Annotated in this window: 54 protein-coding genes and 4 tRNA genes (1 of these 58 running past the window's edge); 29 read left to right on the top strand and 29 right to left on the bottom strand. The window is 66.7% G+C overall.

Annotated features, from left to right (window positions below):
* Positions 1–1,317: the 3' portion of a D-alanyl-D-alanine carboxypeptidase family protein gene (locus tag AC57BR_RS03315; RefSeq protein ID WP_496358336.1), read on the top strand. Its footprint begins 111 nt before the window's first position; only the last 1,317 of its 1,428 coding nucleotides appear in the window; the start codon falls outside the window, past its left edge; it ends in the stop codon at positions 1,315–1,317.
* A 44-nt stretch (positions 1,318–1,361) separates the two neighbouring features.
* Here the strand turns inward: AC57BR_RS03315 and AC57BR_RS03310 are convergent, their stop codons facing one another.
* From AC57BR_RS03310 to AC57BR_RS03290, 5 genes are all read right to left on the bottom strand, one after another.
* Positions 1,362–1,973 carry a hypothetical protein gene (locus AC57BR_RS03310; protein ID WP_496358335.1) on the bottom strand — a complete coding sequence of 204 codons (612 nt, stop codon included), beginning with the start codon at positions 1,971–1,973 and terminating at the stop codon, positions 1,362–1,364.
* Positions 1,974–1,990: 17 nt separating this feature from the next.
* On the bottom strand, positions 1,991–2,641 hold the full coding sequence (locus AC57BR_RS03305) for a TetR/AcrR family transcriptional regulator (RefSeq protein ID WP_214855081.1): 651 nt from the start codon (positions 2,639–2,641) through the stop codon (positions 1,991–1,993).
* The gene (locus tag AC57BR_RS03300) at positions 2,638–4,674 is read right to left on the bottom strand and encodes a YhgE/Pip family protein (RefSeq protein ID WP_496358334.1); all 2,037 of its coding nucleotides are present in this window, start codon (positions 4,672–4,674) and stop codon (positions 2,638–2,640) included. Before AC57BR_RS03300 ends, AC57BR_RS03305 begins: the two co-directional genes overlap by 4 nt.
* The gene (locus tag AC57BR_RS03295) at positions 4,671–5,399 is read right to left on the bottom strand and encodes an ABC transporter ATP-binding protein (RefSeq protein WP_496358333.1); all 729 of its coding nucleotides are present in this window, start codon (positions 5,397–5,399) and stop codon (positions 4,671–4,673) included. Before AC57BR_RS03295 ends, AC57BR_RS03300 begins: the two co-directional genes overlap by 4 nt.
* Before the next feature lie 66 nt (positions 5,400–5,465).
* On the bottom strand, positions 5,466–6,920 hold the full coding sequence (locus AC57BR_RS03290; RefSeq protein ID WP_496358332.1) for a dihydrolipoyl dehydrogenase family protein: 1,455 nt from the start codon (positions 6,918–6,920) through the stop codon (positions 5,466–5,468).
* 129 nt (positions 6,921–7,049) lie between these two features.
* On the opposite strand from AC57BR_RS03290, the gene AC57BR_RS03285 reads away from it, so the two are divergent.
* On the top strand, positions 7,050–7,778 hold the full coding sequence (locus AC57BR_RS03285) for a FadR/GntR family transcriptional regulator (RefSeq protein WP_496358331.1): 729 nt from the start codon (positions 7,050–7,052) through the stop codon (positions 7,776–7,778).
* A 123-nt stretch (positions 7,779–7,901) separates the two neighbouring features.
* On the opposite strand, the gene AC57BR_RS03280 is transcribed toward AC57BR_RS03285, so the two are convergent.
* A tRNA-Arg gene (locus AC57BR_RS03280) sits at positions 7,902–7,975 on the bottom strand.
* A gap of 279 nt (positions 7,976–8,254) precedes the next feature.
* Here AC57BR_RS03280 and AC57BR_RS03275 point away from each other — a divergent pair.
* Positions 8,255–10,081 carry a phosphoenolpyruvate carboxykinase (GTP) gene (locus AC57BR_RS03275; RefSeq protein ID WP_496358330.1) on the top strand — a complete coding sequence of 609 codons (1,827 nt, stop codon included), beginning with the start codon at positions 8,255–8,257 and terminating at the stop codon, positions 10,079–10,081.
* 274 nt (positions 10,082–10,355) lie between these two features.
* Here AC57BR_RS03275 and AC57BR_RS03270 read toward each other — a convergent pair whose 3' ends face one another.
* From AC57BR_RS03270 to AC57BR_RS03255, 4 genes are all read right to left on the bottom strand, one after another.
* Positions 10,356–11,516 (bottom strand): globin domain-containing protein, encoded by a 1,161-nt coding sequence (locus tag AC57BR_RS03270; RefSeq protein WP_496358329.1) that lies wholly within the window; start codon positions 11,514–11,516, stop codon positions 10,356–10,358.
* A 173-nt stretch (positions 11,517–11,689) separates the two neighbouring features.
* Entirely contained in the window at positions 11,690–12,139 is a 450-nt protein-coding gene (locus AC57BR_RS03265; protein ID WP_496358328.1) for an RrF2 family transcriptional regulator, read from the bottom strand.
* Between the two features lie 113 nt (positions 12,140–12,252).
* Positions 12,253–12,735, bottom strand: a complete 483-nt coding sequence (locus tag AC57BR_RS03260) for a hypothetical protein (protein ID WP_496358327.1) — start codon at positions 12,733–12,735, stop codon at positions 12,253–12,255.
* Between the two features lie 8 nt (positions 12,736–12,743).
* Positions 12,744–14,162, bottom strand: a complete 1,419-nt coding sequence (locus AC57BR_RS03255) for a phosphomannomutase/phosphoglucomutase (protein ID WP_496358326.1) — start codon at positions 14,160–14,162, stop codon at positions 12,744–12,746.
* Positions 14,163–14,289: 127 nt separating this feature from the next.
* On the opposite strand from AC57BR_RS03255, the gene AC57BR_RS03250 reads away from it, so the two are divergent.
* Positions 14,290–16,503 (top strand): RecQ family ATP-dependent DNA helicase, encoded by a 2,214-nt coding sequence (locus AC57BR_RS03250; protein WP_496358325.1) that lies wholly within the window; start codon positions 14,290–14,292, stop codon positions 16,501–16,503.
* Here the strand turns inward: AC57BR_RS03250 and AC57BR_RS03245 are convergent.
* From AC57BR_RS03245 to AC57BR_RS03235, 3 genes are all read right to left on the bottom strand, one after another.
* Entirely contained in the window at positions 16,448–17,923 is a 1,476-nt protein-coding gene (locus tag AC57BR_RS03245) for an MFS transporter (protein ID WP_496358324.1), read from the bottom strand. The genes AC57BR_RS03250 and AC57BR_RS03245 overlap by 56 nt on opposite strands.
* Positions 17,924–18,080: 157 nt before the next feature.
* Positions 18,081–18,168: transfer RNA gene (locus AC57BR_RS03240), tRNA-Ser, on the bottom strand.
* Positions 18,169–18,344: 176 nt separating this feature from the next.
* Entirely contained in the window at positions 18,345–20,573 is a 2,229-nt protein-coding gene (locus AC57BR_RS03235) for a prolyl oligopeptidase family serine peptidase (RefSeq protein ID WP_496358323.1), read from the bottom strand.
* Between the two features lie 61 nt (positions 20,574–20,634).
* Between AC57BR_RS03235 and AC57BR_RS03230 the strand changes: the two genes are divergently transcribed.
* Positions 20,635–22,626: an FAD/NAD(P)-binding protein gene (locus AC57BR_RS03230; protein WP_496358322.1), complete on the top strand. Its 1,992-nt coding sequence runs from the start codon at positions 20,635–20,637 to the stop codon at positions 22,624–22,626.
* 237 nt (positions 22,627–22,863) lie between these two features.
* Here the strand turns inward: AC57BR_RS03230 and AC57BR_RS03225 are convergent, their stop codons facing one another.
* The 3 genes from AC57BR_RS03225 to AC57BR_RS03215 form a co-directional block, all read right to left on the bottom strand.
* Positions 22,864–23,676, bottom strand: coding sequence for a VOC family protein (locus AC57BR_RS03225; protein ID WP_496358321.1), 813 nt, complete (start codon positions 23,674–23,676; stop codon positions 22,864–22,866).
* A gap of 108 nt (positions 23,677–23,784) precedes the next feature.
* Positions 23,785–23,916 (bottom strand): hypothetical protein, encoded by a 132-nt coding sequence (locus AC57BR_RS03220; protein WP_306920926.1) that lies wholly within the window; start codon positions 23,914–23,916, stop codon positions 23,785–23,787.
* A 306-nt stretch (positions 23,917–24,222) separates the two neighbouring features.
* Positions 24,223–24,310 (bottom strand) — tRNA-Ser (locus AC57BR_RS03215).
* Positions 24,311–24,423: 113 nt separating this feature from the next.
* On the opposite strand from AC57BR_RS03215, the gene AC57BR_RS03210 reads away from it, so the two are divergent.
* The 10 genes from AC57BR_RS03210 to AC57BR_RS03165 all read left to right on the top strand — a co-directional run bounded on the left by AC57BR_RS03210 (position 24,424) and on the right by AC57BR_RS03165 (position 35,105).
* Entirely contained in the window at positions 24,424–25,407 is a 984-nt protein-coding gene (locus tag AC57BR_RS03210) for an NAD(P)H-quinone oxidoreductase (RefSeq protein ID WP_496358320.1), read from the top strand.
* 127 nt (positions 25,408–25,534) lie between these two features.
* On the top strand, positions 25,535–26,149 hold the full coding sequence (locus AC57BR_RS03205; RefSeq protein ID WP_496358319.1) for a PadR family transcriptional regulator: 615 nt from the start codon (positions 25,535–25,537) through the stop codon (positions 26,147–26,149).
* A complete protein-coding gene (locus AC57BR_RS03200; protein ID WP_496358318.1) occupies positions 26,146–26,880 on the top strand; it encodes an ABC transporter ATP-binding protein in 735 nt (244 codons plus the stop codon). Before AC57BR_RS03205 ends, AC57BR_RS03200 begins: the two co-directional genes overlap by 4 nt.
* A 1-nt stretch (position 26,881) precedes the next feature.
* Positions 26,882–29,734: an FtsX-like permease family protein gene (locus AC57BR_RS03195; RefSeq protein ID WP_496358317.1), complete on the top strand. Its 2,853-nt coding sequence runs from the start codon at positions 26,882–26,884 to the stop codon at positions 29,732–29,734.
* 219 nt (positions 29,735–29,953) lie between these two features.
* Positions 29,954–32,248 (top strand): carbon starvation CstA family protein, encoded by a 2,295-nt coding sequence (locus AC57BR_RS03190; RefSeq protein WP_496358548.1) that lies wholly within the window; start codon positions 29,954–29,956, stop codon positions 32,246–32,248.
* Positions 32,248–32,469, top strand: a complete 222-nt coding sequence (locus AC57BR_RS03185; protein ID WP_496358316.1) for a YbdD/YjiX family protein — start codon at positions 32,248–32,250, stop codon at positions 32,467–32,469. Before AC57BR_RS03190 ends, AC57BR_RS03185 begins: the two co-directional genes overlap by 1 nt.
* A gap of 2 nt (positions 32,470–32,471) precedes the next feature.
* Entirely contained in the window at positions 32,472–32,936 is a 465-nt protein-coding gene (locus tag AC57BR_RS03180; protein WP_496358315.1) for a GNAT family N-acetyltransferase, read from the top strand.
* A gap of 38 nt (positions 32,937–32,974) precedes the next feature.
* Positions 32,975–33,697: a bacterial proteasome activator family protein gene (locus AC57BR_RS03175; RefSeq protein WP_496358314.1), complete on the top strand. Its 723-nt coding sequence runs from the start codon at positions 32,975–32,977 to the stop codon at positions 33,695–33,697.
* 6 nt (positions 33,698–33,703) lie between these two features.
* Positions 33,704–34,147, top strand: a complete 444-nt coding sequence (locus tag AC57BR_RS03170) for a hypothetical protein (RefSeq protein ID WP_496358313.1) — start codon at positions 33,704–33,706, stop codon at positions 34,145–34,147.
* A 112-nt stretch (positions 34,148–34,259) separates the two neighbouring features.
* Positions 34,260–35,105, top strand: coding sequence for an aldo/keto reductase (locus tag AC57BR_RS03165; protein ID WP_496358312.1), 846 nt, complete (start codon positions 34,260–34,262; stop codon positions 35,103–35,105).
* A 128-nt stretch (positions 35,106–35,233) separates the two neighbouring features.
* On the opposite strand, the gene AC57BR_RS03160 is transcribed toward AC57BR_RS03165, so the two are convergent.
* From AC57BR_RS03160 to AC57BR_RS03150, 3 genes are all read right to left on the bottom strand, one after another.
* On the bottom strand, positions 35,234–35,413 hold the full coding sequence (locus tag AC57BR_RS03160; RefSeq protein WP_496358311.1) for a hypothetical protein: 180 nt from the start codon (positions 35,411–35,413) through the stop codon (positions 35,234–35,236).
* Between the two features lie 39 nt (positions 35,414–35,452).
* Positions 35,453–36,511: a hypothetical protein gene (locus AC57BR_RS03155; protein WP_496358310.1), complete on the bottom strand. Its 1,059-nt coding sequence runs from the start codon at positions 36,509–36,511 to the stop codon at positions 35,453–35,455.
* Between the two features lie 93 nt (positions 36,512–36,604).
* Positions 36,605–36,850, bottom strand: coding sequence for a hypothetical protein (locus AC57BR_RS03150; protein ID WP_496358309.1), 246 nt, complete (start codon positions 36,848–36,850; stop codon positions 36,605–36,607).
* A 435-nt stretch (positions 36,851–37,285) separates the two neighbouring features.
* On the opposite strand from AC57BR_RS03150, the gene AC57BR_RS03145 reads away from it, so the two are divergent.
* Complete coding sequence (locus AC57BR_RS03145; RefSeq protein WP_003801204.1) at positions 37,286–37,549, top strand: GlsB/YeaQ/YmgE family stress response membrane protein; 264 nt, start codon at positions 37,286–37,288, stop codon at positions 37,547–37,549.
* Positions 37,550–37,728: 179 nt separating this feature from the next.
* Positions 37,729–37,923, top strand: a complete 195-nt coding sequence (locus AC57BR_RS03140) for a hypothetical protein (RefSeq protein WP_496358308.1) — start codon at positions 37,729–37,731, stop codon at positions 37,921–37,923.
* A gap of 125 nt (positions 37,924–38,048) precedes the next feature.
* Here the strand turns inward: AC57BR_RS03140 and AC57BR_RS03135 are convergent, their stop codons facing one another.
* Positions 38,049–38,441 carry a nuclear transport factor 2 family protein gene (locus tag AC57BR_RS03135; RefSeq protein WP_496358307.1) on the bottom strand — a complete coding sequence of 131 codons (393 nt, stop codon included), beginning with the start codon at positions 38,439–38,441 and terminating at the stop codon, positions 38,049–38,051.
* 254 nt (positions 38,442–38,695) lie between these two features.
* Here AC57BR_RS03135 and AC57BR_RS03130 point away from each other — a divergent pair, with 254 nt between their 5' ends.
* From AC57BR_RS03130 to AC57BR_RS03110, 5 genes are all read left to right on the top strand, one after another.
* The gene (locus AC57BR_RS03130; RefSeq protein WP_496358306.1) at positions 38,696–39,184 is read left to right on the top strand and encodes a DUF805 domain-containing protein; all 489 of its coding nucleotides are present in this window, start codon (positions 38,696–38,698) and stop codon (positions 39,182–39,184) included.
* 64 nt (positions 39,185–39,248) lie between these two features.
* Positions 39,249–39,374, top strand: coding sequence for a hypothetical protein (locus AC57BR_RS03125; protein WP_496358305.1), 126 nt, complete (start codon positions 39,249–39,251; stop codon positions 39,372–39,374).
* Positions 39,374–39,613 carry a helix-turn-helix domain-containing protein gene (locus AC57BR_RS03120; protein WP_496358304.1) on the top strand — a complete coding sequence of 80 codons (240 nt, stop codon included), beginning with the start codon at positions 39,374–39,376 and terminating at the stop codon, positions 39,611–39,613. Before AC57BR_RS03125 ends, AC57BR_RS03120 begins: the two co-directional genes overlap by 1 nt.
* A gap of 130 nt (positions 39,614–39,743) precedes the next feature.
* Positions 39,744–40,217 (top strand): SRPBCC family protein, encoded by a 474-nt coding sequence (locus tag AC57BR_RS03115; RefSeq protein ID WP_496358303.1) that lies wholly within the window; start codon positions 39,744–39,746, stop codon positions 40,215–40,217.
* Between the two features lie 229 nt (positions 40,218–40,446).
* Complete coding sequence (locus AC57BR_RS03110; RefSeq protein ID WP_496358302.1) at positions 40,447–41,244, top strand: hypothetical protein; 798 nt, start codon at positions 40,447–40,449, stop codon at positions 41,242–41,244.
* Between the two features lie 5 nt (positions 41,245–41,249).
* On the opposite strand, the gene AC57BR_RS03105 is transcribed toward AC57BR_RS03110, so the two are convergent.
* The 3 genes from AC57BR_RS03105 to AC57BR_RS03095 all read right to left on the bottom strand — a co-directional run bounded on the left by AC57BR_RS03105 (position 41,250) and on the right by AC57BR_RS03095 (position 42,836).
* Positions 41,250–41,564: a hypothetical protein gene (locus AC57BR_RS03105; RefSeq protein WP_496358301.1), complete on the bottom strand. Its 315-nt coding sequence runs from the start codon at positions 41,562–41,564 to the stop codon at positions 41,250–41,252.
* 40 nt (positions 41,565–41,604) lie between these two features.
* Positions 41,605–42,240: a signal peptidase I gene (locus AC57BR_RS03100; RefSeq protein ID WP_496358300.1), complete on the bottom strand. Its 636-nt coding sequence runs from the start codon at positions 42,238–42,240 to the stop codon at positions 41,605–41,607.
* 523 nt (positions 42,241–42,763) lie between these two features.
* Positions 42,764–42,836 (bottom strand) — tRNA-Thr (locus AC57BR_RS03095).
* A 225-nt stretch (positions 42,837–43,061) separates the two neighbouring features.
* On the opposite strand from AC57BR_RS03095, the gene AC57BR_RS03090 reads away from it, so the two are divergent.
* Positions 43,062–43,844, top strand: a complete 783-nt coding sequence (locus tag AC57BR_RS03090) for an HAD family hydrolase (RefSeq protein WP_496358299.1) — start codon at positions 43,062–43,064, stop codon at positions 43,842–43,844.
* Positions 43,845–43,913: 69 nt separating this feature from the next.
* Here AC57BR_RS03090 and AC57BR_RS03085 read toward each other — a convergent pair whose 3' ends face one another.
* From AC57BR_RS03085 to tmk, 3 genes are read right to left on the bottom strand one after another with little or no spacing between them, the layout of a single operon-like run.
* The gene (locus tag AC57BR_RS03085; RefSeq protein WP_496358547.1) at positions 43,914–45,485 is read right to left on the bottom strand and encodes an alpha/beta hydrolase; all 1,572 of its coding nucleotides are present in this window, start codon (positions 45,483–45,485) and stop codon (positions 43,914–43,916) included.
* Between the two features lie 58 nt (positions 45,486–45,543).
* Positions 45,544–46,689, bottom strand: a complete 1,146-nt coding sequence (locus tag AC57BR_RS03080; RefSeq protein ID WP_496358298.1) for a DNA polymerase III subunit delta' — start codon at positions 46,687–46,689, stop codon at positions 45,544–45,546.
* A complete protein-coding gene (gene tmk, locus AC57BR_RS03075; RefSeq protein WP_496358297.1) occupies positions 46,686–47,339 on the bottom strand; it encodes a dTMP kinase in 654 nt (217 codons plus the stop codon). The genes AC57BR_RS03080 and tmk overlap by 4 nt, the downstream gene beginning before the upstream one ends.
* Before the next feature lie 109 nt (positions 47,340–47,448).
* On the opposite strand from tmk, the gene AC57BR_RS03070 reads away from it, so the two are divergent.
* On the top strand, positions 47,449–48,633 hold the full coding sequence (locus tag AC57BR_RS03070; RefSeq protein ID WP_496358296.1) for a trans-sulfuration enzyme family protein: 1,185 nt from the start codon (positions 47,449–47,451) through the stop codon (positions 48,631–48,633).
* Between the two features lie 9 nt (positions 48,634–48,642).
* On the top strand, positions 48,643–48,999 hold the full coding sequence (locus tag AC57BR_RS03065; protein WP_496358295.1) for a DUF2516 family protein: 357 nt from the start codon (positions 48,643–48,645) through the stop codon (positions 48,997–48,999).
* Positions 49,000–49,128: 129 nt separating this feature from the next.
* On the opposite strand, the gene AC57BR_RS03060 is transcribed toward AC57BR_RS03065, so the two are convergent.
* Positions 49,129–49,950: a class I SAM-dependent methyltransferase gene (locus AC57BR_RS03060; RefSeq protein ID WP_496358294.1), complete on the bottom strand. Its 822-nt coding sequence runs from the start codon at positions 49,948–49,950 to the stop codon at positions 49,129–49,131.
* A gap of 123 nt (positions 49,951–50,073) precedes the next feature.
* Between AC57BR_RS03060 and AC57BR_RS03055 the strand changes: the two genes are divergently transcribed.
* Positions 50,074–50,820, top strand: coding sequence for a phosphoglyceromutase (locus tag AC57BR_RS03055; RefSeq protein ID WP_496358293.1), 747 nt, complete (start codon positions 50,074–50,076; stop codon positions 50,818–50,820).
* A gap of 193 nt (positions 50,821–51,013) precedes the next feature.
* On the opposite strand, the gene phoU is transcribed toward AC57BR_RS03055, so the two are convergent.
* Positions 51,014–51,676, bottom strand: coding sequence for a phosphate signaling complex protein PhoU (gene phoU, locus AC57BR_RS03050; RefSeq protein ID WP_496358292.1), 663 nt, complete (start codon positions 51,674–51,676; stop codon positions 51,014–51,016).
* A gap of 203 nt (positions 51,677–51,879) precedes the next feature.
* Between phoU and AC57BR_RS03045 the strand changes: the two genes are divergently transcribed.
* Together AC57BR_RS03045 and AC57BR_RS03040 are read left to right on the top strand one after the other, a co-directional pair.
* Complete coding sequence (locus tag AC57BR_RS03045; protein WP_496358546.1) at positions 51,880–53,166, top strand: sensor histidine kinase; 1,287 nt, start codon at positions 51,880–51,882, stop codon at positions 53,164–53,166.
* Positions 53,163–53,843: a winged helix-turn-helix domain-containing protein gene (locus tag AC57BR_RS03040; RefSeq protein WP_214855331.1), complete on the top strand. Its 681-nt coding sequence runs from the start codon at positions 53,163–53,165 to the stop codon at positions 53,841–53,843. Before AC57BR_RS03045 ends, AC57BR_RS03040 begins: the two co-directional genes overlap by 4 nt.
* Before the next feature lie 146 nt (positions 53,844–53,989).
* On the opposite strand, the gene AC57BR_RS03035 is transcribed toward AC57BR_RS03040, so the two are convergent.
* Positions 53,990–54,580, bottom strand: a complete 591-nt coding sequence (locus tag AC57BR_RS03035) for a hypothetical protein (protein WP_496358291.1) — start codon at positions 54,578–54,580, stop codon at positions 53,990–53,992.
* Between the two features lie 326 nt (positions 54,581–54,906).
* On the opposite strand from AC57BR_RS03035, the gene AC57BR_RS03030 reads away from it, so the two are divergent.
* Entirely contained in the window at positions 54,907–55,389 is a 483-nt protein-coding gene (locus AC57BR_RS03030; protein WP_003801164.1) for a CarD family transcriptional regulator, read from the top strand.
* Positions 55,390–55,646: the final 257 nt, after the last annotated feature.

Below are 55,646 nucleotides of genomic sequence, written 5' to 3'. Positions count from 1 at the left end.
GCCGGTGAGCCGCTGTCCACGCAGGCGGTATCGAACCCCGGCCATGCGTGGGTCCTCGTGAACAAGTCGCGCCCACTGAATCCACGCCAGTTCGCGCCGTCGGACCTCGTCGGCTGGAACGGCACCGGCCACCTGCTGCGACGACAGGTTGCAGGTGCCCTCGGCCAGCTGTTTGCCGGGGCGGGCGCCGCCGGTTATTCCCTCGAGGTCATCAGCGGCTACCGTTCCTACGCGTCCCAGAGTGCCCTGTACAGCTCGTACGTGCAGATGTACGGGCAGGCCTACGCCGACCAGATTTCGGCGCGGCCCGGCTACAGCGAGCACCAGACCGGCCTGGCTGCGGACATCGGAAACGCGGGCGGCGGCTGTGGCCTCACGGCGTGCTTTGGGACCACTGCGGGCGGGCGCTGGGTGGCGGCGAACGCCCACCGCTACGGCTTCATCGTCCGCTACCCGCAGGGATACTCCGGCATCACCGGCTACACGTACGAGCCCTGGCACCTGAGGTTCGTCGGCGTTCCGCTGGCCACCGACATGAAGAGCCGGTCCATCCCCACCATGGAACAGTACTTTTCCGCCCGGCCCACCATCAGGAGCGGGGCGGACGTGCTCGCCGCCGACTCCAGCGGCGTGCTGTGGTCCTATCCGGCCAACGGCCGCGGCGGTTTTGGCACGCGCGTGCGGATCGGTCCGGGCTGGTCAGGCCTGAGGGCCGGCTTCGTCGCTGACTGGAATGCCGACGGCGTCAACGACATCGTGGCCCAGTGGAAGACCGGGACGCTCTCGGTGTACCGCGGCAAGCTCTCCGGCGGATTCCTCAGCCCGCTTCGCGTGGGCAGCGCCGGGTGGCAGTCCATGAACATCACCGTGGGCAAGTGGCACAGCGGCCACCGCTACCCGGGCGTGGTGGGCACGGCAGCGGACGGCGCCATGTACTTCTACCCGAACGCCACGGGCGGTGCGCTCAGCGCGCGGCTGCGGCTCGGGCAGGGATTCCAGGGCATGAAACTGACCATGGCCGACTTCGACAATGACCGCCGCCAGGATCTGCTGGTCACCAGGGCGTCCGGCGAGCTCCTGCTGTACAGGTCCGACGGCGCGGGAAAGTTCGCAGCGGAACCCCGCCGGCGGGTGGGGACCGGTTGGAACGCGCTGGTCCAGTCCCACGCATCGTTCGGGTTCCAGGGGCCGGGAACGCGCGGTCTCACCGCGAAGACCAGCGACGGGCGCCTTGTGTATTACAGCCTCGGAAACAGCCAGTTCACGGGCCTCCGGTCCGTCGGGCCGGGCTGGAGCCCGTTCAACATCTTCCGCTAGCCGGCGGCTTCAACTAGTCGGCGGCGGACTGCGGGTTGCCGGCCTCAGCGTTGCCGGGCTGCGCGTTTTTGCTGCGGCGGCTTTGGCTGGGCTGGCCGCTGGGCCTGCTGTTGCCGAACAGTGGCCTGCGCTGATTGCCGGGCGCCCGCAGGAAGTCTCGCAGCAGGACGCGCCGGCGCTCCGGCCGCCCGGGCAGGGCTTGCGCTCCGGGGCCTGGCTGTGGGTCGCGGCCTGGCTGTGCCGGTGGGTCGCGCGGGTTCCTCCCGCCGCAGCCGCCGGCGGGACGGCCAGACTGCCGCGCAGAACAACACCAGCAGCGTCAGGCATCCGGAGGCTGCGGCCATGTAGAAGTAGATGTCCGAATCCCGGGTGGTCACGGCCTGTCCCAGGGCTGCCGGACTTTGGTTGAAGGCCAGCCCCCACATGCGCAGGAAGGCGATGCTGCAGCCGATAAACAGGCTGGTTCCGGCACCGCCTGCCAACAGGGCAAGGTAGCGGTGCCGGGCAAAGGCTTCCACCACGGACGCCACATACCCCACGGCCAGGGCGCCCAGGAAGGCGACCAGCGCGGCCTCTTCCAGCGTGACGGCCGTCAGCACCAGCAGGCCTGCCGCTGCGGCAAACGCACCGATCGCTGTCTTTCCGCTGTTACCCATGTGGCGCATGGGACTAATCATCCCTGAGGATCGGGTCCCTTCAGCACGTAGCCGCGCATGATTGTCATGATGGCTGCAACGCTTTGGTCACGGCTCCGTTCCGGGTTGTACGTCTGGCGGTCCAGGCCCACCACAAAGCAGGCGCCAAACACGGCTGCTTCCAGGCTTCCCCGGGATATGGTGGCGTCCACGGGGTACTGCGCCGCAACACTTTCGATTGCCGTGCCGATCACCTGCAGCAGCCGGGTCCGGAGCTCGGCGAAGGTGTCCTGCCACTCGCTCGGGGTGCGCCACTGTTCGCCCACCCACAGCCTGGCGAAGGACGGATACTCGGCCATGAAGTCCATGGCCTGGCCGATCATCGCCTCCATGCCTGCCAGCGGGTCCGCCGTCCCGCCCTTCACGCTGAGCAGCCTGGCCTCGAGGATGTCCACGCCGTGGCGCAACAGCTGCGCAATCAGGTCAGATTTGCTGCCGAAGTTGTAGTAGACGGTCCCCTTGGACACGCCCGCCGCGGCGGCGATCTCGTCCACCGTCACACCTGACGCGCCGCGTTCACCGATCAGGTCCATGGATGCCTCGAACAGTTTCTGCTTCGTGGCGTTGGTCCGGCCGGGACGGAGCTTCCTCGGTGCAACGGGTTCCTGGTCCGCCTCCAGCGTGCTCATACGGCGATCTCCGGTTTCAGGGTCTTGAGGGTCCAGAACTTGTTCTTGCGGACGGCCAGCGTTGAAAGGGCTATCCCCAGCAAAGTGTAGCCAAACAGCCCCGCCACGGTGGCCGGGAGCAGGGACAGGTCCGCGCCGTAGACCAGGTGCCGCATGCCATCCACCACGTAACCCATGGGCAGGACCCGGTGGACGGCGTGCAGCGGCTCCGGCGTGGTCTGCCACGGGAAGGTGCCGCCGGAGGAGACCAGTTGCAGCACGAGCAGGATGAGCACCACGAGCTTCCCCGGCGAACCGAGCAGCGCCACCACGCCCTGGATGATGGCGCTGAACGCCATGGCGGCTGCCAGCAGGAACAGCCACATCAGCCACGGATGGACAGGATGCAGTCCCAGGCCCACGTTGACGACGACCGTGAGCAGGCTTGCCTGCACGGCAGATACCGCCAGGAACGGAAGCCAGCCCCCGACGGCGATCTTCCAGGCCGGCGCATTGGAGGCCAGGGCGCGCTGGGTGATGGGCCGCATGGCCTGGACCAGCATGAAGATGCCGATCCACAGGGCCAGGGTCATGAAGAAGGGAGCGAGCCCCGCACCGTAGGAGCCGGCCTTGGCCTGCGAGACGTTGCTGACGGTCACGGGATCGGACATCACAGCCGAGAGGCTGCTCTTCTGCGAGTCATCGGGGTGCGGGACCTTGCCGGCTCCCTTGGACAGCCCGTCAGCCAGTTTCCCGGCGCCGGCCGCGGCGGTGCCCGCTCCGCTCTCCAGCTGCGCCGCACCGTCGTCGAGCTTTTGGGCGCCTGCCGACAGGGCAGCGGAACCGTCCACCGCCGTCTGCTCGCCGGCAGCGAGCGTCGAGGCTCCCGCCGCCAGCCGGTCTGCCCCGGCGGACGCGGTCGAGATGCCTCCGGTGAGGGCCGGTGCGGCGGCGGCCAGGCGCGCCGCGCCGGCACTGACCGCGGCTGATCCGTCCGCAAGCTGCTGGATCTGCGCGGCGTCCGCCTGGATCTTCGCCCTGGCATCGCTGACCGGGCCGGAGGCAGCCGCGGTATCAGCTTCCGCGAGCACCTTGTCCGCCTGTTCCTGGGTCAGGACACCGGCGGCCACCAGCTTGTTGTTGGACTCCTGCAGCCTGCCGCGGAGACCGTTTTCAGCAGTCTCGAGCTGCCCGACGGCGTCCTGCACCTTGCTGTTCAGCGCCGCGTTTCCTGCCGCAACCTGCGCGGCACCGTCAGCGAGGCGCTGCGAGTCCGCCGGAAGCGCGGCAGTCCTGTCCCGCAGCTCGGCCAGCCCTCCGCTCAGCTGTCCCGCGCCTGCCGAAAGCTCGTTTGCCCCGTCACGGAGCCTGACCTGGCCGTTGTGAAGGTCTGCGGCCCCGGTTTCCAGCTTGCCGGTTCCCTCATGCAGGGTGACCGCACCGTCGTGCAGGCGGGTGATGCCGTCGGCCAGCTGGGCGGCACCGTCGGCTGCCTTCACCATCTGGGTGTGGATGGTGCCGAAACCGGTGAGGAGCTGGTTGGCCGTCTCCGCGCCGACCTCCTTGGCCACCGAGGCATGCACGGCCGTGGTCAGCTTGTCCACGATGGTGCTCAGCAGGTAGTTGTTGGCGTCGTTGGTGGTGACGTTGAGCATGGCCTGGGTCGCCGAATCAAAGCTGCCGGGCGAGGCAAGGTTGGCGGAGAAGTCCTTGGGGATCTTCAGCGCGAATGCGTACTTTCCGTCGCTGACGCCCTGGTCCGCCTCGGCGGCGGTCGGGACCTTCTGCCAGTTGAACACATGCCCGTCGAGCAGGCTGTCCGCCACCTTCTGCCCGGCCTCCAGCCGCGCTCCGTTGCCGGTGGCCGCCCCGGCGTCCTCCACCACGAGTGCGGCGTCGATCCGGTCGAGGTTGCCGTACGGATTCCAGTTGGCATACAGGTATACCGCGCCGTAGAGCAGCGGCACCAGGGTGAGCGCCATGATGGTCAGCTTGGGCAGCAGCCCGCCGGTCATGCGCTTGAGTTCGGAGCGCGCCAGCCGCAGGACAGTCACTTGGCGACCTCGCCTCTCAGGCTGGAGTTTTTGTCCACGTATTCGGACTTCGGGGGCGTTTTGGGGCCATTATCTGTACAAAAACTCGCCGGGGAGGGGCGGCGGTCCGCGTTGCCGATTGCCGCGGACGGTCCGGTCCAGCCGTCCGGGAGGGCAGTGACGGTGGCGACGACGGCGAGGGGCCGGCCGCCGTCGTACGCCAAATCCCGGAGCCGCGGCAGCCACGCCGCGGGGTCGGCGCCGTGCCGGTCGGGGGAGTCCACGACGAGCAGGTCCGTGCCGGGGTTCGCGAGGGCCAGCGCCGTGAGGAGCTCGGTGCGGCGGGCCGGCGGCAGCTGCTCCGTCCACATGCCGGCGACGTCCTCGAAGCGGTTGACCTTCAGCCACGGCTTGCTGAGCAGGGCGCCACGGTACCGGCGCGGAATCAGGGCCAGATCCTCCGTGACGAGATCCGCGACGCTCAGGTGCTGTTCGGGTTCGTTGACGCCGGGGGAGTCCACCAGGGCGCTGGCGCGCCGCAGCGGCCTGATCCCCGCCGAGCCGTCCCAGGTGGCAGTGCCGCCGCCGGGCCTCATCCGGCCACTGAGGACAAGTGCAAGGGCCGTCCTCTGGTCCTGGCGGTCGCCGGTCACCAGCAGCAGTTCGCCGCGGGCCACCTGCAGGGAAGTCGGCGGCAGGAGGTCGAGCCGCCGGCCTTTCACGCTGAGCTGTCGTGCGCAGAGCAAGAGGAGCCTTTCGCAGAAGTTGTCTGCTTCAAGGCTAACCGAACTGACTAGTCAGTTCAAATAAGATCAGAGGCCGTACTTCTCCAGCAGCCGCAGCCAGACTTCGCTGATGGTTGGATAGGAGGGCACTGCGTGCCAGAGCCGGTCCAGCGGAACCTGCCCGACGACGGCAATCGTCGCGGCATGCAGGAGTTCGGCGACGTCCGGCCCGGCGAACGTTGCGCCGAGGAGCACCTTGCGGTCCTCATCCACCACGAGCTGCGCCCAGCCCTCATAGTTCCCGGCATGCAGGGAGGAGCCCGCCACGGCGATGGGCAGCTCCACCGACGATGCGTTGTAGCCATCCTTGCGGGCCTGCTCCAGCGACCTGCCGACGTTGGCCAGCTCAGGGTCGGTGAATACGACGTTGGGAATGGCGTGTTCGTCGGCCGTCTGCGCATACCGGCTCCACGGTTCGGGTTCCCCGCGAAGCTCGCCCTTTGCCCGGGCGGCAATGGCTGCGCCGGTGGCCCGGGCCTCATACTTGCCCTGGTGGGTCAGGAGCACCTTGCCCGCCGCGTCGCCCACCGCGTACAACCATGGACCGTCGTCGTTGCCCGCCGCTTCCGCCACCAGGCCGGTCGAGTCCGTGCGGATGGTCACGGGCTTGCCGTCGCTGGCGGACAGCACGCTCTCCAGCCCGAGCCCTTCCAATGCGGGGCGCCGGCCCGTGGACACCAGCAGCTTGTCCACCGTGACGGTGTCGCCGCCGTCGAACGTGAGCGTCAGGGAACCATCGGAATTCCTATGGACGCTGCGGGTCTTGGTGTCGAGCCGGAGCTCCACCCCGTCGGCCCGCAGGCCGGAGGCCACCAGTTCCGCGGCCTCAGTCGGGAAATTGCGCAGCAGCCCGCTGCGGGCCACCAGTGTGACCGTGGACCCGAGGCGGGCAAAGGCCTGGGCAAGCTCCGTCCCGGCGACGCCGCCGCCCAGCACGCCAAGCCGCCCGGGAATTTCCTTTGCCGAGGTCGCCTCCCGCGTGCCCCAGTACGAAACCTCGGACAGTCCGTCGACCGGTGGCTGGTTGGGCGTGGAGCCGTTGGCAAGTACGACGGCGTGACGCGCCGTGAGTGCGTAGTCGTCACCGTCCAGCCCGGCTACTCCTACTGTCCGCTCGCCGGTGATCCGTGCCCGGCCGCGGATCAGTTCGATGCCTGCGTTCTCCACCCATTCCACCTGGCTGGCATCCTGCCAGTGGGAGGTGAAGGAGTCGCGCTGCTTGAGGACGGCGGCCGCATCGAGCGTTCCGGTCACGGCCTCGCTGGCGCCGGGAACTGCCTGGGCTCCGTGCAGTGCGGTGCCCGGGCGCAGCAAGGCCTTGGACGGCATGCAGGCCCAGTAGGAGCACTCGCCGCCCACCAGCTCGGCTTCCACAAGGACCGTCGTCAGGCCTCCCTGCACCACCCGGTCTGCGGCGTTTTCGCCGGCGGCGCCGGCGCCGATCACAATGACATCGAATTCCCGTTCAACAAGACGTGGCATGGCAACAGACTACGCCCACGCCTGGCGCGGTTTTCGGCAGGCGCAGCCGTAACGGTGGACCGGCCGTTCCGGGGACGTGGGACATCCGATATGGTGAGGAAAAGTACGGACAGTGCAAAGGAGCCCTCCATGCAGCCCTCCAACGTGGTTCCGCCGGCCCGCTTCAGTGCCCAGGCCCGCCTGCGCGCCCTGCAGTCGGACATCATGGAACTGATCCTGGACCGTGAACTGGAGCCCGGAGATGCCCTTCCCACCGAAAACGAGCTGTGCCTCGCCCTCGGCGTGGGCCGGAACACCCTGCGTGAGTCGCTGAAGGTCCTGCAGGCTCTGGGGGTCATAGAGATCCGCCATGGCTTCGGAATGTTCGTCGCGCCCAGCAATTTCGAGTCCCTCGCCGACGGCCTGATATTCCGCGGGCGGCTGTCCCTGCGGCACCATGGCCTGGAAGCGCGGCAGCTTGTGGACGTCCGCCAGGCGCTGGAGGCGGGCCTCATCGGCAGCGCGATGGATGAGATGACGGCCGAACAGCTGTCCGCCATCGAGGAGTCCGTGATCAGCATGGAGCAGAGCGCGGCGGCAGGGGAAGCCTTCGTGGAAGCTGATGCCGAATTCCACCGCCGGCTCTTTGAACCCCTGAACAATGAACTGCTGCTCAACCTGCTGGGCGTCTTCTGGAAGGTCTACCGCAAGATCTACACCGAGGTAGGCCCCGGGGTGGAGGACCTTCCGGCGCTCGCTGCAGTGCACCGGAACATCTATTCGGCCGTGGCCGCGGGGGATAAAGCCCGGGCAGCCCGCGAGCTGACGCACCACTTCGACGGCTTCCGCGAGCGGATACTTGAGGCCGTCGGCGAGTAGGAAGTTCGGTGCCGGAATGAAGCGCTAGACGTTAGAAGGCTTGCGGCCTCGGCGGGCAGGGTTAACTCAGAAGGGTTAAAGCAAAAGGTCCGCCCCGGTTTCCCGGTGCGGACCTTCTCTCTGTGCGCCCAAAGGGATTCGAACCCCTGACCTTCTGTTCCGTAGACAGACGCTCTATCCAGCTGAGCTATGGGCGCATCTTTCGGTTCCTGCCGAACTCTTCGCTCGCCCCGAACCTCGAATAACTTTACGCGAGGACGGCCGCAGTTCCAAATCGAGAACCATGTAATTTACACAACTAGACCGGTCTACGTGACCTTCGTCACTAATTTCGACTTTCCTAAATCCAAATTCCTTGAATTTCCGCGGAAGTTGCCTCCGGACGGGCAGGACATCCGATGTCTGACAGCGAATTGGTCCAGATCATCAGAAATAGCATTTAGCACACACCACTGAACCCGACGAAGGGAACTGCAATGGCCCACCTGGCGCGACTGCCGCTGCTTGAGAAAGCACCCACCACCCATGCCGGTTTGCTGGCGTGGGTTGAAGAGGTCGCTGGCCTGACCCAGCCGGACCGGATTCATTGGGTTGACGGCTCCGAGGAAGAAAACACCCGCCTCACCGACGAACTCGTCGCGGCTGGCACCTTGAAGCGGTTGAACCAGGATCTGTTCCCCAACTCCTTCGCAGCCTTCTCGGATCCCGCTGACGTGGCCCGCGTCGAAGAGCAGACCTTCATCTGCTCCGAAAAGGAACACGACGCCGGCTTCACCAACAACTGGATGGCCCCGGCGGAGATGAAGGAGAAGCTTCGCGGGCTGTTCTCCGGCTCCATGCGCGGCCGCACCATGTACGTCATCCCGTTCGTCATGGGCCACCTCGATGCCGAGGATCCGAAGTTCGGCGTCGAGATCACCGACTCCGCCTACGTCGTTGCCTCCATGCGCATCATGGCCCGCATCGGCACCGACGTGCTGAACCGGATCACCGAGACCAATGCCTTCTTCGTTCCGGCCCTGCACTCCCTGGGTGCTCCGCTGGAGGCCGGCCAGACGGACGTCCCGTGGCCGTGCAACCCGGACAAGTGGATTGTGCACTTCCCGGAAGAACGCTCCATCTGGTCCTTCGGTTCGGGCTACGGCGGAAACGCGCTGCTGGGCAAGAAATGCTACGCCCTGCGCATCGCCTCGGTCATGGCTCACGACGAGGGCTGGCTTGCCGAGCACATGCTCATCCTCAAGCTCACCTCGCCGGAACAGAAGACGTACTACGTCTCGGCCGCCTTCCCGTCCGCCTGCGGCAAGACCAACCTCGCCCTCCTCGATCCCACCATTGATGGCTGGAAGGTGGAGACCCTGGGTGACGACATCACCTGGATGCGGTTCGGCAAGGAAGGCGAGCTCCGCGCCGTCAACCCCGAGGCCGGCCTCTTCGGTGTGGCCCCCGGCACGGGCTGGGGCACCAACCCCAATGCCATGCGCGCCATCGCCAAGGGCAACAGCATCTTCACCAACGTTGCGCTGACCGACGACGGCGGCGTCTGGTGGGAGGGCATGACCGAGGAAACCCCGGCGCACCTCACCGACTGGCAGGGCAACTCCTGGACGCCTGAGTCCGGCAAGCCGGCAGCCCACCCGAACTCGCGCTTCTGCACCCCGATCGACCAGATCGACATGCTGGCCGAGGAGTACCACAGCCCGAACGGTGTGGAACTGTCCGCCATCCTGTTCGGCGGCCGCCGCAAGACCACCATCCCGCTGGTCACCGAGGCCCGCGACTGGACCAACGGCATCTTCATGGGCTCCACCCTGTCGTCCGAGACCACCGCTGCTGCGGCCGGTGCCGTCGGCGTGGTCCGCCGCGACCCCATGGCCATGCTTCCGTTCATCGGCTACGACGCAGGCGACTACCTGAACCACTGGGTTAACCTCTCGGCCAAGGCCAACCCGGAGCGGCTGCCCAAGATCTTCCTGGTCAACTGGTTCCGCCGCACGGCAGAGGGCGGTTTCGCCTGGCCGGGCTTCGGGGACAACGCGCGTGTCCTGAAGTGGGCCATCGAGCGGCTCGAAGGCAAGGCCGACGCCGTGGAGACCCCCATCGGCTTCGTCCCCACCGGCGACGCCATCGACCTCACCGGGCTCGACATGACTCCCGCCCAGGTGGAGGAAGCAGTTCACGTCGACCCGGCCGAGTGGGCCACCGAACTCGCCTCGATCGAGGAGTGGTTCGCCAACTTCGGCGATTCGCTGCCCGCCGCGCTCCAGCAGGAGCTCGACGGCCTGAAGGCCCGTCTGGCCTAGTCCCCACTGCCTCCCCAATCTCGCAAGCTCGATTGGGGCCCCTCGGCAGCGTGGGCCCACCACTGCCGCCCCAATCTCGCAAGCTCGATTGGGGCCCCTCGGCAGCGTGGGCCCGCCTGGCCTAGACCACTTCCAGTACGACGGCGGCCCCGCACCTTTTTCATCCAAAGGTGCGGGGCCGCCGTCGTGCTTTAAGGAGTTTTTGTACAGCTATTAGGGTCTAAGGGCCCCTGAAGTCGCGACAGCTGTACAAAAACTCCATAGGTGGCCGGGGCTAGGCGCCCAGCCAGACGTCCGGGCCGAAGACTTCGTAGTGGATCCGTGTTGCGGGGATCCCGGCCTCGATGGCCTCGTTGCGGATCTTTTTCATGAAGGGGAGCGGGCCGCACAGGTACAGTGAGGCGTCGGCGGGAAGGTCCACCTCGCGCAGGGACATGAAGCCCGCCTTCGTGCCGGCCTGGGGTTCCTCGAGCCAGACTTCAAGGTCCGCCCCGTTTAGGCGCGCCACGTCGGCGGTCATCTGCCCCCGCAGGGCCCAGCTCTCCATGGAGCTTTCCGCGTGCAGGACCAGGACCTGGCGTTCGGAGCCGGCTTCGGCGAGGGAACGCAGGATCGACGCCGTGGGCGTGCAGCCGATGCCGGCGGAAGCAAGGACCACCGGACCGTCGCCGTCCTTCAGGGTGATTTCGCCGTACGGGTTGGAGATCTCCAGCACATCTCCCACGGCCACGCTGCGGTGCAGCACGGGGGACACCTCGCCGCCGTCGTCCAGCTTGGCGGTGAAGGTGCGGCTCGTCCCGGCCTCATCGGACAGGGAGTACTGCCGGACCTGGCGGATGCCGTCGGGCACCTGGACCTTCACGCTGATGTACTGGCCCGGCAGCGCCGGGGTGACCGGGGTGTCATCGGCCGGCGCGAGGGTTAACGTCATGGCGCCTGTTCCTGCGGGGGTCTTTTCGACGACGGTCCACGGCATCCACGTTTTGGTGTTCGCCTGTGCCGCGTACAGGTCCTTTTCCAGCTTGATCAGGGCGTCGGCCATGAGCCAGTAGACCTCGGTCCAGGCCTCGGCGATTTCCGGGGTGATGACCTCGGCCAGCTCATCGGCGATGGCCGCGAACAGGTGCTCGTAGACCACCTGGTACTGCGGTTCGGTGATGCCCAGGGAGGCGTGCTTGTGGGCGATCCGGGAGAGGACGGCTTCCGGCAGGGTGTCCGGGTTGTTCACCAGGTGGGCGGCGAAGGTGGCGATGCTGCCGGCGAGGGCCTCCTGCTGACTGCCGGAGCGCTGGTTGGAGCGGCTGAACAACCCGTCCAGGAGTTCCGGGTGCGCGGCGAAGAGCCGGGCATAGAACTTGGGAGTGATCTCGCCGATTCGTGAACCGACCAGGGGAAGGGTGGCTTCGATGACAGGACGGGCTTTGTCCGAGAGCATTGACACTCCTGAGTTAGTGGTCCGGAGTCTTTGGCCGGACCGGAAGTCACAGATACTGGCATTTGAAATACGAGTTTCTGCTGACCCATTTCTACACCCTGTAGAAGGCATTTTTCAAATGGAGAAGGGAGGAGACGGGGACGCGGTCTCGAAGCGCGCGGTGGCCGGGTTGGTCAGGCGCCGGGGCGCAGCCCGATCGCCTCGAAAACGGGCGTCATCTGGCGAGAGGTCGGCAATTCGGTCACCACGACGTCGTCGAGCTCGCGGTAAAAAGCCTCGCGTGCCCGCGCGAGGGCGCCGCGGAGCCGGCATTCATTGATGAGGGGGCAGCTGCCGGCCGGGCCGATGCACTCGGCCGGGTCCTCACGGGTATCCAGCTCCCGCAGAACCTGGCCCACGGTGACACGGCGCCCGGCGGCACTGAGCCGCGAGCCCCCGTTGCGGCCACGCTCAACGTCAATCAGCCCTAGCATGCGCAGCTTCGCCACGGCCTTGCTGACGTGGTTGTAGGGGGTTCCGACGGCGTCAGCGACGTTCTGGGTGGTAAGCAGTCCGCCCTCGGGTGCGGCAGCGAGCACCATGAGGGCGCGCAGGCTGACGTCCGCGAAGGCGTTGATTTTCATGCTTCTAGCCTAATGGCCCTGTGCAAATCGCCGGATGGCCTGTCTAAATCGCCGGCCCATCCGCTGCGCAGCGCCGTGCCCTGGACCGGGACAAAATGCTGTTGCGGTCCGGTCTAGTCAGCCCAAACCACGGGCTCGTTGGAGTCGGCGGCAAGGTCGCCGAACTCCCACTCACTGCCCCCGTTGTTGGGGGAGTACGGCAAAACCGCTGCGAAAACCGCACCGTCCCGGTGCTCGGTGGCCACGTGAATGGCGTCCGAGTCCTCCTCGACCAGGGTGATGTCGCAGACGATGGCGGCGGCCCGGAACTCGTCCCGGTGTTGACGCAAAAGTTCCGTGATGTCCCGGATCATCCCGTCGGCGTCGAACTCGCTGTCCCCGTCGGCATCCGGATCCGCCGGCGAGACAGCCACGAGGCGGACGTCGCCGTCGTTCTCCACCACGAGGGCGAACGGCAGGAACCCGCCGCTCCGCTCAAGCTGTTCCTGGGCTGCCGCCATGCCGGTGCCCAGAAGGTTTTCCAGATCCGTGGCCGTGGACTCCGGCACGGATGCGCGCCACGATGACTGGTCTGGGGTCGAGTCGGGTGATTCCACGGGCTGTCCTAGCTGCGGACCAGGGCCAGCACGCGGTCGCGCACGCGCTCCATCGTGGCCCGGTCCGTGGCTTCGGCGTTCAGCCGCAGGTACGGTTCGGTGTTGGAGGGGCGAAGGTTGAACCAGAAGCTGCCGTCTGCTGCGGTGAAGGTGCTGCCGTCCAGGTGGTCCACCGCGACGTCCTCGGTCTCGAAATCGGCCCGGACGCGCTCCACAGCGCCGGCCTTGTCCTCGATTTCCGAGTTGATTTCACCCGAGGAAACATACGGTTCGTACTCCCGGCCGAGCTCCGAAAGCGGGCCGTCCTGTTCGCCGAGGGCAGCCAGCACGTGCATGGCGGCCAGCATCCCGGTGTCCGCGTTCCAGAAGTCACGGAAGTAGAAGTGGGCGGAGTGCTCCCCGCCGAAGATTGCGCCTTCCTCTGCCATGACAGCCTTGATGAAGGAGTGGCCCACCCGGGTGCGCACGGCCCGGCCGCCGTCTTCGGCGACGAGTTCCGGCACCGCGCGGGAGGTCAGGAGGTTGTGGATGATGGTGGGCTTTGCCTCGCCCTGGGCCTTCGCGCGGGCGATTTCGCGGCGGGCCACCATGCCCGTGATGGCCGACGGCGAGACCGCCTCGCCCTTTTCGTCGATGACGAAGCAGCGGTCGGCGTCGCCGTCGAACGCCAGGCCGATGTCCGCGCCGTGTTCGACGACGGCGGCCTGCAGGTCACGCAGGTTCTCCGGCTCCAGGGGGTTGGCCGGGTGGTTCGGGAAAGAGCCGTCCAGTTCGAAGTAGAGCGGAACGATGTCGAAGGGCAGCTTCGGAAGCAGCGTGTCGCCGAGGACCGCCGGTGTGGTCAGTCCCGCCATACCGTTCCCGGCGTCCACCACGACCTTGAGGGGGCGCGAGCCGGAGAGGTCAACGAGCGTGCGCAGGTACTCGGCGTAGTCCTTCAGCACATCCCGGACGCCGATCTGGCCCTGGGTTTCGGCAGCGGGGATGGAGCCCGTGTTCAGGTACTGCTCGGCGAGTGCCTGGATCTCCTTGAGGCCGGTCTCGGAGGAGATGGGGACGGCGCCGGCCTTGGCCATCTTGATGCCGTTGTACTCGGCGGGGTTGTGGCTTGCGGTGAACGTGGCGCCGGCGGCGTTCAGGGCTCCGCACGCGTAGTACAGCTCGTCTGTGGAGATCAGGTCCAGCAGCTGGACGTTGGCTCCCCGTGCGGCGGCACCGCTGGCGAACGCCTTGCTGAATTCGGGGGAGGACGGGCGCATGTCACCGCCGACCAGGACTGTCTGTCCCTCAAGGCCAAGCACGTCAACGAACGCTGCGCCTACGGCTTCGACGATTTCAGCGGTGATGGATTCGCCCACGATGCCGCGGACGTCATACGCCTTGAACGAGGCCGAAAGGTCAAAAGTACGGGTCTGGTCGCTAGTCACGGCACTTATCTTACGGGCACGCGCGCGGCGGCCTGTGAAGGGGAAGTCACAGAACTGCGCGCCGGCAGTTGTCCACATGGCGGGTGCCCGGGTTTGGTGTGTCATAGGCGGCTGGGATACTGAATCAATGGCAAATAACCAGAACGCTCCTGTCCTTGCTTCTGCCCCCGGCCCCTCCAGTAGCGGCGCCGGAAGGGAAGAAGGAGCGGTCACCGGGACCCGAGGCCAGGCCCTGTCGGTACTGCGCGAGCTGGTGGGCCGCCCGGATGCCGACTTCCACGACGGCCAGTTCGAGGCCATTGAGGCGCTGGTCGATGGCGGCCGCCGGACGCTGGTGGTGCAGCGGACAGGCTGGGGAAAATCCGCCGTCTACTTCGTGGCGTCCCTGCTGCTCCGGCGGCGCGGGGCAGGACCCACGCTCATCGTTTCGCCGCTGCTGGCCCTGATGCGGGACCAGGTGGCGGCGGCAGCCCGGGCGGGTGTACGGGCCGTGGCCATCAACTCTGCCAACCAGCTGGAGTGGGACACGGTGCGGGAGCAGCTTGCCGCTGACCAGGTGGATGTCCTGCTGGTTTCCCCCGAGCGGCTCACCAACCCTTCGTTCCGCGAAAACCAGCTGCCGGAACTCATTCGGCGCACGGGGCTGCTGGTTATCGACGAGGCCCACTGCATCTCTGACTGGGGCCACGATTTCCGGCCCGACTACCGGCGCATTGCCGACCTCATCACGCAACTGCCGGACACCGTGCCCGTATTGGCCACCACAGCCACTGCCAACTCCCGGGTGGTCCACGACATCGAGGAACAGCTCGGCGACGGCGTGCTGACCATCCGCGGCGCGCTCGGCAGGGAGTCGCTGCGGCTCGGGGTCCTGGCGCTGCCCGACTCGCGTGAGCGTCTCGGCTGGCTTCTCACGCACCTCGCGGATCTGCAGGGCAGCGGGATCATCTACACCCTGACGGTCTCCGCCGCCGAGGACACCGCCAGGCTGCTCGCGGAGGCGGGCCACGAGGTACTGGCCTATACCGGCCGCACCGACCCGGCTGACCGGGAGAGGGCGGAGCAGCTCCTCAAGGACAACCAGGTCAAGGCGCTTGTGGCCACCTCCGCGCTGGGGATGGGCTTCGACAAGCCGGACCTCGGTTTCGTGGTCCACCTCGGCGCCCCGTCGTCTCCGGTTGCTTACTACCAGCAGGTGGGCAGGGCAGGCCGTGGCGCCGCCAACGCAGATGTCCTGCTCCTGCCCGGGTCCGAGGACCGCGAAATCTGGCAGTACTTTGCGACTGCCTCCATGCCCTCCGAGGAGAAGGCCGCGGCTGTGCTGACCGCGCTCGCGGAGGCCGGCTCGGCCGTGTCCACCGTGGCCTTGGAAGCCCGGGTGGACCTTCGCCGGACGCCCCTGGAACTCCTGCTGAAGGTGCTCGCCGTGGACGGCGCAGTGGAGCGGGTAGGCGGCGGCTGGCGCTCCACCGGAATGCCCTGGACGTACGACGCCGAACGGTACCGCCGCATCGCGGAGGCCCGGGTGGACGAGCAGGACTCTATGGTCATCTACCAGGACACTGCCGGGTGCCGGATGGAGTACATCACCTCCGTCCTGGACGACGAGACCGCCGCCGCCTGCGGCCGTTGCGACAACTGCGCAGGCCGGTGGTTCCCCGCGGAGGTCGCGTCCACAGCCACGGAGGCTGCCGGGCAGACCCTCAGCCGCGCGGGTATCGTGCTGGAGCCCAGGCTTCAGTGGCCCAGCGGAATGGACCGCCTTGGGGTGCCGGTGAAGGGCAAGATCAAACCCGACGAAAACACAGCGGACGGCCGGGTCCTCGCCCGGCTGACGGACTTGGGCTGGGGCGGGGCGCTGCGCGAACTTTTTGCGGCCGGGGCTCAGGACCGCGCTGTCGATCCCGGCATGCTGCAGGCCTGTGTCCAGGTGCTGCGCGAATGGGGCGCCGGTGACTCCCGGATTCCCGGATGGAGCGGCGCAGGCAGGCCGGCAGCGATAGTCAGCATGCCCTCGCGCAGCAGGCCCGAACTCGTGGACTCCCTGGCCAAGGGCATCTCCCAGATCGGCCGCATCCCGTACATCGGCCAGCTGCAGCTCGACCACGGCGGCCCCACCGGCGGACGCGGCGGCAACAGCGCCTACCGGCTGGCCGGGGTGTGGGACCGTCTCGTGGTGGGGGAATCATTGGCGGCAGAACTCGCCGGGCTGGGCGGCGGCAGCGTGATGCTCATCGACGACCTCGTGGACAGCCGGTGGACGGTTACCGTCGCGGGACGCGCCCTCAGGCGGGCCGGTGCGGGCGCGGTACTTCCGCTGGCGCTGGCCCAGGCCGGCTGACCTCGGCCCCCGCATGCCGGTGCAGCATCAGGCTGTCGACGGTACTCAGGAGCATCAGCACCGCAATCGACAGGAATGCGCCGCGGTAGCCGGCCACGCCGCTGCCGTCAGGTCCGGCTGACAGGATGCCGCCGAGCCCGGACGAGAACAGGGAATCCGACTCGAACAGGCGCAGCAGCAGGGCGCCCACGGCGATTCCGGCCCCGGTGGCCAGCTGAACGATCGTGGCCGAGACGGCGTTGGCAGACGTCAGCTGCCCCGGCTGGATGTCGGCGTACTGGACCGATGCGTACGCGGAGAAGCCAATGGAACGGAACGCCCCGCTGCACACGAGCAGCGCGAACACCAGCGGTTCCGGCGTGACCGGGGTCAGCATCGCGCAGAGGGCAAAGGTGGCAGCCGACGCCAGGGACGCGAACACCAGCACGGGCTTGAATCCGAAGCGCCTGATCAGTGGCGTCGTGGCGGGTTTGATGCCGATGTTGCCGATGAACACGGCGGCCACCATGACGCCCGCATGCAGGGGGCTCCATCCGAAGCCGTTCTGGAACATCAGCGGCAACAGGAACGGCACGGCACTGATGGTCAGCCGGTAGATGAAGCCGCCCGAGTTGGTGGCCCGGAAGGTGCGGGTTCCGAACACCGTCAGATCGAACAACGGGTGGGCCGCGCGACGCATCCAGAAGACGGCCGCTGCCAGCGCGAGAACCCCGGCCAGAATGCTCGGCCAGGTCCAGACGCCGCCGGGGTGGCCGCTGGCCAGTTCAAGGCCCGCCACCAGCGCTCCCACGCCGGCCGTCGTGAGGGCAAGTCCAAGCCAGTCCAGCCGGCGGTTGCGGTCGCCGGGAACGGCGGGGACCAGGCGCAGGGCGGCGAGGAAGGCTGCGGCGCCGAGCGGCAGGTTGATCAGGAAGATCCAATGCCAGGACAAGTACGTAGTCAGGGCGCCGCCCACGAGCGGCGCCAGGACCGGAGCCAGCAGCCCGGGCCAGACGAGATAGGCCGTGGCGCGCAGCAGGTCCGACTTTGGCGTCCCACGAAGCACCAGCAGCGTACCGACCGGCACCATCATCGCCCCGCCCAGTCCCTGCAGGACGCGGCTGACGGTCAGCACCGTGAGGTCCTGGCTGGCGGCACACAGCAGCGACGCCACGGTAAAGACAGCGATGGCCAGGCAAAAGATCCGCCGGGCCCCGAGCCGCTCCGCCAGCCAGCCGCTTAGAGGGATGCCCATGGCCACCGTCATCAGGTAGGCGGTCATGGTGATGTTCACGCTGGCCGACGGCACCCCAAAGTCCCCGGCGATGCTCGGGATGGCGGTGGTCAGGACCGTCCCGTCGAGGAACTCCATGAAGAACGTCGCCGCCACAAGCAGGGCTAGCCGGGGGCTCCAGGCCTCGTTGGCAGAAAGCTTGCTCATGCATTCATCCTGCCACCGGAAAGCGCTTTATCGCCTTGCGCGTCCGGCACGCGGACGGCTGCCGCAGTTAGGGGACGGCTGCTACCGCAGCGGCGCGGGCCGGTAGGCAGTAGCCCGGGAACGCAAAAGGCCCCGGTCCGAGGACCGGGGCCGAACGCGGAGACGGGGGGATTTGAACCCCCGGTGGAGTTGTGCCCCACACTTCATTAGCAGTGAAGCCCATTCGGCCGCTCTGGCACGTCTCCAATTGCTATTACTAGCCCACCAAGGATACGCAGAACCGGCCATCCAGTGCAAAACGGCCCGGGTCACCTGCGAAAAACGCGCCAGCCCGGCCGGACCACCGGAGTTTTTGTACAGATAATGCGGGCTCAAGGGCCCTTATCTCGCGATATCTGTACAAAAACTCCAGGGGGTGGCGTCAGGCCGTGCCTTCTGCCAGCGCCTTCCACAGGAAGTGCTGGCTGCGGCCCTGGAGCGCGGCGGCCTGCCGGTTGTCCGAGGCGCCGGCGTGCCCGCCCTCCAGCGCTTCGTGGAACCAGACGTTGGGGATGCCCATGGCCAGCATGCGCGCGGCCATTTTCCGGGCCTGCACCGGACCCACGCGGTCGTCGGACGTCGCGGTCCAGATGAAGGTCTCCGGATACTCCACCCCGTCCTTCAGTTGGTGGTACGGCGAGAAGGTTCTCATGAATTCCCAGTGCTCGGGCAGGTCGGGGTCGCCGTACTCGGCAATCCACGAGTGTCCCGCCGACAGCTTCGTGTACCGGCGCATGTCCAGCAGCGGCACCCCGCAGGACACGGCACCGAACAGTTCGGGGTACCGCGTCAGCATGTTGCCCACGAGCAGGCCGCCATTGGAGCCGCCGACGCAGCCCAGCCGCTCCCTGCTGGTGACACCCCGCGAGATCAGGTCCCTGGCCACCGCCGCAAAGTCCTCGTAGGCGCGGTGCCGGTTCTCCTGCAGCGCTGCCCGGTGCCAGGACGGGCCGTATTCACCGCCGCCACGGATGTTGGCCACGACGTACACGCCGCCCCGGCTGTGCCCCTCCACAAGGCCGTCGCCTGGAACTGCGGCGGTGCGCCGCTCCAGCCACGCCCGGCCGATGGTGCCGCTGTACGCGGGCGTGCGCGAGACCTCGAAGCCGCCATACCCGGAGAGCTGCGTGGGGTTCTGCCCGTCGAGGACCAGGCCCCGCGCGGCCACCTGGAAGTACGGCACCCTCGTGCCGTCCGCCGAGACGGCGAAGTGCTGCTCCACCTCGTAGTCAGCCTCATTGAAGAACGACGGCGACGCCTTCACCTCCGCGTGGCTGCTCACCACGCCTGCCCCGGCAGTTCCGCCTGATGCCCCGCCCTTGGCGGTTTCCCGGGTCAGCGTGCCGCGGGTCAGTGTGCTCGGCGTCGTGAAGCCGGTGGCAACGAGCCAGAAGTCGTCTCCGGCCCCGCTTTCCGCCTCGTCCTCGTCGTCCACGGCGAAAGCGTTGACGTCGTGCAGCGGCGGGCAGGCGTCCAGCAGCGAGGACCGCCATGAGTCGGCAGGATCCAGCACGCGGATTTCCGAGGACACATCCTTCAGCAGGTTCAGCAGCAGGAAGTTCCGCGTCCAGCTCCAGGACTGCAGGGACGTGTGCGCGTCCGGGGCGAAGAGGACCGTCAGTTCGCGCTCGCCGGCCAGGTACGACCGGAAATCAGCGGCCAGCAGGGAGCCGGCCGCGTAGGTGGTGCCATTCACCGTCCAGTCACGCTGCGGCCTGAACAGCAGCCATTCCCGGTGCACACCCGTGTTCACATCGGTGGGCACGTCCACCGGCACCCAGTCGCCGTCCTGGAGCACGGACGTGCTGCGGTTGAAGAAATCGATCCAGTCCACGGCGAACGTCCGCTCAAAGCCCGGGGTTGAGTCGTGGGCCACGATGGCCATCATGTGGTCCTCGGGGATCTCGAAGATGCGCGGGGCAGCGGCCAAGGGCTGCCCGCGGTGGAGCCGCACGGCGGTGCGGGCGTACGAGGACGCCGTGCGGGGGAGATCCCCGGCGGTGCTGGCGACCAGCAGCGTATCCGCATCGAGCCACGAGACGTTCCCCTTCGCCGTCGGGAGGTCAAAGCCGCCGGCGGCGGGATCAACGAAAGCCCGGCTCTCGACGTCGAACTCGCGGTAGCGGTTAGCGTCGCCGCCGTCGGGGGAGAGCGCCACCAGCGCGCGCCGGTACGGCTGCCCGGGTTCGGGCCGGAGCAGGTTTGCGCCGTGGAAGACCCATTCCACCCCGTCGGCGGCGGCCAGAGCATCCACGTCGAGCAGCACGTCCCACTCCGGGGTGTCGCTGCAGTAGCTCTCCCAGCTGGTCCGGCGCCACAGGCCCTTGGGGTTCTGCCGGTCCTTCCAGAAGTTGTAGTACCACTCGCCGTGCTTGCTCACCATGGCGATTTTGTCCGTCGAGTCCAGCACCTCGAGGATGTCGCCCTCGAGCCGTGAGTAGTCGGCGTCCTCAAGGAGGTCCTCCGTGCGGGCATTCTGCTCGCGTACCCAGGCCAGCTGTTCCTCGCCGTAGATGTCCTCCAGCCAGATGTTCTCGTCGGTGGGCGCGGGGGCGGTCTCTGTGGGAGCGGCGCCTGACGCGGGGGCAGAATCAGCTGCAGTGGTGGTCATGCGCCCATCCAAACAACATCCCCGCTCAGGTAGCAAGTCACATGCCGATACTCTGGAAGGCGTGGTTATTTCGCAGAGCATCCGGACGGCGCTGATTGGCGCCGGTCCGCGGGGTACCAGCGTTCTGGAACGGCTGCTCGCCAACTGGTCCGCCGCCCGCCCTGCCGGAGCCCGCCTGCACATCGACGTCATCGATCCGTTTCCCGCCGGCCCGGGGCACGTGTGGCAGCCCGGCCAGTCGCGCCTGTACCTGATGAACACGCAGTCGTTCTACCCCACGCTCGTTCCCGAGGACACGGGTCTGGCCGCGCCGGTGGCGGGCACCACCTTCGACCGCTGGCGGACAGCCCAGCAGCACTACCCCCTGCCGGAGCTGACCGACGACGAGCGGGCGGAGCTCGCCGTGCTGGGATCCGGCGACTTCCCCAGCCGCGCCATCTACGGCCGGTACCTGCGGTCCACCTTCGAGGAGCTGCTCGCCGCGCTGCCCGAGGGCGTCACCGTCGCCCTGCACCAGGCGACGGCCACCGCGGCGCGCCGGCAGCCGGACGGCACGTTCGACGTCGAACTGGACGGCGGCGGACTTAACGACGTCGACCTGGACGGCGGTGGGACCCTCACCGTCGATTCCGTCGTCCTCGCGCTCGGCCACCTCGCGTCCCGCCTCAGTCCGGAGCAGCGCGAACTGCAGGCTGCTGCGGCGCAATTCGGCCTGCGCTACCTGCCGCCGGCTGTTCCCGCGGACGTCGACTGGAGTGTGGTTCCCGCGCAGGAGCCGGTGCTGGTCCGCGGGATGGGCCTGAACTTCTTCGACGTGATGGGCCAGCTCACGGAGGGCAGGGGAGGGAAGTTCGTGGAGGCAGGGGACGGCCTCGAGTACCTGCCCTCAGGCCAGGAGCCTTTTATCCTCGCGGCGTCCCGGCGTGGAACGCCGTACCGGTCCAAGGCCACCCTCGCGGGCTACTACCCGGCGTCGGTCACGCTCCGCTACTTCACCGGGAAGGCCCTGCGGAGGTTCTCGGCAGCCGGGATTGTTCCGGCATTCGACCACGACCTCTGGCCGCTCCTGCACCGGGACGCGCTCTGGGCCTATTACACGACCCTCGTGCGCTCGCAGCCGGATACCGTTCAGGACCATGCCGCGTTCCTCAAGGAACTGGACGAAGCACTGCACCCGCATGCCCACAGCACCGGCCGGTGGGAAGAGGAGTTCAACGCCGTCGTCGGCCGCCATGTCCACCCGGAGAGCCGGCTGAACCTTCGCGGCCTTGCTGCCCCGCTGGCCGGGCGGACCTTCGCCTCGCGTGCCGAGCTCGATGCCGCCGTCGTCGAGTACCTCGACGACGATGCCCGCCGCTCCGCGCTCGGCGAGGACGACCCCGTCAAGATGGCCATCGGGGCGCTGCACCACGGCCGTGCCGTGCTGAAATCGGTGGTGGCCGACGGCGGGATCACCGATGAGTCATGGGTCGCCGGCCTGCGGGGCTGGTTTGAGTCGCTGGTGGAGGGACTCGCCAGCGGTCCTCCGGCGCTGCGCGCCGAGCAGTTGGCGGCACTGGCACGCGCCGGAATCGTCAGCTTCGTGGGCCCGGATCCGAAGTTCGGCGTGGCCCGCGGGAAGCGCGCCTTCACCGCCGCCTCGCCGTGGGTCCACGGCGGCGCCGCAGAAGCACACACGCTGGTGGAGGCACTGGCGCCGGCCAACCGGGTGGCCATCAACGAATCCCCGCTGCTCGAGCAGCTCCTCGCCGACGGGCTCGTGCGGCCACGGACCATGATGACGGTGGAGGGCACGCCGGTGCAGTCCTCCGGCCTCGACGTCCGCCCGCACCCGTATCGGCCTGTTGCGGCGAACGGCGAGGTCACGGACGGGATGTACGTGCTCGGGCTTCAGCTCTCTGCCGTCCAGTGGGGAACGGCCATTGCGGCCGAAGCGGCCCAGCAGGCCGGTCCTGTGTACCCCAGCGGGCAGCGCACCCTCCGCGACGCCGACGAGATCGCCCGCGCCGTCCTCGGCTTCACCCCACACGCTTCCTCAGGTCCTGCCGTTTGATTCCACACGCGTCCTCAGGTCCTGCCGCTTGATTCCACACGCGTCCTCAGGTTCTGCCGTTTGATTCCACACGCGTCCTCAGGTTCTGCCGTTTGATTCCACACGCGTCCTCAGGTCCTGCCGCTTGATTTCGGACGCTTCCTCGATTTCCCGGCGGAATGCCGACCCCAGGCAGCACAAAGAATGCCGGCCGGTTGCTTCCTGCGAAGCTGCCGGCCGGCATTCATTCAGCGGATGTTATAGGGCTCCCTGTCCGCCGGTCTCGGCGTCGCCCTGGCCCGTGTCGGCCAAAAGCTTGAACCTGGCCCCCGTGGGGTCGGTCAGCGTGGCCATCCGCCCGTAGGGCGTGTCGTCCGGTCCGTCAAGGACCGTCGCGCCCAACTTGACGGCCTTGTCGATGGAGGCGTCGGCGTCCTCCACGGCGAAATAGACGACCCAGTTGGAGGGGACTTCGGCGGGAAGGTCACCCGACGCGTCATAAATCCCGGCCTTAGCCTCCCGGCCGGCGCCCAGGGTGGTGTAGCGGAACTCCGGGGTGTCGCTCATGACGTCGGTGTCCCAGCCAAACACGTCCTGATAAAACTTCACCGCGGCGGCATAGTCCTTGGTGTGGAGCTCGTGCCAGGCCGGGGCGCCCGGCTCGCCCACAAGCTCGTAACCGCGCATTTCCCGCGGCTGCCACACACCAATCGCGGCGCCGGAGGCATCACCGAAGAACGCCATGTGGCCCTGTTCCGGGACGTCCATGGGTTCCATGTACACCTGGCCACCGTTTGCGGGAACCGCCGCGGCTGTTGCGGCGGCGTCGTCGGACCACAAATACGTGGACCACATGTCCGGCATACCCGCCTGGTCCTCCTGCTTCTGCATGATGCCGGCGACGGTCTTGCCGTTCTTTGTGGCGGTGATGTAGCCGCCGTACTTTTCCTGGTCTCCGGTCTGGAAGTCCCAGCCGAACAGTTCGCCATAGAACTGTTTGGCCTGGTTGGCGTCGGTGGTCATAAGGTCGACCCAGCAGGGGGCGCCGGGCGCGGGTTCGGGCGTAGGCATGGTTTGCTCCTGGTGTGGTTTGCGGGATATTCCCGCAGGTCATGGAGGTGCTACGGACAGAACCGACACTATGCCGGGGGTGTGACACTTTCAATGGGAAGGCTGCGCTCAGCGCTGGTCCGAGTATGACGTGGCCGGCTCCTGGTCGTCGTCGGCCTCGATCCATTCGATGAAGTCCTTCAGCGACATGCACCAGTAGTAGTCCGAGTACCGCAGGCTCTGCTTCTCAGCCTTACTCATGACCTTCGACCCCCCACATGCAACGGTGGATGCGGAAGCTCCGTCCCGCGGTCGCAGGATAGAGCGGTGCTGATACAAGTGAACGCCTTCCGGCAGCGGCGCGCATGAGTGGCGCGTACTCGTATTCTGCGGGGCAGGTACTCGGATTACCTGATTTTCAAGCCGCCGTCCGCACCCCTACTTGCCCGTACGAAAGAGCCGCTACTTGCCGACGCAAAAGGCCAGCCAAACCAACCTCTCGATTGGCTCAGCCGGCCTTCAAAATGGCCGTCAGTGCTGTGCTTTTCGCACGCCGCCGGCCCTGCGCGGAAGGTAAGAGATTCGAACTCTTGGTACGGGGTTACCGCACACTGGTTTTCAAGACCAGCTCCTTCGGCCGCTCGGACAACCTTCCCTAACTAGTAGTGTTTCATAGGCAGTTGGCTGCAACAAAAATCGCCGCGTGGCAGTTGTCGCCGGTGCACAGTATTTTTGGGGCAGGAATCAGCTAGAAATCGGGAGTTCGCCATGAAAGCCGTCTTTATCTCGGAGCCCGGCGGGCCGGAAGTGCTGGAAATCCGCGAGGTGCCGGCTCCCGAGCCGGGCCAGGGCGAGGTGCTCATCGATGTTGTGGCGGCGGGCCTGAACCGCGCCGACGTCCAGCAGCGGAGGGGCTACTACCCGCCTCCGCCGGGTGCGTCGGAGATTCCCGGGTTGGAGGTTTCCGGCAGGATCGCGGGCTTCGGCCCTGGCGTGACCAAGCCGTTTTCCATCGGGGACAAAGTCGTGGCGCTGCTGTCCGGCGGCGGCTACGCGCAGCAGGTCGCGGTGCCCTCGGAACAGGTGCTGAGGATTCCCGACGGCGTCGATCTGGTAACCGCTGCCGCCCTGCCTGAGGTGGCGGCCACCGTGTACTCAAACCTGGTAATGACCGCGCAGCTGCAGCCGGGGGAGACGGTCCTGATCCACGGCGCCACGGGAGGCATCGGCACCATGGCCATCCAGTTGGCCAAGGCGTTGGGCGCCACCGTGGCCGCCACCGCGGGGACTGACGAAAAAGTCAGCACCGCCAAGGCGTTCCTCGGTGCCGACATCGCCATCAACTACGCGGAGGAAGACTTCGCCGAGAGCCTCCGCGCGCAGAACGGAGGCAAGGGCGCCGACGTCATCCTGGACGTGGTGGGCGCCAAGTACCTGCAGAAGAACGTCGACGCACTGGCGGACTACGGCCGGTTGGTTGTCATCGGGCTGCAGGGAGGCGCCAAGGGGGAACTGGACCTCGGGCAGCTGCTGCGCAAGCGTGCGGCCGTCGTGGCCACGGCGCTCCGGCCCCGACCGGCTGCTGAGAAGGGCGTCATCATGACGGCGGTCAGGGACTCCGTGTGGCCCCTCATCACTGATGGGCGCATCCACCCGCTGGTGGCCAAGACCTTTCCGCTGGACCAGGCGCGGGCGGCCCACAGGTACTTCGACTCCGGCGAACACGTGGGCAAGGTCCTGCTGGTGATGTAACGCCGCTTAGGGGCGGTAGATACTCAGTATTGCGATTCACCGAAGGACGGACTAGTCTCAGGACATACGCGGTATGCACGCGTCTTGGGGGCGCGTGCATGCCGCCGACTTCCAGCCTAGGAGCCAGATGTCCATCCGCCACAGCCTCCTCGCCCTCCTGCAGGACCAGCCGCGTTACGGCTACCAGCTCAGGGTTGAATTCGAAGACCGCACAGGCTCCACCTGGCCGCTGAACATCGGGCAGGTCTACACCACCCTCGACCGGCTGGAACGTGACGGCCTTGTCAGCAACGACGGCGGCGACGGCGAAGGCCACGTCGTGTACAGCATCACCGAAGCCGGCAGGGCGGAGGTCCAGGGCTGGTTTGCGACGCCGGTGGAACGCAGCAATCCGCCGCGGAACGAGCTCGCCATCAAGCTGGCGCTCGCAGTCACCCTGCCCGGGGTGGACGTGGCAGCCATCATCCAGGCCCAGCGCGCCGCTTCCATGCGCGCTTTGCAGGACTATACGAAGTCCCGGCGGGAGACCGCGGCCAACCAGCGGGCGGCGGACACGGCCTGGCTGCTGGTGCTGGATTCGCTGATCTTCCAGACGGAGGCCGAGATCCGCTGGCTGGACCTGTGCGAGGCCAGGATGGTGCAGCTGGCACAGGCCAACGGGACGCGCAGCTCGGCACGTAAGCCGTCCAACGGGGTCACTGTGGATGAGGCTGCCCCGCTGACGGCGGAGAACCGCCGGTGAGTGTGCAGGGACCGCAGCAGGTCCTCGAGCTCGCCAAAGTCAGCAGGACATTCGGGCAGGGAGCGACGGCCGTCGCCGCGCTGCGGGATGTGGACCTCACCGTCAACGCCGGGGAATTCGTTGCGGTCATGGGGCCGTCCGGCTCCGGAAAATCATCGCTGTTGGCGCTGGCCGGCGGACTGGACCGGCCGACGTCGGGCGGCGTCTTTGTGGAGTCAACGCCCCTGGCGGGGCTGGGACTGAACGCACTGGCACGGCTACGGCGCCGTGCCGTGGGCTACGTCTTCCAGGACTTCAACCTGGTTCCGACGCTCTCGGCCGTGGAGAATGTGGCGCTGCCGCTCGAACTCGATGGCGTGCCGGCCAGGAAAGCGCACCGGCAGGCAACAGATGCCCTGCGGCAGGTGGGGATCCCCGAACTCGCGGACCGGTTCATGGATGAAATGTCCGGCGGGCAGCAGCAGCGCGTGGCCATTGCGCGCGCCATTGTGGGGAGCCGCCGGCTGATCCTCGCCGACGAACCCACCGGCGCGCTGGATTCCACCACCGGCCACGGCGTGATGGAGGTGCTCCGCTCCCGGGCCGACGCCGGCGCCGCCGTCATGCTGGTCACGCATGAGGCCCGCCATGCCGCGTGGGCGGACCGGGTGGTGTTCATCCGCGACGGCCGGATCGTGGACGAAGCAACGGCCATGCACGATCCCGCAGTTCTCCTGGCCCCGGCCGGCTGAGATGGCCCTTGACGTTGCGCCCGTGGCCCACGGCCGGTGGCACAGTTTCCGTCTGGCCCTTCGGATGGCGCGCCGGGACATCAGCAGGCACCGCGGCCGCTCCCTGCTGATCATCCTGCTGATCCTGCTGCCCGTTGCCGGCATGACCGGTGCCGCGGCCCTGGCGCAAAGCATGCAGGAAACGCCGGCGGAGCGGGTGCAGCACCAGCTCGGCAGCACGCAGGCACGGTTGCGCAGCATGCCCGCCTCGAACGCCGAGACGGTGCAGGATCCCGTGCTTGAGACCGCAACCATGACGCGGAACTTCACCATCGATCCGGACTTCACACCGCGGAATCCGGGGGAGTCCATCCCCGCCGGCTACGAAGTCCTCACCGAAACTCAGCTCACACTCACAGTCAGGGCCCGCGCGTCCCAGGGCGGCGCGTCGGATGTCCCGGTGATGGCCAAGGCCGTCGACGCCCTGAACCCCGCCTTCACCGGCAAATACACCCTTCTGCAGGGCAGGCCCGCCGCCGACCGTGGCGAAATCCTCGCCTCGCCCGGAGCGCTGGAACGCTTCGGGATCCGCGTTGGGGAGAGGCTGACGACGGCGGACGGCACCTTCGCCGTCGTCGGCACCCTCCGGGATGCCACCTACTCGGACGGCAACCCCATACTGTTCCTCAGGCCTGGCCAGGCGGCAATAGGCAGCCCGGCCGTCCAAGGGAGTCCGCTCGGCGAAACGATGTATTACCTCGTGGGTTCAAAACCCGTCACGTGGGAGCAGATCCGTGACCTGAACAGGTCCGGCATCGCGGTGCTGTCCCGCGCCGTGGCACTGAACCCGCCGGTGCGGTCGGGCGCTGCCGCCGGCTCAGGGGCCATGGACGCCGCCGGCTACGTTACCGGCGTGCTGATCGGGGCACTTGCCCTGCTCGAAGTGGGTCTCCTGGCCGGGGCAGCGTTTGCCGTGGGCGCCAAGCGTCAGGTCCGCGAGCTGGCTTTGCTTGCCGCAAGCGGTGCGGAAGCACCCACGGTCCGGGCTGTGGTGACTGCCGCCGGGCTGTGGCTTGGGACTATCGCGGTGGTTGCCGGCGCCCTGCTTGGGGCCGGCGGGGCTGCCGCGGTAGTTGGCGTCGCCAGGCATCTGGGCTCCGTCCGCTTTTCCGGCTTCCACCTGAACATCCTGCCGACTGTTGCAGCCATGGCCATGGGCCTGCTGGCATGTTTCCTGGCCGCTGTGGTTCCCGCCCGGCAGGTTGCGCGGCAGGCGGTGCTCGGCGCCTTGAAGTCGGGCCGCGCGCCGGCTGCATCGGGTCCCTGGCCGGCGCGGGTGGGAGCCCTTCTGCTGGTTGTGGCAATCCTCTGCCTGGCGGCCGGGCGAACGCTGGGGCTGACCGGTGACCTGGATGCCGTGGCTGCCCGCACTCCGCTGCTCGCGGCCCTGCTCACCGGCGGCGCGGTCCTGGCGGTTGCCGCTTTGGTGCTGCTCACCGGGACGTTCGTGAAAATCCTGACCGCACGCACCGCCTGGCTGCCGCTGCCGCTGCGGATGGCCGCCCGTGACTCTGCCAGGAACCGGAGCCGCACGGTGCCCGCGGTGGCGGCAGTCCTCGCCGCCGCAACGCTGGCCAGCGCCGCCATGGTCCTCTCCGCCAGCCAGATGGAGGAGGCGAAGCGCACCCACATGTGGGCTGCGCAGGAGAATCAGGTCTCGCTGCCGCTGGAAACCGCACCTGTCCAATCACCGGGGACGGCCTCAGCCCCGCCCATTGACCCGGCTGCCGTGGCCGGGGCGCTGCAGCGCGAGCTCAGCACCGTGCAGTGGACGCAGGTCCTGAAGGGCCCGGTGCTGAGCCAGTGCGACATGCAGGCGTCCGCCGATGGATCCCGTCCCACCAACAGTGACGGGGTGGACTGCCGGCAATATAGGCTCGCCGTGCCGGCAGGCCAGGAATGTCCTGCCACGCCGCAGGGCCGGGTCCTGGACGGGCAGGACTGGCGGTGCAACGGATCGATGTTCCCCGCCGGCGCCGCAGGCCAGCTTCCGCCTTTGGTCGTTGGCGGCGTCGACGAGCTGCGGGCACTGCTGGGCCGGGAACCCAGCCCTGCCGCGGCGGAGGCACTGAACACTGGCGGAATGGTGGTCAGCAACCCGGTCTTCGAAAAGGACGGGAAAACCACGCTGCAGTCCTATGACGTCCGCCAGCCCGTTCCCGGCCCCGGTTCCGCCGTTGCCTACAAGCCTCTGACCAACACCGTTCTGCCGGCGGCCGTGGACGCGCCGGAGGTTCCGGTCCCGTTCTACGGAGTCATCGCACCGGACACCGCGTCCAGGTTGGGCATCCACGTCGGCAACTCCGTTCTGCTCGCCCAGCTGTCCGCATACCCGGAAGCCGCTGAGCAGGACCGGGCGTCGGCGGCACTGGCACAGGTTTACCGGATCCAGGCCTTGGGCTTCTACGTTGAGCCGGGAGCGGACCGAACCGGGTCTGAACTGCTCTGGCTGATCGTTGGCACCAGCGCTCTCATCACACTCAGCGCCGCAGGCATCACCACGGGCCTGGCGCTCGCCGATGCCCGGGCAGACCACATGACGCTGGCGGGGGTCGGGGCGCCGCCGCGGCTGCGGAAGGCACTGGCCGGTGCGCAGTCCCTCATGACCGCGTCCCTTGGCACCTCGCTGGGAGTGGCCGCCGGGGTGGTGCCCTCAGTCCTCCTCATTGGGGCCACCCGGATGTTTGCAGAGCCCGTCGTCCCGTGGATGCCGCTGCTCGCCCTGCTGGTTGCCGTGCCGCTGACCGGCAGCGCACTGGCCTGGGTCTTCGCCCGTGCCCGGCTGCCGGTGTCCCGGCGGAGTCTCGGCTCCTGACAGCGAAGTCGGCCCCGACAGCCGGCGCGGGCCGGTCGGGGGACAAGCCGGGCGGGAGGACGGCCCGGCAGGCCGTCCGCTCACCGCGGCATCGGGACCGTTCGTCGATTCCCCGGGCAGCACCCCGCAAATGGCCGCAATTGAAGCCATACCCGTTGGTAGGGTGCCCGTGGCACATTCCGTGCCAGCTGGGAATCTCAAGGAGGAGACATGGGCACCATGCCTGAGGACGGGACCCGAACCGCGGCCGAGGAGGACCTGAATCCCGACGCCGACGGATCGCTGCCGCCGGCGTCCGTTGATGACGCGGTCCGCGACGCCGAGGAGCGCAGATGGACCCCCGCAAAGATCGCGATCTGGGTGGCCATCGCACTCCTGGGCGGCGTGGCCTGGTTCATGCTCGCAATCGTCAGGGGCGAAACGGTCAACGCCATCTGGTTCGTGTTTGCCTCGGTGTGCACCTATCTGATCGGCTACCGCTTCTACTCGAAGGTCATTGAGCGGTATCTGCTCAAGCCCGATGACCGCCGCGCAACGCCAGCCGAATACAAGGCCGACGGCAAGGACTACGTCCGCACGGACCGCAACGTCCTCTTCGGGCACCACTTCGCCGCCATCGCCGGAGCCGGCCCGCTCGTCGGGCCGGTCATCGCCGCCCAGATGGGGTATCTTCCCGGCACCATCTGGATCATCATCGGCGTCGTCCTTGCCGGCGCCGTCCAGGACTACCTGGTCATGTTCTTCTCCATGCGCCGCGGCGGCCGTTCCCTCGGCCAGATGGCACGTGAGGAGCTCGGCGTCATCGGCGGTACGGCAGCCCTCGTGGCCACCCTGCTGATCATGGTGATCATCGTCGCGATCCTGGCGCTCGTCGTCGTCAATGCCCTGGGCGAAAGCCCCTGGGGCGTCTTCTCCGTGGGCATGACCATCCCGATCGCGCTTTTCATGGGCGTGTACCTGCGGTACCTGCGTCCGGGCAAGGTTATGGAGGTTTCCATCATCGGCTTCGTGCTGCTCATGGCGGCCATCATCGGCGGCGGCGCCGTGGCAGGCACGGAATGGGGTGCTGCGTTCTTCCACCTGGACAAGGTCACCATCGCGTGGGGCCTCATCGTCTATGGCTTCATCGCTGCCATCCTGCCCGTGTGGCTCCTGCTCGCACCGCGCGACTACCTCTCGACGTTCATGAAGATCGGAGTGATCGCCATGCTCGCCGTGGCCATCATCGTCGTGCGCCCCGAAATCACCGTTCCCGCCTTCAGCGAGTTCGCCGGCCGCGAGAACGGTCCGGTCTTCTCCGGAGCACTGTTCCCGTTCCTGTTCGTCACCATCGCCTGCGGGGCGCTGTCCGGCTTCCACGCCCTGATTTCCTCCGGCACCACACCGAAGCTCATCGAGAAGGAGCGGCAGACCCGCTTCATCGGCTACGGCGGCATGCTGATGGAATCCTTCGTCGCCATCATGGCGCTCGTGGCCGCCATTTCGATCGACCGCGGGATCTACTTCGCCATGAACGCCCCCGCGGCGCTGACCGGAGGAACGGTGGAGACGGCAGCCCAGTGGGTCAACGGACTCGGCCTGGCCGGCGTCAACATCACTCCCGACGTCCTGGCCCAGACCGCCGCCAACGTGGGCGAGGAAAGCATCGTCTCGCGCTCCGGCGGTGCACCGACGCTGGCCGTGGGCCTTGCCCACATCATGCAGCAGTTCATCGGCGGCACCGGCATGATGGCCTTCTGGTACCACTTCGCCATCATGTTCGAGGCTCTGTTCATCCTCACCGCGGTCGACGCCGGAACCCGCGTTGCGCGGTTCATGCTGCAGGATTCGATCGGGAACTTTGCCCCGAAGTTCAAGGAAGCGTCCTGGCGGCCCGGCGCGTGGCTCTGCACGGCGATCATGGTCGGCGCGTGGGGCGCGGTGCTGCTGATGGGCGTCACCGACCCGCTGGGCGGCATCAACACCCTGTTCCCGCTTTTCGGCATCGCCAACCAGTTGCTGGCCGCAATCGCCCTGGCGGTGTGCATGGCCATCGCGGCCAAACGGGGCTCCTTCAGGTACCTGTGGATTGTTGCCGTGCCGCTGGCCTTCACGGCGGTTGTCACCATCACGGCAAGCATCCACAAAATCTTCTCCTCCGTTCCGGCGGTGGGGTACTTCGCCAACAACGCCGCCTTCAGCAAGGCCCTGGCCGACGGGAAGACCTCCTTTGGCACGGCGAAGACCACCGCGGCCATGGAGGCGGTGGTCCGCAACACCATGATCCAGGGCTGGCTGTCCATCATCTTTGTGGTCCTGAGCATCATCGTCATCATCACGGCCGTGGCGGCCACCGTGAAGGCCTTCCGGAACACGGCGGCAGGGATCCCTAACCTCAATAACGAGGACCGGCCACATCCCTCGCGTGTGTACGCACCCGCCGGGCTGATCCCCACTGCCGCCGAACGCGAGCTCATGGCGGAATGGAACAAGTTGCCCGCCGACATGCGTATCGAGCGGGCAGGCCATCACTGATGAGTGCCGGAGCCGGATTGGGCGGCTTGCTGCCCCCGGTAGCGCAAGCCTTCCGCTGCTTCGCACAGTATCTGCAGGGAGTCATGGGGGCTGATGCCTACCGGAAGTACCTGGAGCACCATGCGGCGGCCGGCCACGGCACGCCGCCCATGGACGAGCGAGCGTTCTGGCGGGACCGGACGGACCGGCAGGACACCAACCCGCAGGGCAGGTGCTGCTGACCATGGCTGCTCTGCCGGCCGGATTCGCCGTCCGCAGGATCGGGCCGGCGGATACCGGAGCGCTCATCGCGCTGGCTGCCACGGACAACCTCTTTGACGAGGACCCGGGGACCGCGCCGTCGGGGGAAACAACCCCCGACGGCGCCCGGGACTTCCTCGCCGACCCCTCGGTTCTCTTCTGGCTGGCAGAGGCCGGCGGGCAGACAGTCGGTTTCCTCCACTGCTGCATCCAGCGGCGCCGGACGCCCGGTCCCTGGGCCGAGCTGCTGCTGATGGAGATGGGAACCCACGCCGAGTGTCGCCGCAGGGGTATAGGGCGGGCGCTTATTGCCGAGATGGAGGCCTGGATGAGGGGCAACGGAGTGGCGGAAGTATGGGTTCCGGCCAACACGTACGCCGTAGGCTTCTACCGCAAATGCGGTTTCGCTACGGACGAAGGCGAAATCCTGGTCAAGGAGCTTCATTGACTGGACTCCGTATTCCGGGCCCGTGAGAGTATGAACGCATGAGCGATCCCGAAGACACTCAACCCACCCAGGCAGCCGGTCCGCAGTCCGCCGTCCAGCCCGGCGAGCCTGGCGCTCAGCCCGCAGCCCCGCAGGCCGCGGAGCCTTCCGTGCCGTCTTCCGTGCCGCAGGAGGACGAGGAGCCTGTGGAGGGCACCACCATTGATGCGGGAGCTGGTGACCGCCCCGCGGACGCCGGCAAGCCCAAACATGCCAGCCTGCAGGACCTCGTGGATGAGCCTGCCAAGGTGATGCGGATCGGCACCATGATCCGGCAACTGCTGGAAGAGGTGAAGTCGGCGCCCCTGGACGACGCCGCACGGGGGCGGCTGGCGGAGATCCACGAGCGCTCCATCAAGGAGCTTGAGGACGGCCTTGCACCGGAACTGGTGCAGGAGCTGGAACGGATCAGCCTGCCCTTCCCGGAGAACGGCACGCCGTCTGACGCCGAACTGCGGATCGCCCAGGCCCAGCTGGTGGGTTGGCTCGAAGGCCTGTTCCACGGCATCCAGACGGCGATCGCCGCCCAGCACGCAGCCCGGGAACACACGATGGCCCAGATGCAGCTCCGGCAGCTTCCGCCAGGGACCGTCATTGCCCCCGGCGTCGTCATTGGCGAAAACGGCGAGCCGCAGCGTGCGACGGCGCCCCAGCCTGGCGCCGATCCGCTGCACCCGGGCCGGAAGGAAGATTCCGACCACGGCCCCGGCCAGTACTTGTAGGCCTCTTTGGGATTTTTCACGGCCGCCCTGCAAGGGCGGAAAGACGACGCGGAACTTGGCAAGGGCTTGTGGCGCCGTGCCCATGACCGGTTCCACCGCGGCCTTGACCGGTACCACCAGGTACTCGAGGGCGTGGAGGACGATCAGCTCTATGGAGAGCTGGTCGAAATAGCCAACCAGTTGGCAGGCCTCTCCGGCCGCGTCCGGGAGATCTGCGTTGAGGCGCAGCGGCGGTCACCCAGCGACGGCTTGGATATTCCGCACGCCCTGTCCGGTGTTCACCGCTCCCTGTCAAAGGCGGGCAATTCGCTGGCCGCCACCGCCGAGGCAGCCGCGATGCTCCGGCTCGCCGTGGGGCCTGTGCCCGTTGGCGCGGCCTCCGTCTGGCGCCGGACGGAAACTGTGTTCGAGCAGGTGGCCGACGCCGAGCGGCTCCTTTCGGAGTCCTGACCGCCGTTATTTTCTTTCCGCCGAAATATTCCCCGTGACGCGCCGTTACGCGGCTAGCTTAGCTTCGTCATATTCCGTGCGCCTCAAGTTTGATTGTTGGCAGGATGGACAAATGACTTCTTCACCAACACTGACATTCAATGACGGCAACACCATTCCCCAGCTGGGCTACGGGGTTTGGCAGGTAGAAGACGACGTCGCAGAGAAGGTTGTCTTCCAGGCATTCCAGGCCGGGTTCCGCCACATCGACACGGCCAAGATCTACGGCAACGAATCCGGCGTCGGCCGCGCGATCGCCAGCTCCGGTCTGTCGGCCGAGGAAATTTTCATCACCACCAAGCTGTGGAACGCCGACCAGGGCTACGAATCAACCCTTGCCGCTTTCGAGGAGTCAATGGAGCGCCTGGGCCTTGAAACACTGGACCTCTACCTCATCCACTGGCTCCAGCCCAAGCAGGACAAGTACGTGGACACCTGGAAGGCGCTGATCGAACTTCAGAAGCGCGGCAGGGTCAAGTCCATCGGCGTCTCAAACTTCACGGTCGAAGGCCTCCAGCGGATCATCGACGAGACCGGCGTGGTTCCGGCCATCAACCAGGTGGAACTGCACCCGTACTTCAGCCAGTCGGAACTGCGGGAATTCAATGCCTCCCAGGGCATCCTGACCCAGGCATGGTCTCCGCTGGGCCAGGGCGGCGAGCTCCTCGAGGATCCGATTATTGCGGGCATCGCCCAGAAGCACGACGCCACTGCGGCGCAGGTGGTCATTGCATGGCACCTCGCCATCGGCAACGTCGTCATCCCCAAGTCCGTCACCGAGTCCAGGATCCGTGAGAACTTTGACGCCCTGAACGTCACGCTGGACGCCGAGGACGTTGCAGCCATCAACGGACTGGACCGCACCGCGGAAGGAAGCGGCAGGATCGGCCCGGACCCGGCTGTCTCTGACTTCGCCTAATTCCCAGGTGGCCGCTGAGAGGCCCTGCCACGTCCGCTCAAGCGGACGGGGCGGGGCCTCTCCGTGTTGATCGGGCTCGGCTGTCCGGCCTTGGCTGTTCGGGCTCGGCCGGGCAGGCTTTGCCGGCTTTAGGCGGCGAGCCGTTCCTGCTGGACCGCGACCGCGTCGACGACGGCCCAGCTGTCCTCGCCGGTGATGCTGCGGCCGGCGAATCGCTCTGCCGCCGCCACGGTGTCGAAGACCTCGGTGCGGATCCGACCGCAGTCGGCGTCGAAGTAGGTTACGTGGAACTCCTGATTAATTTCCATGGATCCATCGTGCAACCGGGGTCTGACATTTTTGGCAGTTCAGTCCGGCGTGTTGCGGAGCCGGAGCACACGTTCCTTCGCGAGCACGGCCGATCGCTCGCTTTTCTCCGCTGCCCGGGCATACTGCTTCGCCTCAGCGGCAGCCGTCTCGCGCTCCTTTCGCGCGGCATCGAGTTGGAGTTCCAAGGCCCGGAGCCGCTGCCGTGCCTCGTTGACTTCCGCGGTGAGCTGGTCGAAGGCTGCCGCGGCTTCCTCCTGGGCCTGGGCGCGGCGTGCGGCCTCGTCTGCGGCATCAGCGGCCGCCTCGTCGGCCTCCGCCAGCGCTGCCTGGGCCTTCTCCAGCAGGGACGGCGTGACGGGGCGGGGAACGGTGCGGACAGCCCGGAGGCGGGGCTTTTCGGGCTCGACGGCGTCGGCATCGGTGTCCGTCCGGGCTGCGGCCTTCCGACGCTGGGTCCGGGTGGGCTGACCGGGCGGAGCCGTTGCGGCTGATGGTTCCGGCCGGCGACCTTTCGGTACTTCACCAGAGGGGCGCTGCGTTCCAATGGGCCGCTGCGGGGGGAGGGGCCGCGGCGGGAGCTTGCCGAGAGCGGACGGAACCGCCACGGCGTCACTGACATCAACCTGGTCCACGCCGTCGGCTGACAGCCCGCGGAGCAACAGCCCGCTTTCGACGGCGGCGGCAGCCGCCAGATCCGCAGTGGCGGCCCGCAGTGTCTCCTCCACTTCGGTGGCAACTGCGCCGCTGATCTTCCGGCCCTGCCTCTCGGCCGCGAGCCGTGCTTCACCAACCGCAGTGCCGAGGAGCTTCCGCCGTTCCTTGGCGAGTTCCCTCAGGGCTGCGGCATCGAGTGAAGCCTGGGCTTCCTGCATGGTCTGTCCGAGAGTCCTGAGCTGCTGAACGGCGTCGGGGCTGTGATGCGCCAGCATGTTGACGGTCCAGGCGGCCACCGAAGGCTTCGGCAGGGCCCGGATCGCCTGGGCAAGGGGCTTGTCGGAGGCGGCGGCCTCCTTGACGGCGGCAGTGCGGGCGGCAACGAAATCGTCGAAGGGAAGCGCGTACAGGGCCTGGGCGGCGCGCTCCAGTTCCTCCTCCATGACAGCCATCATATGTTTCGACGTGCAGGTTTCAGCATCCCCTCCCACGGGGGGCGTTCCGACGGGACGCGCTCCGCCGGGCATGGTTCCGCTCTAGTGGGCCGTTAGTCTGCCGCCATGACCGCTCTGCCACCTGTCCAGCAGGTGGTGATACATCCTGAGGACAGCTCTGTAGAGGCCAACGGCCATTGCATTGATGAGCAGAACAATCACCTGCGCGGCGCCGGCAACGAGCAGAAGCAGGCCAAGAATAGCGATGGCCGGCAGGAACATAAGAAAAACGGCTATAGCTACGGCGATATAGCCGAGGGCGTAGTTGACGATTGTCGCCTGGTCCACTGGAATCCCACCACAACCAACTCAATGACTCCGGATGCTGCGTTCCCCTCTGCAGCTAGGGTGATGTGGTCCCCGGCTGCTTCTGCAGCCGGGGACCACTTAGCGGGAATAGGATCCGCACGCTGATGATGCTGCACCTGCGCATTCTGCGCTGTGGCGTTCTCTATAAGCTCACCGCCCGATAAGCAGCTTTGCGTTTACCGGTATCCCGTCCCGGTCCATGAGGCGTTGACTTGCTGCCGGGGACCCCTCCTTGACCTCAGTTTCCGATGCTGGCTGATACCGATTTTTATAGCACCGCCCCACAGGGCCTGACAAGAGAATTTTCGGGGCACGGGCCGTAGGTGCTTGCCAGCTACTAAGCATGCTGATTAACTCATCTCTATAGCTGGTGCCACACCCGCGGTACCTGTCTGGTGGAAAGGAAAGTGCGTCATGGGAATTCTTGGATTTCTCCTGCTCGGTCTGATTGCGGGGGCCATTGCAAAAGCCATTCTTCCCGGGAGGCAGGGCGGCGGTTGGATTGTCACCCTCGTCTTGGGTGTCGTTGGGGCTATCCTCGGCGGCTGGATCGGTTCGCTGATCTTCGGTGGTGGCTTGGGCGACTTCTTCGACCTTAGGACCTGGCTGTTGTCCATCCTCGGAGCTGTCATCGTGTTGCTGATCTACGGCGCCGTCACACGCAGAAGCCGGGTCTAACCTAATTTCATAGCACAAGGATCTGCACGTGGGGCCGGCCCTAACAAGGGCCGGCCCCACTGGTTCCCGCGTTTCCGCGGCCAAGCGGGGTCGCTGGGAGCGGCGATACCGATCGAGTGAACAGTGTCGATCGAAAGAACACTCGGGGGGAAGGGCTCGCGGCCGGTTGGGAGGTGCGCATGACGTACGCTGCGGAGGATTGGACGATACGCCGTCAGGTCATCGACGTCATTATCGAAGTTCTTTCTGGGGTTGCCACGGGGCCCGACGTACGCACCAGCCTGCTGCGCCACCTCGAGGAAAACCCGGGCAATCCGGAAAAGGCCCTGCTGGCCCACCTGTCGGACCGGAGCATCGCCGACGACGTTGCGTAGCGGCTTCTGGTTAGAAACAGGGGGCTACCGCCGCGCCTGAGTGCGCCGCGCAGCGCAAACCCGGCGGCACAGGCCACAAAAGACCCGGGTACCCCAGGCAGCCACCGTGAACGAGCAGCCGGTTCTCAGGACCAGAAATCGGCTGCTTTGGCGGTGTCCTCCGGAAATTCGTATACCTCGCGGACTTTGCCGTCTTTTAGCGCGAAGACAATGACGGTCCGTAAGTCGATGGCTGCGCCGTTGCGTTGCGCATGCACCCTCTGGAAGCCAACGGTGTGGTTTTCCCCGCCGATCAGATCATCCAAGTCGACTTTAATTGTGCCGTCGGACCGTGAGAACAGTTCGCCGAAGTAGGCGAGGATGGCGTCCAGGCCCTGCTTGTCACCCGACAGGCCGCCGCTTCCTCCCAGATGCCAGACGGCGTCCTCCGTGAACAGGCTGCGAAGACTGTCCATGTCACCTGCACCGAACGCTTCGTAACCCCGCCGCACCAAATCAGCGTCTTCTTGGGTTCCCATTTCGCCACCTCACCGTCGTCATTGTCGGATCCCAGCGAGGCAAGGTTAAGCCCGCGCGGGGATGATGTCGATGGTCATTTGGGTGCCCGCGTCCAGGCTTGCAACGTCAGCGTCTCCTGGGAGTTCGAAACCTTGGCACTTATCCATTCACGCAGTGAAAATCGCAGTAAATTTTCTCCATCGAACGGCTGTTCCGTCAGTTTGGCCCCTACGATGGGCTCGTCTCATAACTTAGAACCCGTGGGGGGGAAACCATGAGCTATCAGCAATATCCACAGCCGCAGGCCTATCAGGCGGGAGCGGGCGAACCGCCACTTTGGGCACCGTACTACGGGGCGCCTTTCCCGGTAGCAGTCCGCCGGTTCTTCAAGAAGTACGCCACGTTCTCGGGCCGGGCCAGCCGGAGCGAGTACTGGTGGTGGGTGCTCGTCGCGGCCGTGGTCGGCATCATCATCAACATCATCACGGCCGCTGGGGGTTCGGCGGGAGCAACTGTCGCCGCCAACGGTACTGCAGTGCCCGGTCCGGGTGCCACGGTGGGCCTCATCCTGGCAATCATCTGGGGACTGGCAACCATTGTGCCTTCCCTGGCCTTGACTGTGCGGCGCCTGCACGATGTGAACCTGAGCGGCTGGCTTGTGCTGCTGGGTCTCGTACCGTTCCTTGGAGCCATAGCACTGCTGGTCCTGACCATCCTGCCGTCCAAGCCCGAAGGGCAGCGGTTCGACGTGCCGACGGCCTGAATCCAGGGCATTTCCGTAAGGAGCCCGCCGGGACGGACCACATGTCCGTCCCGGCGGGCTCTTTTTGCCGTCGGTAAAAAGGCGGCGGATTAACGCCGCCCCGCTGGTGCTGGGGATCGCGCTGCTCCTTGTCGCCGGGGTCTTCCAGTTTGGCCGCAGGCTGCAGAAGGACACCGAGGGCCTGGTCTGATGCCGTCGGAGGAAACCTCAGGAATCCATTGCCGGCTCGACGAACTGCTGGCAGACCGCGGGATGACCCTGACCGAACTGAGCAAGCGGGTCGGCGTCAGCCTGGTGAACCTGTCGGTGCTGAAAAACGACAGGGCCAAAGCGATCAGGTTCTCCACCCTGACGGCTATCTGTGGCGCCTTGGACTGCCACGTCGGGGACCTTCTGACCACTTCAGGCCGTACTGCTGGCAATCCCTGATCCCAATCACCTGCAGGGTCTGGACACGGAAGGCCACCGGACCTACCGTTCAGGTGGCGGTTGCTGTGGGAGACGACGGCGACTGCCGAGGGCCCGCAACCGGGCCACCCGTAATGACAGGAGGAAGCAGATGGAAACTGTTGAAGAGACCGTTGATGTCGCAGTTCCGGTCCATACGGCCTATAACCAGTGGACACAGTTCGAATCATTTCCGCAGTTCATGTCCGGCGTGGAATCCGTAACCCAGCTGAGTAACACCACCAATCACTGGGTTACGAAGGTCGGCGGCGTGAAGCGGGAATTTGATACGGAGATAGTGGACCAGGAGCCGGATGATCGGATCGCCTGGCGCAGCACGGACGGCAAGTCGCATGCCGGCATCATCAGGTTCACGCCGTTGGACGCCAATCACACCAAGGTGAAGGTCCACTTCGAATGGGCGCCGGAAACCGTTACGGAGAAGGCGGGCGCGGCCCTGAAAATCGACGAAATGCAGGTGAAGTCAGACATGCGGAAGTTCAAGGACTTCATCGAATCACGCGGCACCGAAACCGGTGGCTGGCGCGGCGAAGTCGAGGATACCGGCCCCACCGGGCAGTTCTAGAGAGGCTGTGGCCGTGGACCTGTCGCATGAACAACAGGTCCACGGCCCGTGCCGTTGTGCGCAGGGGTCCCCGGCGCAGGGGCCGCCTGCGCTGGGGACCCATGCGCGCGCAGGCCGGTGGCTCGCCATCGTAGCGGCCACTGCCTTGGCGACGGCAGTTCCTGCGCTGACTGCCTGCACCGCACCGGAGCCACAGGAGTCTGTTGAGTCACTGCCGATAACGGTGGAGGTGAATCAGTCGCGCGACCAGTACGGAAAACAGGCCATCCAGCTCCTGCTCACCAACGTGTCCGGCAGGCCCTTGACGGTGGCTGCTGCGCAGCTCACGTCGCCGCAGTTCCGCGGGGGGATCCTGTGGGAACCAACCGCCGGCGGCCTCGAACTGCCCCCCGACCAGCCCAAAAGTCTTCCAGCCCGGCTTCCGGCCCCGGTCTGCGGCACAGGGCAATCAACCACGGGGCAACCAACCACAGGGCAATCAACCACGCAGCAGCCTGTCGCCACCGTGAGGTATTCGGAGGCCGGGCAGTCCGGCGTGCGGGAGGTGGCGCCCGTCGCCGTCGACCCCTTCGGGGTCCTGGAGCGGAACAACATGGAGCTGTGCCTTGCGGCGGAGGCGGCCGCGGTGGCCGACATCGTCCTGTACCGCAGACTTGAGGTTGCGCCGGACTCCCGCACCGCCGTCGTCCGTCTGGTCATCACCCCGAAAGAAACGGGCGGCGCCGGCCCGGGCATGGGGTCGCTGACCATCGCGAGCATCGGCGGGACCACCCTGATCGCCGAACCGGCGGAGGGGGCTTGGCCGCGGAACGTCCGCATTGTGCGGGGCGCCCCACGCACTGAACTGCGTTTGCGGATCCGCCCTGCCCGCTGCGATCCGCATGCCATCGCCGAGGACAAAGTGGGCACCCTGCTGCCCCTGCAAGTGAGTGTGGGAGGACGCGAGGGGCAGTTGAAGATCGCGGCGGGGACTGCGCTGCGTGGACTGATTTACGACTTCGTGACGGCAGCCTGCGCCCGGCGCTGATGGCTCTAGTGGTCCGGGCGCTGGCGGCTCGCGAGGGCTTCCCGCAGTTCCGGCAGGTGGAGGTCGATGTCCCGTGCCACCCCTGCAGCAGCGGCTAGGTCAGCGGCCACCAAAGCCTTCTCCAGTTGGATGCACAGGTGGCTCATCTGCAGGGCGCCAGCCATTGACGACGCCGTTCGCAGGCTGAGGGCAGCATCCATGGCCATCTCCCGGTGCCCGACGCCGACACTCCGGATGATGCGGTCAACGCGCTGAGTGAGAAGGGCTGTGTAGTTGTCCGCGAAGGCCTCAGCTGCCGCCGTCGAACATTCTTCAGCCAAGTTTTGGAGGTGCTGCCCGTCCAGGGCAGGCCTGGGTGCCTCAGCCTGAGGCCGGCGTTTTTGCACCATCCGCCCCGCTCCCTGACCCGTCCACTGCGTCGGGGCCTTTCCGCCAGATCCTGGCCAGCATCACGAAGACCAGCACTCCCGGAGCCCCGTATGTCAGGGCCATCAGCACCGCCGGTTCCCGCAGTGTCCGGATCGCCGTACCAAGGTGGGGGACTGTCGCGGCGTGCACGTCCACGGTGTCGCCCTCGAAGGTCGCCAGCCAGGGGTCGGCGTCGTTGTTCGCGTCCCCCTTGGTACGCACGGTGGTGCTGCCGTCGGCGTTTCGGGTGAGCTCGACGATCCGGTGCGTCTCGACGCGCCGGTCCTCTACCGGGATCTTATAGATGATGATGTCCCCGGGCTGCAGGGAGCTGACCGGCGTCGGTACGGTTACGACGACGGAGCCCGGGGTGATCGTCGGTGCCATGGAAGCGCTGAACACCGTGCTGGTCTGGTAACCGAGGATTTTGGGACCAACGGCCAGGAAAAGGAAGGCTGCGACGGCGAGGGCCAGCAGCACAAGTCCAGCCGTGCGCACCATCAGGCAGCCGGCCTTCAGCAACGGCTGGCCCTTGGCCGGGACCGGCGTGCCGGTCACGCCGGCCGCCGGCGTTGCTGCTGCTGTCATGGCGTGCTGCCTTACGGATGGGCCCCCTCCGCCGCGGTTCTGGGGCCAGACGACGGAGGGGACGTGCGTGGGTTATTCGTTGGCACGGGAGGGCTGCGTGCCGGTGAAGACCATGGAGGCAAGGGCCCTGCCCGGGGTGGGGTTCAGCGTGTGACCCATGGTGGCGAACGACCGTTTCTTGAAGGTGCCCGGTGTGCGGACTTCGTATCACCGGTCTTCGGTGCCGGTAATGAACACTCTGCCTTCGTTAACTCAAGGTCCTATCGAGCGCCGATCAATACTGGCTCAAGAAAATCTGTCCCGCGGCCGGCAATGCAAGATTGGCTCAAGACGCACGGGGCTTGCAGGAAGATGCGAAGGACGTGTGGACATGCACAGTCCCGGGTGAAGCGGAGGTTTGCGCAGAAGGGCGCCACGCAGAAGGGCGCCAAAGTGTGCCCTGGGCCTCTCGGCGCCTGCGGGCGAAACCAGCAAAAAACCCCGCATCATCGTCGAAATCAACGACAATACGGGGTTCTTCCCGAGCTTCCTATCAGAATCGAACTGATGACCTTTTCATTACGAGTGAAACGCTCTACCGACTGAGCTAAGGAAGCACCGCACCAATCTGCCGGAAAACCGGCCGGTTCATGCAAGAGACAACTGTAATAGAGTCCCCGCGTCCGGGTCAAAATGAGCGCCCCTCAGGCTGAGATTGACGTTGGCAGGACGTTCATTCCGCCGTCGGGTCCGGTTCAGGCCCGCAACAGCAACAGCCGCGATGCTGGAGGCAACAGTGTGGCGCAGCATGGCTGCGCGCCGGCGGCAAAGGGAGCTCGACCATGACACCAGACAGTGCAATCTCAACCCGTATCGCACTGCCCACTGCCCCTGCGGCGAATGCGGACGCGGCGGATGCGGATGTGGCGGGCCATGGCCAGCCCGTCCTGCTGGCGGTGCTGGCCATGGTGGGAACAACCGTGTCCGACGGCGGCCTCATGGACCGCGCGATGTCCCGCACGCTGGTAGAGCAGGGAGTCCCGGCCGGCTCGGCGCGCTTCGAGGGCATGCTGCGCTACGCAAGGGAGCGTTCCGGCATCTCGCGGATGACGGTTTTCACGGAACTGTTCGACGACCCCCAGACGGCCGCCAGCGCCAACAAGAAGTTTGAGCTGAACTGCGACGAACTCATCGCCGACGGCGGAGTGCGGGCCGTCCCGGGGGCGGAGGACACCATCGGCTGGCTGAGGGACGCCGGCATCAAGGTCTGCCTGGCCACCGGCTTCGGCCGCCACACGCAGAACATGGTGCTGGAATCGCTGGGCTGGATGGGGCTGGCGGACCTCAGCCTGTGCCCCGCGGACGCCGGCCGGGGCAGGCCGTTCCCGGACATGGTGCTGACGGCGGTCCTGGCCCTCGACATCGACGACGTCCGGAAAGTGGCCGTAGTGGGGGACTCCGCCGCCGACATCCATTCGGGCCTGCGGGCCGGGGCCTCGGTGGCTGCCGGGGTGCTGACGGGGGCGAACTCCGAGGCGGCGCTTCGGAGCGCCGGTGCCACCGACGTCGTGCCTTCCATCAAGGACTTTCCGGCCCTCCTGGAGCGGCGCGCCTACCGGCTCTGACGCTCCACGCACCGAATCGCAGGGCAGCGGCGGTGCGGTTCTTGCAGCCGGCCGCCACTGCCCTGGGGGTCAGCAGACGGTGTTGTCCGCCGGCTCCTTGCCGTCAACCAGGTACTTGTCCACGGCGTCGCTGATGCAGCTGTTGGACCGGCCGTAGGCCGTGTGGCCCTCGCCTTTGAAGGTCAGCAGGGAGGCGTTGCCCAGCTGCTTGCGCAGCTCAGTGGCCCATTCCACCGGCGTTGCCGGGTCACCGGTGGTGCCGACGACGACGATCGGTGCGGAACCGCTGTACTTGACGGCGGCCGGGGTGCGGACGTTCTTGTACGGCCAGTCGGCGCAGTTCGCACCTCCGTAGGCGAAGAAGTAGCCCAGGGTGGGGGAGGCCTCGAGCAGCCGCTGCTCTTCCGCGCGCATGGCCGCCGGATCGCCACTCATGGGGTAGTCCAGGCAGTTGATGGCGCTGAAGGCCAAAGCCGTGTTGGAGGTGTACTTGCCGTTGGGGGAGCGGTCTGCGCCGAGGTCGGCCAGGCGGAGCATGGGGCTGACATCGCCCTTCAGGGCGGCGTCCAATGCCTGGGTCAGGGCAGGCCAGCTTTCGTTGCCGTACATCGGAACAATGAGGCCGCTGACGAACAGGTTGCCGCCCACCAGCCTGCCGTCCTTGGCGGTGCGCGGAGTCTGGACCACGGAAGTGATGAGGTCGCGGATCTGCTGGAGGCCGTCGTCGACCGTGCCGCTCAGGGGACAGCCTTCCTCGCCGAGGCAATGCTCAACGTAGGCGCGCAGCGCCTTTTCGAACGCCCGGGCCTGGCCCAGGGTCAGGTCCTCGGCGCTGAGCGAGGGGTTAATGGCGCCGTCGAGGACCATGCGCCCCACATTGTCAGGGAACAGGGAAGCGTACGTGGACCCGAGGAAGGTCCCGTACGAAAAGCCCATGTAGTTCAGCTTGGAGTCGTTGAGCACGGCACGCAGGACGTCCAGATCCTTGGCCGCGCTGACGGTGTCGATGTGCCCGAGCACGGGCCCGGTCTGTTCCGCGCACTTGGCTGCGACGGCCCTGTTGTCTGCGAGAAGCGTGGCCAGCCCTGCATCGGTTTCAGGTGTGTAGATCTTCGTCCGGGCCTCGTCCCGCTCCTTGTCGGTGAGGCAGGTGACGGGCGCGGAACGCTTGACGCCGCGCGGATCGAAGCCCACGAGGTCGTAGTTGGCGCGCACACTCTCCGAGAAGTGGCTGTTGCCGGCGTCCCTGACGAAGTCGAAGCCGGACGCGCCCGGACCGCCGGGGTTGACCAGCAGGCTGCCCTTCTTGTCACCGGTGCTGGCGATCTTCACCGCAGCCAGTTCAATCGTGTCGCCGTCAGGCTTCGCATAATCGACAGGCACCTTGACCTTGGCACACTGCAGCTTGTCCTCGCAGGGCTCCCAAATGATCCTCTGGGAGTAATAGGCCTTCAGCCCCTCGGGGGCGGCCGCCGCTATGGAGGGGTCGGCCTGTCCCGTGGAGCCGTTCCGGGCGGACTCATCCTTGGACGGGCCCAGGGCACTGCACGATGCCAGCAGTACGGCCAGCGCCATGGCGCCGGCCGCCCGCATCCCGGCCGCGAGGGTCCGGGGTCGCGAGGACAGAGGCGGTGCAGACATCATGCGGTTTCTCCTTGTGGCGGTGCCAGTTCGGTCAGTCAAAGGCGGGGTTGCGTGGCTACTGGATCAGGCTTGCGGCCATTGACTCAACGGCCAACAGCGGAGCGACGTTGGTGGTGGTGATTCGCTTGCGGGCGTTGTTAATGGCGTCCATCCGGGCGAGGGTCACTTCCGGCCCGGACTTTTGGGCAAACTCTTCCAGCTCGCTCCTGAGCTCAACGTTCACCAGTTCCACGGCGTTCCCCAGCTGGATGATCAGGACATCCCGGTAGAAGGAGAGGAGGTCGGTCAGTGTCCGGTCGAGGGAATCGGTGACCGAGCGCTTGGCGCGCCGCTTTTGGTCATCCTCCAGCTGCTTTACCTGGCCGCGCATGGCGGGCGGCAGGGTGCCGGTCTCGGGGGCGCCGAGGGTGGCCAGCAACGCGGCCTTTTCGGCGGCGTCGCGTTCCTCGTTGGAGCTCGTGGCCTCTTCGGTGGCGATCTTGACGAGTTTGTCAGCCATCATCACGGCGGCCGTGATGCCCCGCAGCCCCAGCGGGAACCGGACGGTCTCCAACCGCCGTTCCCGGGCCTCGGCGTCGCGGGCCAGCCGCCGGGCGATGCCCACGTGGCTCTGCGCTGCCCGGGCGGCACGCTCGGCAAGGGCCGGATCCACGCCGTCGCGCTTCACCAGCAGGGCCGCGACGTCGGCGGCCGGCGGCAGCCGCAGCGCCACCGCACGGCACCTCGACCGGATGGTTACCAGGACGTCCGCGGGGGATGGAGCACACAGCATCCAGATGGTGCGTGGCGTGGGCTCCTCGATGGCTTTGAGCAGCACGTTGGTGGTGCGCTCTGCCATGCGGTCGGCGTCCTCCACCACGATGATCCGCCAGCGCGCCGACGACGGCCGGTTGCCGGCCGTGGCCACGAGTTCGCGCGCCTCTTCAATGGTGATGGTCACCTTTTCGGTGCGGACAAAGGAGACGTCGGCGTGGGTTTCACCCAGGATGGTCAGGCACGCCGGGCAGGTGCCGCAGCCGCGCAGGGTGACGTCGTCCTGGTCACAGTTCAGTGCGGCGGCAAAGGCTTTGGCGGCATTTGAACGCCCCGAACCCGGAGGCCCGGTGAACAGCCAGGCGTGGGTGAGCCCGTCACCCATGGATGCTTGCCGCAGCTGGGCGACGACGGCCGGCTGGCCCTGCAGGTCATCCCAGACGGTCATGGCCGCCTGCCGGTTGCTGTAAGGAGCTGCTCGACGCGCTCCAGGATCAGTCCCGCGATCTCCTCGACGGGCAGCCCCGCCTCCAGCACCAGGTAACTCTCCGGCCTGGCCCCGGCGAGGTCCAGGAACGCCTGCCGGATCCGGGCGTGAAACTCGTCGGCTTCTGATTCCAGCCGGTCCTCGGCAGCGTCCCCGGCGGTGCGGCGGCTGCGCCCCTCGGCCGGATGGACGTCCAGGAGCACCGTCAGGTCCGGCTGCAGCCCGGACGTGGCCCATTCGTTAACACTGCGGACAGCGTCCGTCCCGAGGCCGCGGCCGGCGCCCTGGTAGGCCACCGAGGAGTCGATGTAACGGTCCGTCAGCACCACCTCGCCGCGGGCCAGGGCGGGCCTGATGACCTGGCTGGCGTGTGCGGCCCGGGAGGCAGCGAAGATCAGGGCCTCGGTGTGGGCGTCAATGTGGCCATGGCCGTGATCCAGCACCAGGGAACGGAGTTTCTCACCGATGGGCGTACCTCCCGGTTCCCGGGTGCGCAGCACGGTGAGCCCGCGCGATTCCAGCGCGCCGGCCAGCCGGGCCGCCTGCGTGGACTTGCCGGCACCGTCACCGCCCTCGAAGGCGATGAAAAGTCCGGGACTCTGAATATTCACTTATCCAGCCTACCGATTTCCACCGACGAAAATGCCCGGCGCCCGCTTCCGCACCTCGCCGGAAGCGGCCGCTTTCCGTGCGGGCAGGCACCCAACGTACGCTTTGACCATGAGTCTTTCCGATCAGCATGCCGCATCCCTGTCCGCCGAAACGGTGGTTGTGGCCGCCGGCCGTCCGCCCCGTGAACACGACGCGCCCGTCAACCCGCCCATCGTGCTCTCCTCCACGTATTTCGGCACAGGCGCGCTCGACGACGGCGACCGGGGCTACGGCCGCTACTCCAATCCCACGTGGGACCCCTTCGAAGAGGCCCTCGGCCAGCTCGAGGGTGCCGCGCTGCCGGGCCTGCTGTACTCCTCCGGCCTGGCGGCGGTCAGCTCCGCGCTCTCCCTGATCCCCAGCGGGGGCGTCCTGGTGATGCCGTCCCACAGCTATTCGGGATCGCTGGTCATGGCTGCCGAACTGGCGGAAAAGGGCCTCCTGGAGCTCCGCACCGTGGACATCGCGGACACGGAAGCTGTCCGCGCCCAGATAGCACCGCAGGACGGCAAAGCGGCGGACATGCTGTGGCTGGAAAGCCCCACCAACCCGATGCTCGGCATCGCGGACATCCGGGCCCTGACGCAGGCCGCCCATGACGCCGGCGCCGTCGTCGTCACGGACAACACCTTCTCCACCCCTTTGGTGCAGCAGCCGCTCAGCCTGGGATCCGACGTCGTTCTTCACTCGGTGACCAAGTACCTGGCCGGCCATTCCGACGTCGTACTGGGCGCCCTGGTGACCTCTGATGCGAAACTGCGCGAAACCCTCCTTCACCACCGCATCATCCACGGCGGCATCGCCGGGCCCTTCGAGGCGTGGCTGGCGCTGCGCGGACTGCGGACCCTGGCCCTGCGGATTGAGCGTTCGCAGGCCTCGGCAGCGGTGCTTGCAGAGCGGCTCAGCGCCCACCCGGCCCTGGAGGGTGTGCGGTACCCGGGCCTGCTGTCCGACCCCGGCCACGATCTGGCCAAGTCACAGATGACTGGCTTCGGTTCCATTCTCTGCGTCCAGGTTGCCGCTGCCGGCGGGCTCAGCGCGTCCGAAACCGCGGACAAACTGGTCCGGGCCCTGAACCTGTGGCTGCCGGCCACGTCCCTTGGCGGGGTCGAGTCGCTCATCGAGCGGCGGCGCCGGCATGCCGCGGAACCGGTCAGCGTCCCCGAGAACCTGGTCCGGCTGAGTGTCGGCATCGAAAACATCGAGGACCTCTGGGCCGATTTGAAGCAGGCGCTGGACGCGCTGGACCGATAGGCTGGGCTGGTGGACGGACGACTACTGATTTTCTACGTTGAGAGCACGGTCTATTACATCCTGGGGCTGATAGCACTGGTCCTCGAGGTGTGGGCCTTCTTCGACTGCGTCCGCCACCGGGCCAACGCCTTCGAGGCTGTTGGCAAGCGCACCAAGACTTTCTGGCTGGCATTGACCGGCGGCAGCCTGGCCGTCGGGGCGCTGTCCGTGCTCGGCGGCGGAGCGGGCGGCCTCCTCGGCCCGCTTGGCCTGTTTGGCCTCGCAGCCGTGGTGGCAGCCTCCGTCTACCTGGCCGACGTCCGGCCGGCCGTGAAGGACGCCGGCCGCGGCGGCAGCCGGAACATGGGCCCGTACGGCCCCTGGTGATCCCCACCGGCTCCCTCAGCTCGCAAGCTCGCTCAGGGAACCCTGCCGGCGTGGGCCCACCACCGGCTCCCTCAGCTCGCAAGCTCGCTCAGGGAACCCTGCCGGCGTGGGCCCAGCACCGGCACCCTGTTAATCGGGTGCCACAGCCTCCCAGCCGACCGTAAGTTCCCCCAGCCGCCAACGCGAGGGACCATCCTGCACCGGCCACCCGCCGTCGAGCAGTGTCCGGCACATGGCCGTCCACCGTTGCCGGTTTCCGAAGGGCGCCAGCGGCGCCGCCTCTAGCCAGGCCCGGTCCATCGCCTGCAGCAGCGTGTGGATGCGTTCGCCGGGAACATTGCGGTGGATGAGGGCTTTGGGCAGGCGTTCGGCGAACTCGGACGGCAGTCCGAAACTCCCGAACCGTACTGACATGGTGAGGCTGAGCGGACCCTCGGCATCAAGGGCAATCCATGCGGAGCGCCGGCCAATCTCGTCGCACGTCCCGTCGATGAACAGGCCATCCGGAGCCAGCCGGCCCTGCACCAGTTCCCAGATGCCGCGGACGTCCGTTTCCTCGTACTGCCGCAGCACGTTGAACGCGCGCACAAAGACAGGGTTCCCGGGCACCGGAAGTTCGAATCCTCCGCTGTGGAAACTCAGGCCTGGGCGCTCCAGCGCCTTCGCCGCGCGCACCCGTTCCGGTTCGATTTCGATCCCGCAGACCCGTACATCGGGCCGTACCGCCCGGAGCCGTTCAAAGAGTTCGACGGCGGTGGCCGGCGAGGCGCCGTAGCCCAGGTCCACCACGAGTGGGTCAGTCGCCCTCCGGAGCCGCCAGGCCTGCGGCCCCGCCAGCCACCGGTCCAGCCGGCGCATGCGGTTCGGGTTGGTGGTGCCGCGGGTCACGTTCCCCACCGGCTTGCCCCGGCTGCTCCGGTTGGTCACCAGCCGTTCTGCTTTCTGCACCACAGCCCCAGCCTATCGGCCCGGCCCCCGGGCTATCCGGCCGGCCCTTCCGGGAAATGCGGGCGGCCTCCGCCGCGTGATGTAACTCTCGGCAGCCGCAGGCCCCGCTCGGCTAGGATGAAAATCATGACTTACAAGCTGATTCTGCTGCGCCACGGCCACAGCGAATGGAACGCCAAGAACCTGTTCACCGGCTGGGTGGACGTTGACCTGAACGACCAGGGCCGCGAGGAAGCAGCACGCGGTGGTGAGCTGCTGGTTGAGAACAACATTCTCCCGGACATCCTCTACACCTCGCTCCTGAAGCGGGCCATCAACACGGCCAACATCTCCCTGGACAAGGCCGACCGGGGCTGGATCCCTGTCAAGCGCGACTGGCGCCTCAACGAGCGCCACTACGGTGCACTGCAGGGCAAGGACAAGGCCCAGACCCTGGCCGAATTCGGCGAGGACCAGTTCATGCTGTGGCGCCGGTCCTACGACACCCCGCCGCCGCCCCTGGATGACAACAGCGAGTTCTCCCAGTCCCGCGATCCGCGGTACGCGGACCTCGGCGATGAGCTTCCCCGCACCGAGTGCCTCAAGGATGTCCTCATCCGCCTGCTCCCGTACTGGGAATCGGACATCAAGGAAGACCTGAAGGCTGGCAAGACCGTCCTGGTCACCGCCCACGGCAACTCCCTGCGCGCCCTGGTCAAGCACCTGGACGGCATCAGCGACGACGCGATCGCCAGCCTGAACATCCCTACGGGCATCCCGCTGGTCTACGACCTGGACGAGAACTTCCAGCCGATCACCCCCGGCGGAACCTACCTCGACCCCGACGCAGCAGCCGAGGCCATCCTGGCCGTGGCCAACCAGGGCAAGAAGTAAGCAGCTGCCCTTCGCTGGTTGAGCGTGTAGAAACCAAAAACGGACGACGCCGGCCGGTCACCTAAGGTGACCAGCCGGCGTCGTCCGTTTTGTCCTACCGGAGTTTTTGTCCACTTATCGGCCCCAAAACCCCTCTGAGGGGCCAATAAGTGGACACAAACTCGAAGGCGTTGGCCAGCCGTGCCCCGAAGGGTCAGCCGTGCTCGATGCTGTTCGGGTGCCACGCGCCGGTCACGAGGTAAGTGACCTTCTGCGCCACGGACACGCCGTGATCCGCGAACCGCTCGAAGTAGCGGCTGGCCAGGGCCACGTCCACGGTGGTGGCCGGGGATTCCTGCCAGTCGGGGCGTGCAATCGCCTTGAAGACGCTGAGGTGGAGGTCGTTCACCGCGGAGTTGGCCTTGAGGATGTCGCGGGCTACTTCGAGGTCGCGGGTCTCCAGCAGTTCGGTGAGCTTGTTCGCGATCTCGATGTCCAGCTCGGCGAAGCTCTTGAATGTCCCGGTCAGGGACTCCGGAATCACCATGGCGGGGAACCGCAGCCGGGCGAGCTGGGCGACGTGGCGGGCAAGATCACCCATGCGTTCCAGGGACGCGCTCATCCGCAGCGACCCGACGATCATGCGCAGGTCGCTGGCAACAGGGCCCTGCAGCGCGAGGATGTCGATGGCGCGCTCGTCGAGGCTGTTTTGCAGGAAGTCGATCCTGGCGTCCGCGGCGATGACGTCCTGTGCCAGGTCGACGTCGGCACTCTCGAACGATGTGGTTGCCTTGCCGATCGCTTCGCTGACCAGCTTTGAAATCTCGATGAGGTCCTCGCCCACATGGGCCAGTTCCTCCTGAAAAACCTTGCGCACGTAGGCGTCCTTTCCTTGGAAACTCCGCCCCGCCGCGGCGGTCAGAATTTCGTGTCACCGTTCCGGCAGTCCAACCGCACACTCTTCCAGTGTTCGGTGAACTGTTACACACCTCAAGATGAACGTTAGCTGAATCCGCACCGCCTGGGCCGTTTATCGGATATTAGGGCTTTCCGGAAGCATAAGCTGGAGGCGTGGATCCAATGCTCTTAGGTGTCATCGCCGGCCTGCTGGGCCTGTCGTTCGGCGTCTTTGGCGTGCTCGCCTTCCGTGCCAGCGAGAAGCAGCGCGAGCTCGTGGAGATTGAGTACGACGAACCGGCGCTGCCCCAGGGCTCCGCGGAAGTCCTGGCCGTCGTCGGGCAGGCGTTCGTGGTGGTGGACGCAATCGACGGCGTCGTCCGGGCAAGCCCGGCGGCGTATGCCTACGGCCTGGTTCGCGGCCACACTGTGGTGCACCGCGAACTGCTGGACATGACGGCGAACGTCCGGCGCGACGGCGTCATTCTGGAGAGGCAGCTTGAGCTGCCCCGGGGACCGCTCGGCCACGGAACCATCATCGTGCAGGTCCGGGCGGCAATGCTGGGTGAGGAATACATTGTCCTGCTGGCCGATGACCGCACCGAGATCACCCGCACCGAGGAGATCCGCAACGACTTCGTGGCCAACGTGTCGCACGAACTGAAGACCCCGGTGGGTGCCATCTCGCTGCTGGCTGAAGCGCTGGAGTCGTCGGCGGACGACGAGGATGCCGTCCGCCGCTTCGCCAAACGCATGCACAAGGAGTCGGCCCGCCTCGCCGCGCTGGTGCAGGACATCATTGAGCTGTCGCGGCTGCAGGGCGCGAACGTGGCGCAGCAGGGGCACACCGTGGATATCAACGACGTGATCTCCGAAGCGGTGGACCGGTCGCAGCTGCCCGCCGAAAGCAAGAACATCCAGATCGTCATTGGCGGCCGCGCGGAGGCCAAGGTCTACGGTGACCAGGACCTGCTGGTCACCGCGCTGCGCAATCTCATCGACAACGCGATCCGGTACTCGCCGGAAAACACCCGGGTGGGCATCGGCGTGCGGTCCAAAGAAGGCCTGGTTTCCGTCTCTGTGACAGACCAGGGAGAGGGCCTGACACCCGAGGATCAGGAACGGGTTTTCGAGCGCTTCTACCGGGTGGATGCGGCCCGTTCCCGCCACACCGGCGGAACCGGTCTGGGCCTGAGCATCGTCAAGCATGTTGTTTCCAACCACGGCGGGGAAGTCACGCTATGGTCCCAGCCCGGCCAAGGCTCCACGTTCACCCTCCGGCTGCCGGAGATGGAAGGGCAGGAAGAGGAAGCCGGACCGGAACCGCGCCCCCGCGCCGGGGACGCCCACGCCGCCCAGGAAGCCAAAGCGCTGGCGCCCGCCTCACCGCAGGGCCAGCCTGACAGGCCGCAACAGGCCACGGAACCACACGACGCCGCCGGCGTCCCCGAACGAGGAGCTAACGCTTGAGCAGGATTCTGATTGTCGAGGACGAGGAATCGTTCAGCGATCCCCTTTCCTATCTTCTGGGCAAGGAAGGGTTCGAAGTGGAGGTCGTGGACAATGGCCTCGACGCCATCACGGAATTCGACCGCAACGGGGCAGACCTGGTCCTGCTCGACCTGCAGCTGCCGGGACAGTCCGGCACGGAGGTCTGCCGGCAGCTTCGGCAGCGCTCCACTGTCCCCGTCATCATGCTGACCGCCAAGGACACCGAGATAGACAAGGTCGTCGGGCTTGAATTGGGCGCAGACGACTACGTCACCAAGCCCTACTCCTCCCGTGAGCTGGTGGCCCGTGTCCGCGCGGTGCTGCGCCGCCAGGGCGAACCGGAGGAACTCATCGCATCCACCGTCCATGCCGGCCCTGTTCGGATGGACATCGAGCGGCACGTGGTGAGTGTCGACGGCGAGCAGGTGTCGCTGCCGCTGAAGGAGTTTGAACTGCTGGAGATGCTGCTGCGCAACTCCGGCCGCGTGCTGACCCGCGGCCAGCTCATTGACCGGGTCTGGGGCTCCGACTACGTGGGCGATACGAAAACGCTCGATGTCCACGTGAAGCGCCTGCGCAGCAAGATCGAGCCCGACCCGTCCCTGCCGCGCTACCTCGTCACCGTGCGCGGACTGGGCTACAAGTTCGAGCCGTAGACGCTGGCCGCCGGCCAGGGGAGCGGCCCGGGCGAAGCACCGATAACACGAGGCACCGACAACACGAAGCACCGATAACACGAAGAAGGAGGGGTTCCCGGGCGGGAACCCCTCCTTCAGGTATCGCTGCCTATTTGGCTGCGCTCTTAGTGGCTTTCGGTGGGCGTGGCCGTGGCAGACTCGCCCGGAGTGGCGGTCTCACCCGGCGTCGCGGTCTGGCTCGGAGTGGCGGACTCGCTGGGCGTCCCGCCCGGCAGGTAGGCGGCGTATTCCTTCAGCGTGCCGTCCACCACAGGGATCTTCACGGTCTTGTTGACGTTGGTGCCGTCCTCGGTCACCTGGACGTCCACGAGGGATCCGGGCTTGCCGCCGGACGTGCTCAGAGTGGCTGCGTCCGCGGACTCGTTCAGCAGGGTGTAGGCGTTCTGCTTGACCGAAACTTCAGTCTGCGCGCCTTCGGCTCCCTTGAGCGTGACCTTGACGTCCTTCGACGACGAGTTGTACACGGCACCGATGACGCGGCCCGGCTGGTTCTCGCCCCCGGAAACGATCAGCATGTTGCGCAGCTGGACCGGTCCGACGTCGGCGCGGGTTCCGTCGGAGGCGGCGTACTGGTGAGAGGTCTGCTGGGCGTTGACGTAGCCGCAGCCCGTCAGGGCCAGCAGGCCGACGCTCAGGGCGGCTGCCGCCATTGCCATCTTGCCGCTCTGGCCCCGGTTCATCGCAGTGAAACGCACGTCACGCACTCCTCGAAAAGTCTTTGAAACAGTTTTCAGGCATAGCCTATCGGCAAAGGGGGTCAAACAAGGATTCGGCCCCTCCACATGACCGGCCGCTCCGCTGCGACTTAAGGGGGTCCCGGGGCCGTCGACGGAGGCCCGCAACTACCCGCGCGTAACGCTTGTGGGCGTGCATGCGATGCACTATTGTTCGCATTCGTCAAGGGGTCTGAGCGGCTGATTTGGGCCATTTTCCGCGGATTTACGGGGTTCTCGGACCGTTTCCATGCCAGTCATATGCCTTAATCGTGATAAACTGGTCTGCGGGAAAGGGGAAAGTCCACATGGTTTTTGAGGTCGGCGAGACAGTAGTTTACCCTCACCACGGTGCAGCAAAAATTGAAGAGATCAAGATGCGCACTGTCAAGGGCGAAGAGAAGATGTATCTCAAGCTCAAGGTGGCTCAGGGTGATCTGACCATTGAAGTTCCAGCAGAGAACGTTGACCTTGTTGGGGTTCGCGACGTAGTGGGCAAAGACGGTTTGGAGCACGTGTTTGACGTGCTTCGTGCCGAGTTCACTGAGGAGCCCACCAACTGGTCGCGTCGTTACAAGGCAAATCTGGAGAAGCTTGCTTCCGGTGACGTCATCAAGGTTGCAGAGGTCGTCCGCGACCTGTGGCGCCGGGATCACGACCGGGGCCTTTCCGCAGGCGAGAAGCGAATGCTGGCCAAGGCCCGGCAGATTCTGATCTCAGAATTGGCTTTGGCTGAAAAGACCGACGAAGAGAAGGCTGCAAGCGTTCTCGACGAGGTCTTGGCTTCCTAAGTATTAGGAGCTTCCTAACAAGAATTGAACCCCGGTGGCAAATTGCCGCCGGGGTTTCTTCTTGCCCAAAATCAGCCAGCCCAAAAATCCCCATGTAGGTAGCAGCTCGCGGCGTTCCCAGCGCTGGGAACGCCGCGAGCTGCTACACAGCGGATGAGCGCCGCTGGCGCGCCGTGGAGTGGGAAAGTATGCGCCTAGCTCGCCGAGGCTCTGGCGACTTCCCGGGTTGCGGGTTGATCATGGGACTGTTCGTCTCG

It is taken from the genome of Arthrobacter sp. BGA-UO-ETr-C19 (assembly GCF_059568005.1).
Note: the sequence above shows the minus strand (reverse complement) of the source record. Positions and strands in the feature narration are given on the sequence as shown.

Coding starts and splice junctions, on each gene's coding strand:
- AC57BR_RS03155 (WP_496358310.1), bottom strand. CDS start 36,511: ATGGAGGAGGAACTGGAGCGCGCCGCCCAGGCCCTGTACGCGCTTCCC.
- AC57BR_RS03165 (WP_496358312.1), top strand. CDS start 34,260: ATGACTTCTTCACCAACACTGACATTCAATGACGGCAACACCATTCCC.
- AC57BR_RS03100 (WP_496358300.1), bottom strand. CDS start 42,240: ATGACAGCAGCAGCAACGCCGGCGGCCGGCGTGACCGGCACGCCGGTC.
- AC57BR_RS03285 (WP_496358331.1), top strand. CDS start 7,050: ATGCAGCCCTCCAACGTGGTTCCGCCGGCCCGCTTCAGTGCCCAGGCC.
- AC57BR_RS03265 (WP_496358328.1), bottom strand. CDS start 12,139: ATGAAAATCAACGCCTTCGCGGACGTCAGCCTGCGCGCCCTCATGGTG.
- AC57BR_RS03290 (WP_496358332.1), bottom strand. CDS start 6,920: ATGCCACGTCTTGTTGAACGGGAATTCGATGTCATTGTGATCGGCGCC.
- AC57BR_RS03275 (WP_496358330.1), top strand. CDS start 8,255: ATGGCCCACCTGGCGCGACTGCCGCTGCTTGAGAAAGCACCCACCACC.
- AC57BR_RS03175 (WP_496358314.1), top strand. CDS start 32,975: ATGAGCGATCCCGAAGACACTCAACCCACCCAGGCAGCCGGTCCGCAG.
- AC57BR_RS03310 (WP_496358335.1), bottom strand. CDS start 1,973: ATGGGTAACAGCGGAAAGACAGCGATCGGTGCGTTTGCCGCAGCGGCA.
- AC57BR_RS03140 (WP_496358308.1), top strand. CDS start 37,729: ATGACGTACGCTGCGGAGGATTGGACGATACGCCGTCAGGTCATCGAC.
- AC57BR_RS03090 (WP_496358299.1), top strand. CDS start 43,062: ATGACACCAGACAGTGCAATCTCAACCCGTATCGCACTGCCCACTGCC.
- AC57BR_RS03220 (WP_306920926.1), bottom strand. CDS start 23,916: ATGAGTAAGGCTGAGAAGCAGAGCCTGCGGTACTCGGACTACTACTGG.
- AC57BR_RS03080 (WP_496358298.1), bottom strand. CDS start 46,689: ATGACCGTCTGGGATGACCTGCAGGGCCAGCCGGCCGTCGTCGCCCAG.
- AC57BR_RS03115 (WP_496358303.1), top strand. CDS start 39,744: ATGGAAACTGTTGAAGAGACCGTTGATGTCGCAGTTCCGGTCCATACG.
- AC57BR_RS03195 (WP_496358317.1), top strand. CDS start 26,882: ATGGCCCTTGACGTTGCGCCCGTGGCCCACGGCCGGTGGCACAGTTTC.
- AC57BR_RS03270 (WP_496358329.1), bottom strand. CDS start 11,516: ATGCTCTCGGACAAAGCCCGTCCTGTCATCGAAGCCACCCTTCCCCTG.
- AC57BR_RS03225 (WP_496358321.1), bottom strand. CDS start 23,676: ATGCCTACGCCCGAACCCGCGCCCGGCGCCCCCTGCTGGGTCGACCTT.
- AC57BR_RS03045 (WP_496358546.1), top strand. CDS start 51,880: ATGCTCTTAGGTGTCATCGCCGGCCTGCTGGGCCTGTCGTTCGGCGTC.
- AC57BR_RS03180 (WP_496358315.1), top strand. CDS start 32,472: ATGGCTGCTCTGCCGGCCGGATTCGCCGTCCGCAGGATCGGGCCGGCG.
- AC57BR_RS03130 (WP_496358306.1), top strand. CDS start 38,696: ATGAGCTATCAGCAATATCCACAGCCGCAGGCCTATCAGGCGGGAGCG.
- AC57BR_RS03055 (WP_496358293.1), top strand. CDS start 50,074: ATGACTTACAAGCTGATTCTGCTGCGCCACGGCCACAGCGAATGGAAC.
- AC57BR_RS03250 (WP_496358325.1), top strand. CDS start 14,290: ATGGCAAATAACCAGAACGCTCCTGTCCTTGCTTCTGCCCCCGGCCCC.
- AC57BR_RS03205 (WP_496358319.1), top strand. CDS start 25,535: ATGTCCATCCGCCACAGCCTCCTCGCCCTCCTGCAGGACCAGCCGCGT.
- AC57BR_RS03160 (WP_496358311.1), bottom strand. CDS start 35,413: ATGGAAATTAATCAGGAGTTCCACGTAACCTACTTCGACGCCGACTGC.
- AC57BR_RS03145 (WP_003801204.1), top strand. CDS start 37,286: ATGGGAATTCTTGGATTTCTCCTGCTCGGTCTGATTGCGGGGGCCATT.
- AC57BR_RS03190 (WP_496358548.1), top strand. CDS start 29,954: ATGCCTGAGGACGGGACCCGAACCGCGGCCGAGGAGGACCTGAATCCC.
- AC57BR_RS03185 (WP_496358316.1), top strand. CDS start 32,248: ATGAGTGCCGGAGCCGGATTGGGCGGCTTGCTGCCCCCGGTAGCGCAA.
- AC57BR_RS03120 (WP_496358304.1), top strand. CDS start 39,374: ATGCCGTCGGAGGAAACCTCAGGAATCCATTGCCGGCTCGACGAACTG.
- AC57BR_RS03085 (WP_496358547.1), bottom strand. CDS start 45,485: ATGTCTGCACCGCCTCTGTCCTCGCGACCCCGGACCCTCGCGGCCGGG.
- AC57BR_RS03210 (WP_496358320.1), top strand. CDS start 24,424: ATGAAAGCCGTCTTTATCTCGGAGCCCGGCGGGCCGGAAGTGCTGGAA.
- AC57BR_RS03305 (WP_214855081.1), bottom strand. CDS start 2,641: ATGAGCACGCTGGAGGCGGACCAGGAACCCGTTGCACCGAGGAAGCTC.
- AC57BR_RS03135 (WP_496358307.1), bottom strand. CDS start 38,441: ATGGGAACCCAAGAAGACGCTGATTTGGTGCGGCGGGGTTACGAAGCG.
- AC57BR_RS03070 (WP_496358296.1), top strand. CDS start 47,449: ATGAGTCTTTCCGATCAGCATGCCGCATCCCTGTCCGCCGAAACGGTG.
- AC57BR_RS03235 (WP_496358323.1), bottom strand. CDS start 20,573: ATGACCACCACTGCAGCTGATTCTGCCCCCGCGTCAGGCGCCGCTCCC.
- AC57BR_RS03030 (WP_003801164.1), top strand. CDS start 54,907: ATGGTTTTTGAGGTCGGCGAGACAGTAGTTTACCCTCACCACGGTGCA.
- AC57BR_RS03245 (WP_496358324.1), bottom strand. CDS start 17,923: ATGAGCAAGCTTTCTGCCAACGAGGCCTGGAGCCCCCGGCTAGCCCTG.